This is a genomic window from Bacillus sp. z14 (2026) (genome assembly GCF_058313575.1).
The window spans coordinates 1-50,549 of the sequence record NZ_JBZFQK010000012.1; the positions used below are offsets into that span (position 1 = coordinate 1).

The 50,549-nt window shown below is 40.1% G+C and carries 41 protein-coding genes, 2 rRNA genes and 1 riboswitch; of the genes, 1 reads left to right on the plus strand and 42 read right to left on the minus strand.

Annotated features, from left to right (window positions below; translation table 11 throughout):
- Window positions 1-95: 95 nt before the first annotated feature.
- The 11 genes from AC4G3O_RS18920 to AC4G3O_RS18970 form a co-directional block, all read right to left on the minus strand.
- A complete protein-coding gene (locus tag AC4G3O_RS18920) occupies window positions 96-833 on the minus strand; it encodes an AAA family ATPase (RefSeq protein WP_151675546.1) in 738 nt (245 codons plus the stop codon).
- A gap of 237 nt (window positions 834-1,070) precedes the next feature.
- Window positions 1,071-1,640, minus strand: a complete 570-nt coding sequence (locus AC4G3O_RS18925) for a hypothetical protein (RefSeq protein WP_491136574.1) — start codon at window positions 1,638-1,640, stop codon at window positions 1,071-1,073.
- Between the two features lie 29 nt (window positions 1,641-1,669).
- Entirely contained in the window at window positions 1,670-2,173 is a 504-nt protein-coding gene (locus AC4G3O_RS18930; RefSeq protein ID WP_491136575.1) for an SMI1/KNR4 family protein, read from the minus strand.
- A gap of 312 nt (window positions 2,174-2,485) precedes the next feature.
- Window positions 2,486-2,923 (minus strand): GNAT family N-acetyltransferase, encoded by a 438-nt coding sequence (locus AC4G3O_RS18935; RefSeq protein WP_491090814.1) that lies wholly within the window; start codon window positions 2,921-2,923, stop codon window positions 2,486-2,488.
- Between the two features lie 97 nt (window positions 2,924-3,020).
- Entirely contained in the window at window positions 3,021-3,410 is a 390-nt protein-coding gene (locus tag AC4G3O_RS18940) for a hypothetical protein (protein ID WP_491136576.1), read from the minus strand.
- Window positions 3,411-3,596: 186 nt separating this feature from the next.
- The gene (locus AC4G3O_RS18945; protein WP_151675536.1) at window positions 3,597-3,830 is read right to left on the minus strand and encodes a hypothetical protein; all 234 of its coding nucleotides are present in this window, start codon (window positions 3,828-3,830) and stop codon (window positions 3,597-3,599) included.
- A 119-nt stretch (window positions 3,831-3,949) separates the two neighbouring features.
- Window positions 3,950-4,495, minus strand: coding sequence for a GNAT family N-acetyltransferase (locus AC4G3O_RS18950; RefSeq protein WP_491136577.1), 546 nt, complete (start codon window positions 4,493-4,495; stop codon window positions 3,950-3,952).
- Window positions 4,496-4,654: 159 nt separating this feature from the next.
- Window positions 4,655-5,440: a helix-turn-helix domain-containing protein gene (locus tag AC4G3O_RS18955; protein WP_148631143.1), complete on the minus strand. Its 786-nt coding sequence runs from the start codon at window positions 5,438-5,440 to the stop codon at window positions 4,655-4,657.
- A 140-nt stretch (window positions 5,441-5,580) separates the two neighbouring features.
- Window positions 5,581-5,715 carry a hypothetical protein gene (locus AC4G3O_RS18960; protein WP_491136578.1) on the minus strand — a complete coding sequence of 45 codons (135 nt, stop codon included), beginning with the start codon at window positions 5,713-5,715 and terminating at the stop codon, window positions 5,581-5,583.
- Between the two features lie 465 nt (window positions 5,716-6,180).
- The gene (locus AC4G3O_RS18965; RefSeq protein WP_491089866.1) at window positions 6,181-6,369 is read right to left on the minus strand and encodes a hypothetical protein; all 189 of its coding nucleotides are present in this window, start codon (window positions 6,367-6,369) and stop codon (window positions 6,181-6,183) included.
- Between the two features lie 226 nt (window positions 6,370-6,595).
- Entirely contained in the window at window positions 6,596-7,435 is an 840-nt protein-coding gene (locus AC4G3O_RS18970) for a tyrosine-type recombinase/integrase (RefSeq protein WP_066108443.1), read from the minus strand.
- An 876-nt stretch (window positions 7,436-8,311) separates the two neighbouring features.
- Here AC4G3O_RS18970 and AC4G3O_RS18975 point away from each other — a divergent pair.
- Window positions 8,312-8,998, plus strand: a complete 687-nt coding sequence (locus AC4G3O_RS18975; RefSeq protein ID WP_491136579.1) for a hypothetical protein — start codon at window positions 8,312-8,314, stop codon at window positions 8,996-8,998.
- Between the two features lie 74 nt (window positions 8,999-9,072).
- On the opposite strand, the gene rlmD is transcribed toward AC4G3O_RS18975, so the two are convergent.
- The 31 genes from rlmD to AC4G3O_RS19130 form a co-directional block, all read right to left on the minus strand.
- Window positions 9,073-10,449, minus strand: coding sequence for a 23S rRNA (uracil(1939)-C(5))-methyltransferase RlmD (gene rlmD / locus AC4G3O_RS18980; RefSeq protein ID WP_491136580.1), 1,377 nt, complete (start codon window positions 10,447-10,449; stop codon window positions 9,073-9,075).
- Window positions 10,450-10,691: 242 nt separating this feature from the next.
- A complete protein-coding gene (locus tag AC4G3O_RS18985) occupies window positions 10,692-11,672 on the minus strand; it encodes a diacylglycerol kinase (RefSeq protein WP_491136581.1) in 981 nt (326 codons plus the stop codon).
- A 96-nt stretch (window positions 11,673-11,768) separates the two neighbouring features.
- Window positions 11,769-13,931: a GDYXXLXY domain-containing protein gene (locus tag AC4G3O_RS18990; protein WP_491136582.1), complete on the minus strand. Its 2,163-nt coding sequence runs from the start codon at window positions 13,929-13,931 to the stop codon at window positions 11,769-11,771.
- A 229-nt stretch (window positions 13,932-14,160) separates the two neighbouring features.
- Window positions 14,161-15,591, minus strand: a complete 1,431-nt coding sequence (gatB, locus tag AC4G3O_RS18995; protein WP_490558886.1) for an Asp-tRNA(Asn)/Glu-tRNA(Gln) amidotransferase subunit GatB — start codon at window positions 15,589-15,591, stop codon at window positions 14,161-14,163.
- A complete protein-coding gene (gene gatA, locus AC4G3O_RS19000; protein WP_491136583.1) occupies window positions 15,592-17,061 on the minus strand; it encodes an Asp-tRNA(Asn)/Glu-tRNA(Gln) amidotransferase subunit GatA in 1,470 nt (489 codons plus the stop codon).
- A gap of 16 nt (window positions 17,062-17,077) precedes the next feature.
- Window positions 17,078-17,368: an Asp-tRNA(Asn)/Glu-tRNA(Gln) amidotransferase subunit GatC gene (gatC, locus tag AC4G3O_RS19005; protein WP_066108467.1), complete on the minus strand. Its 291-nt coding sequence runs from the start codon at window positions 17,366-17,368 to the stop codon at window positions 17,078-17,080.
- A 434-nt stretch (window positions 17,369-17,802) separates the two neighbouring features.
- The gene (gene aceA / locus AC4G3O_RS19010; RefSeq protein ID WP_139892755.1) at window positions 17,803-19,080 is read right to left on the minus strand and encodes an isocitrate lyase; all 1,278 of its coding nucleotides are present in this window, start codon (window positions 19,078-19,080) and stop codon (window positions 17,803-17,805) included.
- A gap of 42 nt (window positions 19,081-19,122) precedes the next feature.
- Window positions 19,123-20,712 (minus strand): malate synthase A, encoded by a 1,590-nt coding sequence (gene aceB, locus AC4G3O_RS19015; protein ID WP_491136584.1) that lies wholly within the window; start codon window positions 20,710-20,712, stop codon window positions 19,123-19,125.
- A 598-nt stretch (window positions 20,713-21,310) separates the two neighbouring features.
- Complete coding sequence (pruA, locus tag AC4G3O_RS19020) at window positions 21,311-22,858, minus strand: L-glutamate gamma-semialdehyde dehydrogenase (RefSeq protein ID WP_066108479.1); 1,548 nt, start codon at window positions 22,856-22,858, stop codon at window positions 21,311-21,313.
- Between the two features lie 154 nt (window positions 22,859-23,012).
- Window positions 23,013-24,191: a CamS family sex pheromone protein gene (locus tag AC4G3O_RS19025; protein WP_066108482.1), complete on the minus strand. Its 1,179-nt coding sequence runs from the start codon at window positions 24,189-24,191 to the stop codon at window positions 23,013-23,015.
- Between the two features lie 10 nt (window positions 24,192-24,201).
- Complete coding sequence (gene ligA, locus AC4G3O_RS19030) at window positions 24,202-26,217, minus strand: NAD-dependent DNA ligase LigA (protein WP_491136585.1); 2,016 nt, start codon at window positions 26,215-26,217, stop codon at window positions 24,202-24,204.
- Window positions 26,218-26,254: 37 nt separating this feature from the next.
- Entirely contained in the window at window positions 26,255-28,528 is a 2,274-nt protein-coding gene (pcrA, locus tag AC4G3O_RS19035; RefSeq protein WP_066108490.1) for a DNA helicase PcrA, read from the minus strand.
- Between the two features lie 64 nt (window positions 28,529-28,592).
- A complete protein-coding gene (gene pcrB, locus AC4G3O_RS19040; RefSeq protein ID WP_066108493.1) occupies window positions 28,593-29,285 on the minus strand; it encodes a heptaprenylglyceryl phosphate synthase in 693 nt (230 codons plus the stop codon).
- Window positions 29,286-29,524: 239 nt separating this feature from the next.
- Window positions 29,525-29,824: a YerC/YecD family TrpR-related protein gene (locus AC4G3O_RS19045; RefSeq protein ID WP_066108496.1), complete on the minus strand. Its 300-nt coding sequence runs from the start codon at window positions 29,822-29,824 to the stop codon at window positions 29,525-29,527.
- 15 nt (window positions 29,825-29,839) lie between these two features.
- A complete protein-coding gene (locus AC4G3O_RS19050) occupies window positions 29,840-30,871 on the minus strand; it encodes a DUF3048 domain-containing protein (protein ID WP_148631360.1) in 1,032 nt (343 codons plus the stop codon).
- Window positions 30,872-30,941: 70 nt separating this feature from the next.
- Complete coding sequence (locus AC4G3O_RS19055) at window positions 30,942-32,687, minus strand: adenine deaminase C-terminal domain-containing protein (protein ID WP_066108501.1); 1,746 nt, start codon at window positions 32,685-32,687, stop codon at window positions 30,942-30,944.
- A gap of 851 nt (window positions 32,688-33,538) precedes the next feature.
- Complete coding sequence (purD, locus tag AC4G3O_RS19060; RefSeq protein WP_139892772.1) at window positions 33,539-34,810, minus strand: phosphoribosylamine--glycine ligase; 1,272 nt, start codon at window positions 34,808-34,810, stop codon at window positions 33,539-33,541.
- A 19-nt stretch (window positions 34,811-34,829) separates the two neighbouring features.
- A complete protein-coding gene (gene purH / locus AC4G3O_RS19065) occupies window positions 34,830-36,362 on the minus strand; it encodes a bifunctional phosphoribosylaminoimidazolecarboxamide formyltransferase/IMP cyclohydrolase (RefSeq protein WP_066108505.1) in 1,533 nt (510 codons plus the stop codon).
- Entirely contained in the window at window positions 36,359-36,940 is a 582-nt protein-coding gene (purN, locus tag AC4G3O_RS19070) for a phosphoribosylglycinamide formyltransferase (RefSeq protein WP_066108508.1), read from the minus strand. Before purN ends, purH begins: the two co-directional genes overlap by 4 nt.
- Before the next feature lie 68 nt (window positions 36,941-37,008).
- Window positions 37,009-38,034: a phosphoribosylformylglycinamidine cyclo-ligase gene (purM, locus tag AC4G3O_RS19075; RefSeq protein ID WP_148631358.1), complete on the minus strand. Its 1,026-nt coding sequence runs from the start codon at window positions 38,032-38,034 to the stop codon at window positions 37,009-37,011.
- A 42-nt stretch (window positions 38,035-38,076) separates the two neighbouring features.
- Window positions 38,077-39,495: an amidophosphoribosyltransferase gene (gene purF, locus AC4G3O_RS19080; RefSeq protein WP_139892760.1), complete on the minus strand. Its 1,419-nt coding sequence runs from the start codon at window positions 39,493-39,495 to the stop codon at window positions 38,077-38,079.
- The gene (gene purL / locus AC4G3O_RS19085; protein WP_140462127.1) at window positions 39,471-41,705 is read right to left on the minus strand and encodes a phosphoribosylformylglycinamidine synthase subunit PurL; all 2,235 of its coding nucleotides are present in this window, start codon (window positions 41,703-41,705) and stop codon (window positions 39,471-39,473) included. The genes purF and purL overlap by 25 nt, the downstream gene beginning before the upstream one ends.
- Window positions 41,689-42,372, minus strand: a complete 684-nt coding sequence (gene purQ, locus AC4G3O_RS19090; RefSeq protein ID WP_066108516.1) for a phosphoribosylformylglycinamidine synthase subunit PurQ — start codon at window positions 42,370-42,372, stop codon at window positions 41,689-41,691. The genes purL and purQ overlap by 17 nt, the downstream gene beginning before the upstream one ends.
- Window positions 42,369-42,623, minus strand: coding sequence for a phosphoribosylformylglycinamidine synthase subunit PurS (purS, locus tag AC4G3O_RS19095; protein WP_066108519.1), 255 nt, complete (start codon window positions 42,621-42,623; stop codon window positions 42,369-42,371). The genes purQ and purS overlap by 4 nt, the downstream gene beginning before the upstream one ends.
- On the minus strand, window positions 42,616-43,341 hold the full coding sequence (purC, locus tag AC4G3O_RS19100; RefSeq protein ID WP_306821563.1) for a phosphoribosylaminoimidazolesuccinocarboxamide synthase: 726 nt from the start codon (window positions 43,339-43,341) through the stop codon (window positions 42,616-42,618). The genes purS and purC overlap by 8 nt, the downstream gene beginning before the upstream one ends.
- A gap of 100 nt (window positions 43,342-43,441) precedes the next feature.
- Entirely contained in the window at window positions 43,442-44,734 is a 1,293-nt protein-coding gene (gene purB / locus AC4G3O_RS19105; protein WP_066108525.1) for an adenylosuccinate lyase, read from the minus strand.
- Window positions 44,734-45,909, minus strand: a complete 1,176-nt coding sequence (purK, locus tag AC4G3O_RS19110) for a 5-(carboxyamino)imidazole ribonucleotide synthase (RefSeq protein ID WP_491136586.1) — start codon at window positions 45,907-45,909, stop codon at window positions 44,734-44,736. Before purK ends, purB begins: the two co-directional genes overlap by 1 nt.
- Complete coding sequence (purE, locus tag AC4G3O_RS19115; protein WP_066108529.1) at window positions 45,896-46,387, minus strand: 5-(carboxyamino)imidazole ribonucleotide mutase; 492 nt, start codon at window positions 46,385-46,387, stop codon at window positions 45,896-45,898. Before purE ends, purK begins: the two co-directional genes overlap by 14 nt.
- 124 nt (window positions 46,388-46,511) lie before the next feature.
- Window positions 46,512-46,615, minus strand: a riboswitch (purine riboswitch).
- Window positions 46,616-46,707: 92 nt separating this feature from the next.
- Window positions 46,708-46,908, minus strand: a complete 201-nt coding sequence (locus AC4G3O_RS19120; protein WP_066108532.1) for an NETI motif-containing protein — start codon at window positions 46,906-46,908, stop codon at window positions 46,708-46,710.
- Between the two features lie 437 nt (window positions 46,909-47,345).
- A 5S ribosomal RNA gene (rrf, locus tag AC4G3O_RS19125) occupies window positions 47,346-47,462 on the minus strand.
- A 70-nt stretch (window positions 47,463-47,532) separates the two neighbouring features.
- Window positions 47,533-50,468: ribosomal RNA gene (locus AC4G3O_RS19130) — 23S ribosomal RNA — on the minus strand.
- Window positions 50,469-50,549: the final 81 nt, after the last annotated feature.

A 50,549-nucleotide genomic window follows, 5' to 3' on the forward strand; every position in this document is an offset into this window, starting at 1 on the left:
AACCTGCCCCGTTACTTCCATAAGAAATTCAACACAAAAAGGCATTAATCCTTCTTGGACCAATGTCTTTGTTAGCGGAGTAAGCTATATTTTTATTAATCCTCGTCATTTAAAAATAACTCTTCTAAGTACCTTTCCTTTCTATCTAAAAAACCCTTTGTTATTTGATAATGTTCTGTGTCTTCATATCTGACACTTTCGATTACATTGGAATCAAAACTAAAGATGTGTGCGTTTGGATACCCCAGAAGAATAGGCGAATGTGTGGCGATGATAAATTGAGCGTTTCCGCTACTCACCAATTGATAAATAACTCTCATAAATGCTAATAGGCGAGCTGGTGATAATGCTGCCTCGGGTTCATCCAATATATAAATGCCCTTACCCGAAAAACGGTTTAAAAATAGCGATAAAAAAGATTCTCCGTGAGACTGGTGGTGTAATGATTTACCTCCATATGCTTGATAAATAGTCGGGTCTTCCTTGGCTAGTTGATCCAGATGAGACGCAAAATGATAAAAACTTTCAGCCCTTAAAAAGAAACCTTGATTGATTTTTGGCAACCAAGACAAACGAATGTATTTTCCCAAAGCAGCGTGGGATGAATCTACATCGTATATATTGTTTATTCCTCCGCCTGCTGTATTAAACCCACATTTGTAAGCAATTGCTTCAAGCAAAGTAGATTTTCCTGAACCATTCTCCCCTACAAAAAATGTTACTTCACTTTTTAAGTCCAATGTATTCATTCCTCTAATTGCAGGCACAGTGAATGGGTACGTATTTAAATCAGGTACTTCTTCTCGTAAAAAAGTAATTCTACGTAAAAACAACATTAGTTACACTCCACTTTTTAATTTAATGGGTATTGAGGTATTTCTAAAGCAACCTGTCCCGCTAGTACAATAATAAAAAAACTTTTAAAAATGATTCTGGTAAACTCATAATAATGGCCTACTATTAAGATTATGTTACCACAATAATCCAGTTCCTTCTTCTGCTATCCTGCCCCTTTAGTAGCATAAGAAAAAAGAGCTGATCACAGCCCTTGATATGGAGTAATTCCCCCGTTAGTTCAATAAACAGGTTACTTTTTCTTCAGTCTTTCTAGAGAAATTATATAAATCCCCGTCATCAAATCCTGTTGCAAATACGATTTCTTTAGGAAATTTCGAAGGGTTAGCGACCAAATATGTATTTGCAAAAGTAATAGTTGACGAAATCGTTAGAAATAATCCTAAATAAAACTTATCATCCCAAAAATCATACAAGTCATTATACAGAGTTATACTAGGGTATCTATCTTTAGGGAAATAATCATTATTACTTGCCCAATCATCATCATCAAATTCCCATTCTGTTGAACCTGTAATATAGAGTTGAATACCGGTCTCATTTTCAAAAAGACCAAAATTAAAAGCTTGAATACTCTCTTGTGCTTTCTCTTTCACAAATAATTTGTTAAGCCAACTCTCAAATTGTTTATAGCCAGTAGATAGTTGATTTTTAAAATTACTTAAATCTACTGTATTATCTATATTTCTTGCGTACTTTTCGAGTATGTCATACCCATTTTTTAAAGTTGGGATTTCTTTTATTAACGATTGTAACAATTCATCCACTTTTTCAATATCCGACATATCGCACCTTCTTGACCTTATTGATTTTACTATTCCAGGATTATGCCATTTCTAAAGAACTCCACAAGAGAGTCAGCTACTTTTGCTTTACCGTGCTTAAGAATTTCATCTGGATTGTTTCCTACATCGTGATATATTTGAAATACAGGTGGGTTTTCAGAATCAAAATTAATAAAATAGGGGTCTCCAGAACCCGTTGGATCTCCGCCTATGCAGACATAACCTCTTTCTAAAATTTGTATACCTTGATATGCTTCAAAAGAGTTATCTATCATATGACTCGGCTGATATATTTCTACATATTCTATCCCATCATAATCTTCTTTAGGTTCATATGCTTGCCAACCAATTTCCATATGAATTAATGGAAGTTCGGAAATTAATTTACAATACCAACTTGGAATCTTATCCCCAAATTTGTCATTCAAAAGTTGGATTTCTTCTCTTGTAACTGTTCTCCCTAAATATTTTTCACCTGATTTTTTAGCTTTTTCAATGAAGTTTTCGGCTTCTTGAAAAATAATTTCCGACATATAATCACCTCAAAATTTTATACAGCAAAAGTTGCTGTTCTTAACGACTTGTTTGTTTCTACTGTTGGAAATAAACAGGATGTGACCATCATATGTTTTAAATTCTTCACAGAACCCATTTTAATCGTGGCTAGTAAATGTTATCTCTAAAAACGCCTCCAAAAATATGATTTATAGTCAAATTATAACATTTCTTTTCTTTAAGGATAAATTGTTATTCAACTAACCTGCCCCGTTTCTACAATAAGGAATTCAACAAAAAGAGCATTAATCCTTCTTCGATCAATGCCCCCGTTAGTTGAAGAAGGAATTTTAAATTTTTAGCTTTAAACCTTCGTGCGTTGCTTTAAAACCTAATCGTTCATAAAATCTTAACGCATCTGGTCTTTTTTTATCTGATGTCAGTTGTACCAAATGACAACCACGTTCTTCTGCGCGTTGAATTGCCCATTTTATAAGTTCAGTACCTACACCCTTTCCTCTTACAGAAGCAGATGTCCTCACTCCTTCGATAGTAGCTCTCAATCCACCTTGATGTGTTATATAAGGTGTAAAAGTAATTTGCTGTACCCCAATCACTTCATTTCCGTCACAAGCCACTACTAACTCATTATTAGGGTCAGACGTTATAGCCTTAAATGCTTTTATGTAACTATTAGGAAGTGGATGCTCATAACGCTCACGTTTATTTCCCATAACATCATCTGCAAGCATCGCAACAATGCAATCTAAATCTTTTTCAGTAGCCATTCTGAACCATATTTTTGTATTCAATCAAATCCACCTCTTATTAGTAAACCTTTTTAGTAGAGCACCAGTTAATTGAATAAGAAATAAAGAAATAATCCTATGATAAAGCAATAAATAAACATAATATGAAGTTAATACCTGATAATGGTGTCATAACAAATTTCTCTTTCTTACTCCGAGATATTAGATTTGCTATTGTATTAAGACCAAGGAAAATTGTAATAACCCATACTAATATTTTTGTAGGTAAAAAATCCAAACCAATTAAGACATTAGTATGTTGTAGAAAAACAAATCCCATAAATAACAGAATCAAAGCATTTGCAACACTCACAATACGTAATTTTTTAGGTAAAACCTTATAATACCCACCCATTGCATATTCACCTAAAGGATAGCCTAAAGAAAGTAGCACTTGAAAAACTGCAATGGACACAAACAAAATCACCACAATAAATGATGACATATAGAGAAATTCCGCTTCCATTCACTATCTCCTTCCTCTGGGCTTACTCCTACATATGAAAAAACATTCAGAATATATCAGTATTCAATGAATAAGGCTTATAGAACTAACCTGCCCCTTTACTTCCATAAGAGGTTCAATATAAAAGAGCATTAATCATTCCTGAAACAACGGCTCCGTTAGTTTAAATACATTTGAAACTAATAGTTATCCAACGTAATTCTTAAAACACCAACCCACAAGAATCATACTCACTATTCCCCAAGCTGTGGTACTCACTATCCACCAAATTACCGATTTTGCTTTAGCCTTTGAACTTTCCTCGTCTTCCATATTTGCTTTTATAAAAGCGACCTTACTTTCCATACCTTTTTTCATAGAAGCGAGAACAACAAATCCGATTATTATGAAACCAATAGTTATCCAGAATAATAAGTCCACCTTTTATAACTCCCTTTCTTTTCAATCCTCTTTATTCAACTAACCTGCCCCTTTAGTAAAAAGCGACTGCTCTTAATTCACAATCGCTATCCATTAGAGGATTAAAGTTGTATTTTGAACTACTTCCATTCATTAGCCAAAAGACCATAAATTACGTGGTCTACATAGTGGTCATAAAGCCACTCTGCTTGTCTTATATGACCTTCTTCCTTAAAACCGAATTTTTCTGGAAGTGCTCTACTCTTTTTATTTCCAACTGCGACTCTAGCTTCAATCCGATTAAGTTTGAGGTCATTAAAACCGTAATCAATTAAAGATTTAAATGCTTTCGTCATTATACCGTTTCCCTGGAATTCTTCACCTAACCAATAACCCACCACACCAATTTTATTTGCCTTATATATTTCATTAAAACCAATTGTACCTGCAATTTTACCGTTATATATAATTGCAAACGATTGAGGATAACCATCATTCTCGATAAGCTCTTTATATCTTGATTGAATATTTTGTAGAGTATCTTCTACACTTTTAGTATAGTCGAGCCACCCCAACCACTCTTTTAAATAGGGCTTAGAATTTATCGTTAAATCAAAGAACTCAGCTGCATCATCTCTATTAAACAATCTCAAAGAAACTTCATCATCCACCTTATGCATTAACACGATTTATTACCCGCTTTCTTCTTTTCATAGATATAAACATCATTATAATTTTAGCAAATATTCAATTAATTTACATTAAATGCTATTGCACTAACCTGCCCCTTTAGCTGCATAAGAAAAAAGAGCTGATTACAGCCCTTGATATTGAGTAATGCTCTGTTAGTTGAACAGACGTTTACTTATTTTTTTCATAAATGTGTTACTTAAACGATTAATATGTTCATCATTTTTCACTAATATTCTATATGCATCTATTATTGATAATGTACGAATTAATGTGTAAATACCAATAGCAATTAAAGCTATAAAGATTGGATAGTAAGGCGTCAGAATACCTGTTGGTACTATTGCCTTTCTTACTAATAAAAAGGAAATTCCGCCTGCTGCAATAGAACATATTCCAACCAACATCACTACGGCATACTTTTTCTTAATATCTTCATACCTAACTTTCAGTTCTTCAAGAAAATTTTGATCAAATATTAAGGATTCTTTCTTAAGAATAGTATATCGATCTTCCTCTATAAAACCTGCTGTAATCGCTCCAATTCCGAGAACAGCAATAATACTAATTAGGATAGTAAAAATTACGGGATCTTGTTTAAAAACGAAATAAGGTATAGTGGATAAAATAAGAAGACTAAAACCTACGGCGAAGTATTTTGACATTTTACGTTGAGATAGCAGATAACCTTCTGCCATCTCTTTGCTTACATAATATCCTTTTTCGTTTTCTTTACTTTGTTCAACGGTATCTTTTAACAAGTAATCAATTGACACCTCAAAAATATTTCCAAGCATTAGTAACTTTTCAGTTTCCGGAAAACCTTGACCATTTTCCCATTTACTTATAGCCTGCCTCGTAGTGTTCAACTTCTCTGCCAAGGCTTCTTGGGATAAGCCTTTCTCTTTTCTAAGTTTAAAAATTTTTTCACTAAAAGTCATATATAGCACCCCTTTCTTTTGATAGTTAAATTGTATTAAAACATCACTATGAGTTCCATATTTAGGGAGATGCACTTTGTCAACTTACGGTTGCGATTATGTTATTAAGCTAACCTGCCCCGTTTGTGAAACAAGACATATTAATGTTTATCCCGTATTTCCTTTAAAAGTTCTATGACCATAGAATTTTGTTTTTGAATCGACTTTAAACTCTTTTCTATCGTACTTGTAGAGATAACTAATACAATTAAAATGGCTATTCCAACAAAGAACAATCCAATCTCCTCCAAATCAACACTTTTGTAATAGTTTACCATTTAAACTATCTACAACTATCCTTATTAAGCTAACCTGCCCCCTTAGCAGCATAAGAAAAGACCGTCAATTTGACAGCCGTGATTTTTTTAATATCCCCGATAAAAGGGAGTGGAACACACCCCAGCAGGGTGGTCCTTCTGCGAATCATAGGATACTGAACGTTACCACAGCAATGATCGCATAAGCTGCTAAGGCGGTAAACAGCAATTTCTTTTTGGTCCATCGGTACGATTTTGCCCGACTAACACTTAAAACTATAATCAATAGCATCATCAGAAAAAATGCATTAACTTCCATATTAACTCTCCTTCAATGTTTACTCACTATCTCACAATCCATATATTACCATAATAAACCGATTCCTTGTTGAACTAACCTGCCCCGATTATGGAGAATTAGAAATTTACTAGGAATATTGATCACTATTCAAATATATGAGGTTTTTCTGCTTTCATAGATATGTGACCACATTCGGTGCAAACATTAACAAGTATCTTAGAACCACCTTTCCAATCCAGTTTTTTAGCTGGTTGCAAAGTGCCTCCAAATCCTGCCCATCTAGCTTCTCCTATTGCTGCACTACCGCATTCTAAACACTTCCGTTCCGTCATTTTTTCGCCTCAATTCCGTTATTTTTGATATAATAATTTATTCCATTACCTAGACATTTTTGAGCACAAGTTAAACAACACACTTCATTTAACCTGCTCCGTTACTACCATAAGAAATTCAACAAAAAAGGACATAATCCTTCTTCCGCTAACCTGCCCTTTAGCTCTATAAGAGGTTCAACATAAAAAGGCATTAATCCTTCTTGGATCAATGCCCTTGATCGTATCAGAAAAACTTTTTATATAACTCCCTTCGCAATGCCCCACTTAAATAAGCGTAAATTTTAGTCGTTTCGCTCTTTTCGTGTCCCATCAAATTTTGAATGACTTCTAAAGGTGCCCCATTATTCAATAAAGTAGTGGCATAACTATGTCTCAACTGATGGGGGTGAATACTTTTATTGATGCCAGATCTTTTCGATATCTGTTTTATGATATATCTCATTTGAGCTATGCTCATACGATGAGGAGCACGTACGGTTACAAATAAAGCTTCTTGATCATCTGTTCTCTCATCCAGGTACCTCTTCAACCAGATATCACACCTAGTATTAAAGTAAACTTCTCTTTCTTTATTTCCCTTACCTAAGACAATTACGGACTGGTTAGAAAAATTAATAGATTGTCGATTCAAATTAACGGCTTCCCCAATTCGACAACCGGTTGAATACATAAACTCGAACAATGCATTTTCTAATGTTGTATCACAAGCTTCTCTTAAATGCTCAATTTCTACTTCAGTTAAAAACTTTGGTATGCGGACATCTAGTTTCGGTTCTTTAATTTTCGCGGCTGGATTACCATTCAGGACATTTACATCTTGAGCCCATCTAAACAACGACTTTATAAAACGTATCCTATGACTCAGGCTAGCAGCCTTTAATTGATCAGCAACATTCCCAAGATAAAGCTTTAATGAATCGGTGGTTATTTCATCAAGGGATCGATCACCGAGATTCCGGATTAACAAGTTTAATTGGACATTATAGGCTTTTAAAGTCTGAAATGAATATCCTTGGATCTGTTTATCAGCTTTATATAAATCCCACGCTTCAGATAGTATCATCCTATTACTCTCCTAATCTATTTTTATCAGTATAGACAAATAGAAAGGAAGTAATACTCCAATTTTATTAAATGATTTCTTATGAAACTTTTTTATAAAAGATAAGATTTATAAGGTTTTATTTAAAAACCACGAGGGCAATTCTATTACTTAACTCCACAGGTACTACAAATTTTGGTAGAAAAAATTACTTGTAAATCTAGTGAGGAAATTAGGATTAAGTATCACTTCGTAATTCCTTTGTAAGAAACGAAAAAAGGCAGTGCCCCCTATTTAGAGGGCTTACTGCCTTATTTTAAAATAAGTTGCGAGACACACTCTACGTGTGTGGAATGTATGTGGCAACACAATGGGATGTTGGTGGGTTTATGTTCAACAGCTTCTCTCTGCAGACATTAAAAAATTAAATTACAGAGATCTGCACTTATAGTTGAGTAAGGAAAGGTACAATAACAATCGTTACAGAAGAATTTAAATATAATTAACGAAATATATTAAATATAAAAATATTTTTGTCTATTTATTCACATAAGCTTGAAATTATATTATTCTAATATAGTAAAGGTGATTAGGTTTTTTCTTTTGTTGTTCTCAATACTTCCTACTATCACTTTAATAAAGTTACTAGCTCTTCTTTTGTTCAAACATATCCATTTAATCAGAATGGCCATTAGCAGGAACCTTACAAGTAATATATAGAAATCCCTACAGTTTGAATCTACTACTTAAGTAGATAGGAAATATTTCCCTTTTTTATTCTAGCTTTCATTTCTTTTTTTCATTGTTATTTATTTTCTTCCCTTTAAGAATAAATATTTCACAACAAAATAACACCGCTCACTATAATTTAAAAACATCTATGAAAGGAAGAACATCGTGACTAAAGTTAAATTATTTATTATTGGAGCAGCTTCTACAGCAATTCTTGTAGGATTATTTTTAGTGTTTTTCGGAGACTCTGAAGCAAAAGAAACGATTATAGCCCCACTAGGGAAAGACATCTATAAAATTACTGAATTAGAGGTTGGAGCTATACAAGATATCGTTAAAGAGACTTACATAGCAGGTAACCCAGTGACAACTACTATTAAACCTGTTGATAAACAAGGGAACTTTTTCTATAACGAGGTTATGGGAATGCAAAAGGTAGTTGAATTGAAATATAAGGCCATAGTTAGATGGGGGTATAAAGGTGAGTTTGATGAAAAAACAGTAGAATACAATGAGAAAGAGAAGATACTAACAATTAAAGAGCCTCAACTAACTGCATTTTACGCAAAAGAATTAGTTGAATCTGATGAAAATTTAGGCTGGGTACAATCCATACTCTCTCCGACTTCCTATGATGAAGCAAAAATATATGATGAACAAGCTAACACAGTTATCGAGCAGACAATTAGAGATAATATTCAAACAGGTAGAGAAAAAGTGCAAGGTCATTTAAAAGACGAAATAAACAAATTAATTGAAAATGAAACAATCAAAGTTCCTATCAGAGATATCAAGTTCGAAGAATCGGAAGAAGAGCTAGATTTAGTTAACAAAGAACTAGAAGATCTTTAAATCATTAACAAGAATCTGGATAAAAAACTGAATGAAAATAAGGATAATAAGGCAGTGCCCTGTGGGGCACTGCCTTATTTCAATACTAATTTTGCTACACACTCCACGTGCATCGTTTGCGGGAACATATCCACAGGCTGCACTTCCACCGTTTGATATCCATGCTCCTCCAAATACATTAAGTCACGTGCCAATGTTGCTGGGTTGCAGGAAACATAGACGACTTTTTTCGGCTTCATTTCTGCGATGGTGTTTAAGAGATTTTCGTCACAGCCTTTACGTGGTGGATCGACAACTAATACGTCTGCTGTGATTCCTTCTTCGTACCAGGCCGGGATGACGGTTTCAGCACTGCCTACCGAAAAGTCGACATTGGTGATGCCGTTTAGTTCTGCGTTCTTTTTGGCGTCTTCGATTGCTTCTGGGACGATTTCGACTCCATATACCTTTTTGGCTTTTTGTGCTAAAAATAAGGAAATTGTACCGATTCCGCAATAAGCATCAATAACCGTTTCGTTACCTGATAGATTCGCATACTCCAGCGTCTTATCATAGAGAACCTTCGTCTGAGTAGGATTCACTTGATAGAAGGAACGCGGAGAGATGGCAAATTTTACATCGCCGATATAATCATAGATCACTTCTGCTCCCCATAATACTGTTGTTTTCGACCCGAGAATAACATTTGTCTTCAAGGAATTCACATTCTGAATAATGGATTTAACCCCAGGAACTGCGTCTATAATCTCTTTGATGATTTCTCTCGCATGCGGGAGCTCAGGTGTTCTTGTTACAAGGACGACCATAATTTCACCAGTCACTTGTCCATGACGTACCATAATATGACGAAGCAATCCTTTATGATTCCGTTCATCATAGGCACGGACACGGTACTTCTCACAAATCATTTTCACGGTCCTGATTGTATCGTCATTTTCAGTTACCTGAATCAGACATTCATCCATATTAATGATTTCGTGTGAACGTTTCGCATAAAATCCAGCAACTAAGCCGCCTTCCATTTCTCCAACAGGTACCTGGGCTTTATTACGATAATTCCATGGCTGTTCCATACCAAGTACTGGATGGACCGGTACATCAGGCAATTTTCCGATTCTCGCCATAATTTCCCGAACCATTTTTTCCTTTGCCTTCAGCTGGCCTTCATAGGATAAATGCTGAAGCTGGCAGCCGCCGCATTGACGATAAATTGGACAGGGAGGCTCTACTCGATCAGGACTTTCTTCCAATAGCTCCATCAAGCGGCCAAAGGCATAGCCTTTATTAATTTTGGTCACTTTAATGCGGGCTTTTTCTCCCGGTAAACCAAACGGAACAAAAATAGGATACCCTTCCACTTTTGCAACTCCGGAGCCTTCATGAGTCAGATCTTCAAATACAACATCTATATAATCATTTTTTTGAATTGGCGCTTTTTTCTTTTCAGTCATTCTTTGCTAACCTCGATTTTTTATTGAGTACTCATGATTGTATCATAAAACAGGACAGACAGATAATCCATGGATTTTACCATAAAGTGAAACTTTGCTCAAACGGGTTTTCATTCATCTCCCATTGAGGAGTAGTTGAACTACTCGGGTTCTTGCTGGCGCTTATCTTCCAATTTAACTTCTGCTTACGTTTAATATAGAGGTGTTTATGCCAGTTTGAACGGGATAAAAAAACCAACCTCTTACAGAAGTTGGTCTAAATCTGGTTTATCAAATACTGCATCGTCTGAAACTAGTATATGCCGATCTGTTATTTTCTGCTTTTCGTGTACGCTTTCCGGCACGAATACATCCAAATGACGATAGAGGTTAACAAACTCAGCAGGTGCCAAACCGCCAAACTCTCCATCTAAATTTAACTGCAGCTTTTCGGATGAATGCACTTTAATGCGGTTTGCCTTCACATAAATCACGGATGGGTCATGAATATGCTCTCCGCGTAAAGCTAACGCTGCGATACGTACAAAATCTGGCAGGTTAATTTTCTTGAGAATTAAAAGTGTAAACATACCATCATTGAGGGAAGCATCTGGTGCTAAGCGTTCAAAACCAGCAACTGAGTTCGTGTTAGCAACAAGGAAAAGCATTGCATCACCTTCAAACAGTTTACCGTCATATTCTATTGACACCGGAGTCGCCTTAAGAGACGGCAGCAACATTTCCAATCCTTTCATATAATATGCCAGCTGTCCCAGTCTGGTTTTCAGCTTGCTTGGGACTTCATATGAAAGCTCGGTTAAGCGGCCACCAGCTGCTATATTGATGAAATAACGATTATCCATTTTTCCAATATCAATTGGAATCGTAAGCCCTTCTGCGATAGTTTCAGCAGCTTCAAGTATCGATTTCGTTGATATACGTAAGGCGCGAGCAAAATCATTTGTGGTCCCTACTGGGATAATTCCCAATTTAGGTCGGTATTCCTGTTCGGCCAACCCATTTACCACTTCGTATATCGTTCCATCTCCACCCGCTGCAATAACCACGTCATAGCGCCTTTCCACAGCAATTTGTGCCGCTCTTGTCGCATCGCCCGCTCCAATAGTTGCATGACAGGAAGCTTCATATCCAGCCTTCTCTAAAATTTCCAAAACCTCAGGTAACTGTCTTTTAAATGCTTCTTTCCCGGAGGTAGGATTGTATATTATCCTTGCCTTTTTCATAATTAATCATCATCCTATATTACAAATTCGGAGTTAATATATCTGTTAAAAAAATACCTCTACTATTATACATCCGTGATAAAACAATTGCTAATTTTACTTATCTTCGGGCAGATTTGATGACACACTGATCAAAATGGCATCCCCATTACTGCCGACTTTTATATTTGCATATTTAGCATTCTGTTCTACTTCTATCCCCGTGCCTTCTTCAATGAAAAAATTCTCAATGCCATAGGTAATCGTATTTCCATTTGCTTTTCCTGTAACAATCACTTGATGGTCATCTGTTCTTTCTTTTTTCGCTTCTTCTATAGTATCATATATCCCTTTCATTTGATAAATCCCTTTTGAATCCTTTTCCACAAGCACATATACACGATCATAATGCTCATCGGAATCTATCTGGCTAATATTATAGGATAATTGAACATAATCCCCCTGTAAAATAGAACGCGGGTCAACCGGCTCTACTTTTAGGATAATATCTGTCCCATTCCGTAAGATCGTTTCCTTCTGAAAAATTATCACGAACAGGATAATTAGCTGAACGAATACGATTGGTGCCCATTTACGCACACTCCTCAGGACAAATTCGAATCGCCCCGTGCTATTGTTTCTTTCTGTTTTCTTATCCAGATAAATTGCTATAGAGAAGAATATTGCTCCTACAATCGCAAAGGTAATCGACTTATGGAGCAGTGTCCAAAATAAATCATAGTATTTATAACCGAGGTATCCGATCAGATAAAGAATAGCAGCATACTCTAACCAGTGATTTCTTTTATGTACAACACGGTACGTAAAATAAACCAAGAAGAAAAGATAACTGAAATTGTAAAGGTAGTAAAGTACACTGTTTTCCGAGAAAAACGTAAGAATGAGCCAAAGTGTCAGAATTGCAACCAGGTTCCACCCTTTTGTATACGGATTTTTTAGCCAAAAGTAAAGTCCAAAGGCTAATGCAATCAGTAGAATGACGACCAACTCACCTGATATTCCTGAGAATAATTCATAAAGCAGGAGTACCACTGCATAAATCGTCCCACCTAAACCCAAAGGATATATGATTCTCTCCCTTTCACGCCAGGTTGTATAGCCAATCAGGAGTAAATAGATGATTAGAACAACGCCTGAGTGATACCACAGAATCGAAGATGAAATAAGCCATCCCGTCAACATCACTGTGTATCGGAGAATGGAATGCTCCCTGGCAATATGACTGCCAATCGGAACGAGAATGACCAAACTCACCATTAACCATGCGATATCCTCTCCTAATCCAATCAAATAAAGCATACCGATTAAAGAGGAGGATAAAAGTAAAACTGCCAAGAAAACAAAGACTAGCTTAATAAGTGTTGGGATAAAGTTATTTTCATCGTTTGTTTTGGAAGCAGTGAGTTTAGCCAGCCATTTAGAGCCCAAAATAACGAGGGTGATTGCAATAAGTAACCCAACAAAATAAGCTAAGAATCCATTTATCCATGATGAAACCATGATAAACTGCGCTATGAGAATGATGGAAATTCCTAAAGAAACAATGACAGTAACTACTTTATTCTGTCTGTTATTCATATAGTCATAGAAAATCCAGCCTGAAATGAGGGCAACTGCCAGATAGACAACGATCCCGATATAAGAAAAAGCATGATCCTCATTAAATAAATAGATAGATGTCCACCGGATAGTCAGTTCAATAGATAATAACTGAATCCAGGCGCTGGATAAATAAGAAATAAGCCTTGGTCCTCTTTTTGAGAAGCCATACAGACAAGCAATGTTTAAGATAATGACTCCCAGAAGAATTATTGTGTGCTCTGTATCACTTCTATCAATCCAGCTATTTAAAGGAAAGAAATACGTGTATACCGTTATATTCAAAAGTATGTAGGATTGAACAAAAAATATCGGATATTGGGTAAACACAGCTAACAGGACAGAGGGAATCAGCCACACTAAAAATAATGTATAGCTATCAGCGTGTGAATTATATACCTGCCCCAAAAGTGCTACCGCTACTCCAAATGCGATTGATCCTCCCCAAAATATCCAGGCTCCCACGTCCTGCTGATGCTGCTTCCATTTTGAAAAGCCATAGCTTACTCCGTAAAATAAAAGCATTAAAATTACGATTAATGCTATTTTCACATAGCGGTCTATTCCTCCCCAGTTGGCCGCAAAAAAATAAATGATCGCGCTCAACCCAAAGAGCAGCCCAATCAGGTAACTTGTTTTCGTCATCTTTTCATGCTTCAATCCTTTCACCCCTTTTCACTATCACGTATATTCTTTCTACTCATCAAAAAAACCTCCCCTTACCAAAGTTGTTAATACCTAAATAACTGACTAATCTGAAAATATGTATATATCTACCATAACAAACTTTCCGACAGAGAGGAACCTAAAAAAAGCAGACAAAGACTGTTGGCTTTCCAGCGATACTTAAAAAGCCTCCCATACATATAGGGAGGCTGTCAGTTACCATTTATCTTTTTTGAAGCTCTTCCATGATCAATTTATTGACCATTTGCGGATTGGCTTGCCCTTTTGTTGCTTTCATCATTTGCCCAACAAGGAATCCAACCGCTTTTTGCTTACCATTTTTAAAGTCCTCAATTGATTGAGGATTCTTATCCAATATTTCTGTGACGATTGTACGTAAGGCTCCCTCATCAGAAATCTGTACAAGACCTTTTTCCTTTACAATCGTTTCAGGATTTCCACCATGCTCCACTAATTCTTTAAATACAGTTTTAGCAATTTTCGAAGAGATTGTACCGTCCGTAATCAATTTGATTAAGCCAGCTAATCCTTCTGGAGTAAGAGCCGTGTCATGCAGTTCTTTTTGAGACGTTTTTAAGTAAGCTGAAAGCTCACCCATAATCCAGTTGGAAGCCTGCTTAGGTTCTGCCCCAGCAGCTGTGGTTGCTTCAAAGAAATCGGCTGTTTCTCTTGTTACAGTTAGCACACCCGCATCATAGGCCGGCAGTCCGAATTCTTCTGTATAACGCTTGATTCGTGCATCCGGCAATTCAGGAATTTCTGCACGCACTCGGTTTTTCCACTCATCATCGATATATAATTCGACTAAATCCGGTTCAGGGAAATAACGATAATCATCAGAACCTTCTTTAACACGCATTAAAAGAGTTGCCCCAGTTGCTTCATCAAATCTGCGAGTTTCCTGCTGAATTTCCCCGCCTTCATTCAATACTTCGGCTTGTCTTTGTTGTTCAAACTCAAGTCCTTTACGAACAAAGTTGAAGGAGTTTAAGTTCTTCAATTCCGTCTTCGTACCGAACTCTTCCTGACCATATGGGCGTAAGGAAATATTTGCATCACAGCGTAAGCTTCCTTCTTCCATCTTACAATCGGACACACCTGTGTACTGAATAATCGTTTTTAGTTTATCAAGGTATGCATATGCTTCCTCCGGTGTACGGATATCCGGCTCAGAAACAATCTCGATAAGCGGTGTTCCCTGCCTGTTATAATCACACAAGGAATAGCCATCAGCAGTATGTGTCAATTTCCCTGCATCTTCTTCTAAATGAAGACGTGTGATTCCGATTCTTTTCTTCTCACCATTTACCTCAATTTCAATCCAGCCATTCTCTCCAATCGGTTTATCAAACTGCGAAATTTGATAAGCTTTCGGATTATCCGGATAGAAATAGTTTTTACGGTCAAATTTTGTATCAGTCGCCACTTCACAGTTCAGTGCCATTGCTGCTTTCATCGCAAATTCGACTGCTTTTTTGTTTAATACAGGCAATACACCTGGGTATCCAAGATCAATGACAGATGTATTCGTATTAGGTTCCGCTCCAAATTGGTTCGGAGAGGATGAGAATATTTTGGACTCTGTTTTTAATTCAACATGGACCTCAAGTCCAATGACTGTTTCGTATTTCAATTACTCCACCCCCTGTAGAGACGGTTTTTGTTTATGAAAATCTGTCGCCTGTTCAAAAGCATGAGCAACTTTATAAACCGTGCTTTCGTCAAAATGCTTCCCAATAATTTGTAAACCAAGCGGTAGACCTTTACTGAATCCATTAGGAACAGAAATTCCCGGCACTCCGGCAAGATTAACAGGAATGGTTAAAATATCATTCATGTACATTGTCATCGGATCACTTGTGTTTTCACCCAATTTAAATGCAGGAGTTGGTGTAGTAGGTCCTACAATGACATCATACTGATCAAATACGTTTTCGAAATCCTGTTTAATTAATGTACGGACTTTTTGTGCTTTTTTGTAGTATGCATCATAGTAACCGGAGCTTAATGCAAAGGTACCAAGCATAATCCGTCTTTTCACTTCATCCCCAAAGCCCTCAGCTCTCGATTGCTTATACATTTCGAGTAAGTTCTGTGGGTTTTCCGTTCTGTGTCCATAACGAACACCGTCAAAACGAGAAAGGTTTGCAGATGCTTCAGAAGAAGACAATAAATAATACGCTGATAGAGCATATTTAGAATGCGGCAGAGATACCTCTTCATATGTAGCGCCCAATTTCTCCAGAACCGCCAATGAATTGAGGACTGACTGACGCACTTCCTCAGTCACGCCTTCGCCAAGATATTCTTTCGGTACAGCAATCCTAAGCCCCTTTACATCACCAGTTAATGCCCTTGTAAAATCTGGCACCTCAATATGCGCTGAAGTTCCGTCCATTGGATCCAGTCCGGCTATGGCATTTAATAAATAAGCATTATCCTCTACATTACGTGTAATCGGCCCAATTTGGTCCAATGAAGAAGCAAATGCTACTAAACCATAACGGGATACACGTCCGTATGTCGGCTTCATCCCTACAACCCCACAGAAGGAAGCCGGTTGACGGATAGAACCGCCTGTATCTGACCCCAGGCTAAATGGGACTTCACCAGCCGCAACCGCAGCCGCTGATCCACCTGAAGAACCTCCAGGCACACGTTCTAAATCCCATGGATTAGCTGTTTTTTTGTAACCTGAATTTTCTGTGGAAGAACCCATCGCGAATTCATCCATGTTCAACTTACCAATTGTGATGGTTTGCTCTTGTTTTAACTTTTCCACAACTGTTGCGTCATAAATCGGGTTAAAATTGTCCAATATTTTGCTGGCACAGGTCGTGCGAAGATTCTTAGTTACAATATTATCTTTAATTCCAATTGGCATTCCAAATAAAGGACCGCCGATTTCTCCGGAAACTAGCTGTTCATCCAGTTTTTCAGCTTCTTTGTATGCATTTTCCTCATTTAATGTTAGAAATGCATTTACATTGTCTTCAACTTTTTTTATTTTAGAAAAGGATTCTGAAACTAGATCTGTTACTGATAATTCCTTTTTACGAAGCGACTCATGCAAGTCCGCTATTTTACGATCAAATAAAGACATGATTTTCCCTCCCTGACTACTCCATTATTCCCGGTACACGTATTTGTCCATCTTGATGGTCAGGAGCATTTTTCAGTACTTCTTCCCTAGGCAATCCTTTAGATGCCTTGTCTTCTCTCAAGACATTCTTCATATGTAAAACATGTGTAGTAGGTTCGATATTTTCAGTATCTAACTCATTCAATTGTTCAGCAAACGTAATAATTGAATCCAACTGTTTTTGTAACCTTTCAGTTTCTTCTTCTGTAATAGCTAATCTTGACAAATTAGCAACATGATTTACTTCTTCTTTTGAAATGCGAGTCATTTCATACACCTCCATTTTGCTACGTGCTCCAAATACAATTATTATGATAATACCAAACTTTCGCGCGTTAAAGCAATCGGAATTAACCACAGAAACTAGCTTATAGACAATTAAATAAAGAAAGATGGAATTATTCCCCTGATCACCGAATTATTGCCCGGGAAAAGTTTGTCGTGATTTGAAAAATCCATTAATCTCAATTGTTGATAAAATACGACATACTACACCTTTTTATAAATCAATCTTCCTTCTTTGACCAGTCACTTATACATTTCTTTCAAAGACCCGATAGATAACTCAACCTTTTTCCACCTATGACCTGTTTTTTGTCAGCAGAATAGCTCGAAAATACTTCGGTTATTCAAATAGTTTGGAGATTCATTTTCCAAATATAAAAAAAGGAATCTGAATAAGTTTCAGATTCCTTTTGTATATTAGGCTTCTTGGAATTGCTCTTCTTCCGTAGAACCTTTTAGGGCCGTTGTAGAAGAAGTTCCTCCAGTAATAACCTGTGCTACTTCATCAAAATAGCCAGTTCCTACTTCACGTTGGTGTCTTGTTGCTGTGTAGCCGTATTGTTCGCTTGCAAATTCATTCTGTTGCAGCTCAGAATAGGCAGCCATTCCGCGCTCTTTGTATCCTCTTGCTAATTCAAACATGCTATGATTCAGGGCATGGAATCCGGCAAGTGTAACGAATTGGAATTTGTAGCCCATTTTCGCGATTTCCTTTTGGAAGTTTGCAATGGTATCATCATCCAATTTTTTCTTCCAGTTGAAGGATGGTGAACAGTTATAGGCTAATATTTTATTTGGATATTTTTCATGGATGGCATCGGCAAATTTCTTCGCATCCTCAAGATTAGGCTCAGATGTTTCACACCAGATTAAATCTGCGTATGGTGCATAAGAAAGTCCCCTTGCAATTGCTTGATCAATGCCTGCCTTCGTACGATAGAATCCTTCAGGAGTTCTTTCACCTGTGATAAATTCCTTATCAGTAGGATCAATATCACTTGTGATTAAGTCAGCTGCATCCGCATCCGTGCGGGCAATCAGAATAGTTGGGACACCCATTACGTCTGCAGCAAGACGAGCTGCAATTAGGTTTCTCACTGCTGTTTGCGTTGGAAGAAGTACTTTACCGCCCAAATGGCCGCATTTCTTTTCAGAAGATAGCTGATCTTCAAAGTGAACACCTGCTGCACCTGCTTCAATCATGCCTTTCATCAGTTCAAAACAATTCAACTGACCGCCAAAGCCTGCTTCAGCATCAGCAACAATCGGTTGGAACCAATCGATATCTTCTTTACCTTCTGAGTAGTGGATTTGATCCGCACGTTGAAGCGCCTGGTTTATACGTTTTACGACAGCCGGTACGCTATTGGCTGGGTATAAAGATTGGTCAGGATACATATTTCCGGAAAGGTTCGCATCTGCAGCAACTTGCCATCCGCTTAAGTAAATCGCTTTTAATCCTGCTTTTACCTGTTGGACAGCCTGATTACCTGTTAATGCACCTAGCGCATTAATATAATCCTCTGTTTTAAGGTAATTCCAAAGCTTTTCGGAACCTCTTCTTGCTAAAGTGTGTTCAATTTGCATGGAACCACGCAGTTTTAATACATCTTCTGCTGTATAAGAACGTTCAATTCCTTCCCATCTTTCATCTTTCCACTCAGCCTCTATTTGTTTAATCAGTTCTTCTCTCATCTTTTGTACTTCCTCCTTTTATATGAAACCTAATGATTTGTTTTATAGAATTTCGTAGGCAGGTAAAGTCAAGAAGTCATAATACTCATCACTGATAATCAATTTATCAAAAAGCTCTGCTGCTTCGGTGAAACGCCCATTCTCAAAACGTTCTTCACCAAGATCCTGTTTAATCTTTTGCAGCTCTTCTTCTTTTAATGTTTTGTACATCTCCATATCAATCTTGCGTCCATCATCCAATACACCTTTAGGATGACGTAACCATTGCCACACTTGAGCTCGGGAGATTTCAGCAGTAGCTGCATCCTCCATCAGATTATTAATCGGTGCTGCACCTCTTCCATTAAGCCAGGATTCTATATATTGAATTCCAACATTAATATTAGTCCGAACACCTTGCTCTGTGATGGAGCCCTCTGGCACCTCGAGGAGATCAGTTGCTGTAACCTGAACATCGTCACGCTTTTTATCGATTTGATTCGGCTTCGGCATATAGTGGTCAAATACTTCCTTTGCCACTGGTACAAGAGCAGGATGGGCGACCCATGTTCCATCATGGCCATTTTTCGCTTCGCGTTCCTTATCAGCCTTTACCTTGGCAAAGGCCTCTTCATTTGCTTTTTCATCATTTTTAACCGGGATTTGTGCAGCCATGCCGCCAATAGCTGGTGCATTCCGTTTATGGCAGGTTTTAATGGCCAACTGGGAATAGGCAGACATGAATGGCACAGCCATTGTGACAACAGATCGATCCGGTAGAATGATAGAATCATGGTTTCTGAATTTCTTCAGATAGCTGAAAATATAATCCCATCTTCCACAGTTTAAACCGGCTGAATGATCCTTCAATTCATACAGAATTTCATCCATTTCAAATGCTGCAAGGATGGTTTCAATGAGGACAGTTGCTTTAATGGAACCTTGTGGAATACCTAGGTGATTTTGTGCATAAACGAAGACGTCATTCCATAAGCGTGCTTCCAGATGACTCTCTATTTTAGGCAAGTAAAAGTAGGGACCGCTTCCATTTTCGAGTAAGGTCTTTGCATTATGGAAGAAGTAAAGTCCAAAGTCAAAAAGTCCACCGGAGATCGGCTGTCCTTCCAACGTGACATTTTTTTCTTCCAAATGAAAACCTCTTGGTCGAATGATGGGAACAGCAGTTTCGTCATTTAATTTATATTTTTTACCGTTTGGATTTTCAAAAGTAATTGTACGGTTTACAGCATCGCGGAGATTAATATGGCCTTCAATATTGTTTTTCCATGTTGGGGAGTTGGCGTCTTCAAAATCAGCCATAAAGCATTTAGCGCCTGAATTTAAAGCATTAATCACCATTTTCCGATCTACAGGTCCTGTAATTTCAACTCTTCTATCCTGCAGGTCCTGTGGTAAAGGTGCAATTGTCCAATCACCTTCACGAACACTTTTTGTCTCCGGCAAAAAGTCTGGAAGTTTACCATTATCAATTTCTTCTTGGCGCTTGGTACGCTGCTCAAGCAATTCCTTTCGCCTTGATCCAAAGTGCCTTTCCAGATTCTCAATGAATTCAAGAGCTTCCGGAGTCAATATCTCATCAAAACCATTCTCCATTTTTCCAAGAATATTGATTCCATTCGTTTGTACTGCCATGTAAGACATTCACTTCCTTTACCTGTATGTTTTGTTATAAAACAGAAAAATTATTATATTTTGTATTATATAACAGTTTGTGGTTTTTGCAAACTATTTTGCAGTAAAATTTTGCATATTTTATAAAATAGGGTAAAACATCTCACAAACTAAGGAGAAATGTAATATTTAGAGATTACAGGTATAGTATGAATTTCATAGACAATAACCATTTTGATATTCTTAACTTTATCTTGAACACAAGACGACTGATTGATAATCTCGCTCAATCAAAGTAACAATCGCTAAAAAACTATGATTATCACTCATTAGGATCTATTTCCGCTCAATAAAAACCTATTCGCTCATAAATTTCTGTTTCCGCTCAATTCCTACCAAAATCCGCCCAATAAAGTGCTCTTTCGCTCATTTCTCCATTAAAAGTCTTAGTTTTCTTACCCAAGAAACTCAAAAGCTTATTATTTTTGATAGTTTGCTTAAAAAATTTGATTTCCCCCTCAATCAAATTTTTTATGTTAATAGACTCTTATTCCCCCTGTTAATAAAAAAGATCCCCACCGAAAACAATCGGAGAGGAGCTTTAATATAGCCATATATATTAATAGGTTTCAGATGTAGTTTTAGCTTGCATATGCAATGTTAAGTAGTCAGGACCGCCTGCTTTTGAATCCGTACCGGACATATTGAAGCCGCCAAATGGTTGGTAGCCGACTATCGCACCTGTACAGCCTCTATTAAAGTATAGGTTTCCAACATGGAAATCTTCACGGGCTTTTTCTTGGTGTGCACGATTTCTAGTAATTACAGCGCCTGTCAATCCGTAATCTGTATTATTAGCTATTTCAATTGCTTCATCAAAGTTACGGGCTTTGCTGAATGCTACAACAGGACCGAAGATTTCTTCTTTCATAATTCGAGCATCAGGTGCCAAATCGGCTATAATGGTCGGTTGAACAAAGAATCCTTTGGAATCATCCGATTCTCCGCCTGTCATGAGGCGACCCTCATTTTTGCCAATCTCAATGTACTCGGTTATTTTCTTGAATGCAGAAGCATCCACGACTGGTCCCATAAATGTAGCAGAATCGGTCGGATCTCCTACAGTCAATTCTTTTGTCAATTCAATCGCTCTGTCCAGTACTCTATCATACACATCTTCTACAATAACAGCTCTTGAACAAGCAGAGCATTTTTGTCCGGCAAATCCAAACGCTGACGCAACGATTGACTTGGCAGCCAATTCAAGATCAGCATCTGAATCTACGACAATTGTATCTTTACCGCCCATTTCAGCGATAACACGCTTCAGCCAAATTTGGCCTTCCTGTACCTTAGAAGCTCTCTCGTAAATCCTGGTTCCAACTTCACGGGAACCTGTGAAGCTGACAAAACGAGTTTGCGGATGATCAACAAGATAGTCTCCCACTTCACTTCCATTTCCAGGTACAAAGTTAATAACGCCTGCAGGAAGACCGGCCTCTTCCATAACCTCTACGAACTTAGCAGCCACGACCGGTGTTGTGGAAGCTGGTTTTAGCAATACTGTATTACCCGTAACAACAGCTGCTACGCATGTACCGGCCATAATCGCAAATGGGAAGTTCCATGGGGAAATAATAATTCCCACTCCCAGTGGTATGTAGTCATATCTATTATATTCATTAGGACGGCTTTGTACCGGCTGCCCATTCTTTAATTTCAACATTTGTCTAGCATAGTACTCAAGGAAATCAATTGCTTCAGCTGTATCCGCATCCGCTTCAACCCATGGTTTTCCCGCTTCTCTTACCATAATGGCAGAAAATTCATGCTTTCTGCGGCGAATAATGGCAGCTGCTTTAAATAAAACATCTGCACGCACTTCAGGTTTCGTTTTACTCCAAGTCTTGTAAGCTTTTAGTGCCTCCTGCATTGCCTTTTCTGCTAAATCTTTATTTGCCTTGGAAACGCGGCCTACTACTACTTTTTTATCTGATGGGCTAATGGAAACAATTTTATCATCTGTAGATACTCTTTCTCCACCGATAATCAAATCATAGTCCTTGCCAAGATAGCTATCTACTAATCCCAAAGCATCCTCAAACGCTTTTTTGTTTTCGCTTACAGAAAAATCAGTAAGTGGTTCGTGCTTATATGCTTGTACCATTTGATTCCCTCCCTATATTTCTGTAGTAACCCCTTTTTATTCTACTCTATTGGAAGCTTGTAAGTCATCTAATATAGTTTATATTCAAAATCTTCACAAGAAACTAACTACATATCTATATCCACAAAAAAGCTACCACAATGGGTAGCTCTGTTTATTCATTATATATATACACATCTGGTTCTTTGGAATTTGCCTTTTTCACAATGAGTGATTCCTGTCCATTGGAAGATGCAATTTTTGTCTCCACCGATAAATATTCAGGGAAACTCGATTTCACCAATCCAGCCACATATTGTGTAAATCCAATAACCTCTGTTTTTCCGTAAAACTGCATATCTATGGAGATGGTCAGCTTTTGCAATTCTTTATTCACATAAAAGGCTTTTCCAATTACTCCATTAAAATTAGGGAAGTATTCTTCAACATCCTGCTTAAAATTAGCAAAGGTCGTTGCATCATCACGGAAATCCTTTGTTGCTTTATTGGATGGGAACAAATAATACTCTTCTTGTACGTTTGTCCATTTGGAAATCTTATTACTTTTCTCTCCTACTTTTGTATAAGAAATAAAATTCCCAGGCACAACCGCATCCTTGCTTCCTTGTTCAAATAAAGCAACCATAATCGGAACGGTTTCTCCGCCTTCCATTGTTCTAATTCGTTTCACAACTTCAGCTGCAATTTTTTGACCTTCTTCAAGCAGTTTATCTTCTTCAATTTTTATTTCGTACGTTTCCCCATACTTTTCCTTTTGATAATAAAATACTGAATTCAAGGCAAGCCCTATCGAAATGCCGCCCAACTCAACTTTATTATCATCTGTTTTGATCAGATAATCATGCTCTAAAATATGGGCAAGATATTCTGGATTTTTCTCATATCTTTCCTCAATATCACCCTTCCCATCATCTAAAGGGTTTAAGCCGACGTTGTCCTCAGCAGTCAGTTTGTTCTCTTTCAACTGCCCTTTTGTATATTTACGATTCAGCCAGCTTTTAATCGTTTTCGTGTCCAATAACTGACCTTCTCTAAAAATATATTCCTCCGTTGAGAATGGGTCATGAGACAATCTCATCAGCCCTGTTTCAAACTCTTCCAAATCAAGTCGCGTATTAATGTTTGAAACCACAAGACCTCTGGAACTGCTTATCTGATAAGGCAGCATCGTTTGATAATAATTGTCGGAGATTTGATATTCGGGAATAATGGAAGACTCTTTCTTGGAATCTTTCTCGGTATTATCCTCTACTACCTCATCCTTATCAAATTGTGGTGCGCAGCCTACAAGCATAAGTGCCAGTACCATGGTTATTGCTATCAAACGCTTCATCCCTACACCTCTATCCCTGCTTGCCCAGTTCTTCCAGTAAATTGCTTTCATCCCATATTTCAATTCCTAAATCCTGGGCTTTTTTTAATTTTGATCCGGCATCTTCTCCGGCTATTACTAAGTCTGTCTTTTTACTTACGCTACCTGTTACCGTTCCACCTAAAGCTTCAATCAACTCTTTTGCTTCAGTTCGTCCGTACTTTTCCATCTTTCCTGTAAGTACGATGGTTTTTCCAGAAAAATAACTATCTGTAGCCTCAGCTATATTTTTCTTTTTACCTTTATAGAGCATATTAACCCCAGCATTTTTTAATTCATTGATCAATTGCTGGCATTCTTCCTGATTAAAATAAGTCACAACCGCATCAGCCATTTTGTCCCCAATTTCATTGATAGCTGTCAATTCAGCTACATTTGCAGACATTAGACGACCCATGTCTTCAAATTCTTCTGCGAGAATTCTGGCAGCCTTAGCACCAACATGACGGATTCCCAGTCCAAATAAAAGACGCTCCAACGAGTTGCTCTTAGAAGCTTCAATAGCGTTCAAAAGATTGTTCGCTGATTTATCTCCCATACGCTCCAAATTGATCAGCTGGTCATATGTCAATTTATATATGTCCGCTACATCCTTAATTAACGATTCATCGAATAATTGAATGATAACTTTTTCACCCAGGCCATCAATATTCATGGCATTTCGTGAAACAAAGTGAATCATCCCCTCTTTAATCTGGGCTGGACACTTTGGATTGATGCAGCGCAGAGCTACCTCTCCTTCCAAACGAACAAGCTCACTACCGCAATCAGGGCAATGCGTTGGCATATGAAATTCCTTTTCTTCCCCTGTTCGCTTTTCAAACAAGACATTGACTACCTCTGGAATAATATCTCCAGCTTTTTTCACGACAACATGGTCTCCAAGACGAATATCTTTTTCACGGATTAGGTCCTCATTATGAAGTGAAGCTCGTTTAACTGTTGTACCTGCTACTCTTACTGGGTCCAATAAGGCGGTTGGCGTAATAACGCCTGTACGTCCGACAGTCAATTCAATATCGCGAAGAATAGTGATGACTTCCTCTGCAGGGAATTTATAAGCAATCGCCCATCTTGGACTTTTTGCAGTATATCCTAATTCCTCTTGCTGAGAAAGTGAATCGACTTTGATGACGATTCCATCAATATCATAATCAAGCTCAGGCCTTTTGGCTGACCATTCCTCAATATACTCTAATACATCTTCAATCGTAGCACATCTTCTGCGATGCGGATTGGTTTTCAGTCCTAATTTTTGAAGAAAGTCAAGTCCTTCTCCATGGGATTCAACACCCGTTTCTCCTGTTTCACCAATCCCATAAAGGAAAATATCCAAATTTCGCGAAGCAGCTATGCGCGGATCAAGCTGACGCAAGGATCCTGCTGCTGCATTTCGTGGATTGGCAAATGGTTCTTCCCCATTTTCTTCCTTCTTTGCATTTAAGGAAACAAACGATTTCTTTGGCATATATGCCTCACCGCGTACTTCAAATGTAACTGGTTCATTCAATCGGAGTGGGATGGAACGAATGGTTTTAAGATTAGCCGTAATATCCTCACCAATTGTTCCATTTCCTCTTGTAGCTCCTTTAACAAACAGTCCTTCTTCATAACGCAGGGAAACCGCCAATCCATCTATTTTTAATTCACATATATAAGAATAACGGTCTGTACCAAGTCCTGAATTTACTCGGCGGTCAAAATCACGCAAATCACTTTCGTTAAAGGCGTTACCAAGACTTAGCATCGGTGTAATATGTTCCACTTTTGCAAACGTATCGAGAACTTGTCCACCAACTCTTTGAGTAGGTGAATCCGGAGTTTGCAGTTCCGGATATAGACCCTCTAATTCCACCAACTCTTTGTATGTTTGATCATATACAGAATCAGGAACTGATGGCTGGTCGAGAACATAATATTCATATCCATATTGGTTTAATAGTGATTGAAGCTCAGCCACTCGTTTTTGCGCTTCTTTTATATCCATATTTTCAGCCCTCTCTACTCAATGTTTCTCTTGCGGACTATTGTTTTGTGATTGGTGCAAATTTGGCAAGGAGTCGTTTGATGCCCATAGATGGGAATGCAATATCCAGCTCCAGACCGTCTCCGCTTCCTTTTACGCTGACAACTGTACCTACGCCCCATTTACCATGGGCCGCTTTATCGCCAACCTGCCAGTCGAGTTTTTCTCCGCCGGACTCATTCATCATCGATCTTCCGACAGTTTTAGGTCTTGCTGCACCATTGATTCCTGAATTGTTAAGACCGGCACCATTTATACCCGTTCTAGTTCTTGTACCTGAACCTGAATGCATAAAGGAAGGTCTTGACTGCCTTTGCTCTTCAGGCGGATTTAACAGTTCAATTAAATCCTGTGGAATTTCTTTAATAAAGCGAGATACAGGGTTCAGATTAGTACGTCCATATAATGTACGCATCTGTGCATTCGTAATAAATAATTCACGTTCAGCCCGTGTGATCCCAACATAAGCAAGCCGTCGTTCTTCTTCCATTTCCGCTTCTTCCATTAAGGCACGGCTATGCGGGAAGACACCTTCTTCAAGTCCAATCAGGAATACAGCAGGGAATTCCAGCCCTTTTGCCGAGTGAAGTGTCATTAATACAACGCCATCTGTCACGGCTTCATCCTCATCCATACGGTCAATGTCCGCAACAAGAGCAAGGTCTGTTAAGAAGGCAACCAGGCTCTTATCATCACTGCCCTTTTCAAAGTTTTTCGTAACAGATAAGAACTCATCAATATTCTCTAGGCGTGTTTCTGCTTCAATCGTCTTCTCAATTTCCAACGACTTTCGATACCCTGATTTTTCAATGACTTCTTCTATTAATTCTGTAACAGACAGGAATTCCTGCATTTGCGTATAGTTTTTAATTAGGTCCCTGAATTCAGCAGCCCCATTATAAGCTTTACCGCTAAGTCCAATAAATTCAAGCTCCATCATAGCCTGATACATAGAAATATCATGATCGGCAGCATAATTAGCAATTTTATCAACTGAGCTTGCTCCAACTCCACGCTTTGGAACATTGATGACCCTGCGCAAGCTAATATCATCGTCCGGATTGGCAATGAGTCGCAGATAAGCAAGAATATCTTTAATCTCTTTACGATCATAGAACTTAATACCGCCAACAATCGTATATGGAATATTGGATTTAAGCAGAACTTCCTCCATTACCCTTGACTGAGCATTCGTACGGTACAAAATGGCAATATCAGATAGCTTCTTCCCTTGCTGTTCTGTCAGCTCTTTAATCTTTCCAGCAACGAACTGTGCTTCACCTTGTTCACTGTCCGCACGGTAATATGCCAACTTATTCCCTTCCAGGTTTTCTGTCCACAAATTCTTTTCCTTACGATTCAGGTTGTTGTTAATTACTCCATTGGCAGCCGCTAAAATCCGTTTTGAGGAGCGATAATTCTGCTCAAGCAAAATAACATTGGCATCAGGATAATCCTTTTCAAAGGAGAGAATGTTGGCAATATCAGCACCACGCCAGCGATAGATGGACTGATCGGAATCACCAACTACACATAGGTTTTTAAAACGCTGTGCCAATTTCTTTACAAGCATATATTGTGCACGGTTCGTATCCTGATACTCATCCACGTGAATATATTGAAACTTTCTTTGATAGAATTCCAGTACTTCCGGAACCTTATCAAAAAGTTCAAATGTCTTCATAATCAAATCATCAAAGTCCAATGCCTGATTTTTACGGAGTCGCTTCTGATACTCTGTATAAAGATCAGCTACTGTTTGCTCATAGTAATTGCCTGCACTGTTCGCAAATTCCTCATAGTTGATCAATTCATTTTTGGCAGAGGAAATGGACCCAAGAATCGTCTTAGGATCGAATTTCTTCGTATCAATATTCTTCTCTTTCATTATTTGCTTAATAACCGTTTGCTGATCACCTGGGTCAAGAATTGAGAAATTGCGATTCATACCAATTCGGTCAATATCACGGCGCAGGATTCGCACGCACATTGAGTGGAAAGTAGAAATCCAAATATCCTCTGCAGCGCCGCCTAGGATTCCCTGAATTCTTTCCTTCATTTCTCTTGCTGCCTTATTGGTAAACGTAATGGCAAGAATATTCCACGGTGCTACTTCTTTTTCTACAATTAGAAAGGCAATGCGGTGGGTAAGTACCTTTGTCTTCCCACTGCCCGCTCCGGCCATAATTAGCAAAGGTCCATCCGTAGCTTGTACAGCCTCTTTTTGTTTATTATTTAATCCCGTTAACAGTCGATCTGTTAAGAATTGCATTATGACACCACCCTAACGAACATTTGTTCTTATTATACTTCATCCAATGGCTTTAACGACAATTTTATTTATTCTTTTTGGCAGAATCTACTGTCAAGAGAGCCGTTTTTAAATCCTCATAGACGAGGTTTCCGACTACAATTACATCTGACAAGCTGGACATTTCCTCAGCTTTTTCGATGCTTGTAATCCCTCCGCCGTAGAATAGCGTTGTATTCATCAATGTATTTTTAACGGTCTTGACAAGTGCTGGATCCCCATACTTTCCGCTGTATTCCAAATAAAAAATAGGCAAATTTAATACTTTTTCTGCCACAAGAGCATAGGCTGCCGCATCTTCTTCCGTCAAATCGGTATTGGCATCCGTTAAATCTGCTGCCTTACAATCAGCATTCATGATGCAATATCCTTCCACATGCATTTCGTCCCAATTAATCATGTGGCCAAATTCTTTAATTGCTTCTTTATGCAAACCAAGAATCCAATCCGGATTCCTGCTATTTAAAACAGATGGTATAAAATACAAATCAAATCCCGGGGTTATGGATTCTATATTTGATACTTCAAGCACACAAGGCAATGTATAACGCCTAACGCGGGCCATTAAGTCCAGAACATTTTCTAGTGTAACACCATCTGTTCCTCCGACAATAATAGCATCCGTACCCGATTCACAAACCTTTTCGAGTGCTTCATCTGAAATTTCCTTATTAGGATCGAGTTTAAACACATGTTTCCACTCGCGAAAATCGTACATGCAAAACAGCCCCCATTCTAATTTCCATTTAACCATTATAGCATTCCTTTTAGAGTTCCCAAAGAGTTAGAAAATTCATATGCACAACTGTTATCTAACTGGTTATAAATATGTGTTCTACTCTGGTGCGCGCCTACTTAATTGAAAATTAGAGGATACGTTCATAGACAAAGGTGTACATATAAAAAAGCAAGCAACCGATGTGCATATTCCACGCGGTCTGCTTGCTTTTATTTATTTCAGGCATTATCTTCCTTTAATCTTCCAAGTGCCATTGAGTACGCATCATTCCCGTAATTCAAACAACGTTTAACCCTTGAAATAGTTGCAGTGCTTGCTCCGGTTTCAGTTTCAATCATATGATACGTTTTACCTTCTTCAAGCATTCGGGCAACCTCGAGGCGTTGGGCAAGAGATTGTATTTCATTCACCGTACATAAATCATCAAAGAAACGATAACATTCATCGAGATCTTTCAAGGATAATATCGCGTTGAATAATTGATCCAACTCTTTCCCTTTTAGTTTGTTAATTTGCATATATCCAGGTTCCTCCTAATCATTTGAGAGTTTGACACTATTATTTAAGCCCGGTTGATCCGGAATAATATTAATCCATGTTTTTCCCTGCACCAATTTTACTTCCGTTTCACCGGATACAGGTACAATTCGACCATCTTTACTTACCCATTGAATCTCCAGGCGTTTACCTTTTTGCAGTAAGTATGCATCTCCGCCCGCAGTTAAATCAATACTCCTGCGGCCTTTATCATCAATCACCTTATGAATAGCTTCCACAATAAGGATATTATCCAGTAGAACGGGATCTTTCGTATCTTGATCTTCCGTGCGTACTCCCGCTGTATGGCGTGTATACTTTTCACTCGCCGAATCATACTTATAGGTCACATCATAATCTAGAGATCCATAAGATAGAGCAGCAACTTTATAGTCATCACCGGAAATTAATCCTGTTTCATCGTCGGAAAAAAAGCTATACGGCGGGGTATTCTCTTCCATTGAATAACCTTCTTTTTGTGCACCCTCTAAGATATTTTCATAGGTGATATAGGAATTATGCGGCGCTTTTCGATCAGAAGATCGTTTGAAGAGTGTCCCGTCATGGTTAAGTCCGTTCAAGTGGTCTATATAATCAGATTGAATCAGCTTTTTCGCATCAGGACTCCAGCCATGAAAAATATACAGGCTTTCATATCCTTTGGCAAGCTCTATATAATAATCTCTCGCACTTCTAATTGGCCCAATGTTTTCGGGAAATTCGCTTTGGTAGATAGCCAAAAACCTAGTTATATTACTTTCAGCTAAAACCTCATATACGACATCTGCTTTAGATAGGCCAGACTGTGGTCTTGCTTTGGGATGATTATTGACCATAACCGATACAGCCCTGTGGTTGACCTCTTCGTCCGTTCCCACACCCGTTAACGGATACGTATTCACCGGCTTAGCAGCTACCTCTTCTTTATCAGTTTGAGGTTTATCAATAATGGTTTCTTCCTTATTCCCTGAACACCCTGCCAGAAGGACAAAAACTAAAGCCACCATGAACCCAGCTTTCCTCAACATGCCCTACACCCCTTAAAGTGAAATTAACCCACCATGATCTACCTTTTATTTTTCTCTATTCTTTATTATTTTAACGCATTATAGTCGGAAAGAGTACAGATTTATTCATAACGTCATATAATCCTGCCTGTGTTACCCTTATATAAGGTAAATGAGTAGAGGAAAAGAACAGTAAAGAATAAATCGGATCCTCGAATGGGTATCCCTTTTCAGTCAATATTTCTCGCAATCTAGTTTCTTCTTCTATTAAAATCGGGAGTTCTTGATTAGACATCATTCCTTGCAGCTCCAGAGGCATTTCGAACAATATTTCACCTTTCTCTGCAATCACAATTCCCCCACCGATTTCTTTCATTCGGTTAAAAGCCAGTCTCATATCTTTCTTACTTTTTCCAATCAACAATATATCCCCAGAGTTAGAAAAGGATGAAGCAAATCCATACAAACGGTTGGCAAACCCCTTTAATATCGTATTGATTCTGAATTTACCATCTCTTGTTAGGTACGTAAAAAAGCTCTCATCATGGTCTTCATCCAAAACTTCTCTTGAAATATCAATATGAATCGAATATGGCTTAGTGATGACGCTATTTTCCATATTGATGCCAAATGGCATTGAGTATTGGAAGTCGTAATCTGTAAGCTCCCAATCAAGCTCCAGAGGGCTAAGGCCAAAGTCTTTCCAGGCGATCGATGTTCGATTCGTTTCAACCTGTCTTCCATCCCTTTTCACCCACTGCCCTTTTGATAAAACAGAGTGAGGAGTAGGCTGATCCTTGGCAGACAGGAAGTTAATATTGGCTACTCGTCCTGTCGCAATATTTCCGTGTAAATAATCGATATTATAATAGCGGGCTATATTTAAGGAAGCCATATTATACGCATCAATAATAGGCACACCTTTTTCAATTGCTATCGAGATTAATTGATCCGTAAATCCATCTTTATAAAATCCAGGTGTTGAACCATCTGTATTAAAAAATAATCGATCATAGGAGTTCAATTCGTATTCTTTTAAATCATCCAAAATACGGGGTAAATCCGGACGAATGGATGAATGCCTCAAGGACACATCATATCCCTGCATCAGTCTGCGAATGACTTCTTCTCCTGTCATAGCCTCATGATCACAATCCGCACCAAGCAGCATTAATTTAGATAATGTTTTTTCAGAAGCGCCCGGGAAATGTCCTTCAATTTTCTTTCTCATTCTTTTTGCTTCCTGTATCCAGTGAAGCATCATGTCATCTCCATCAAGAAGACGCGGCCATCCTGTTAGCTCTCCAGCCTGCAGGACTCCATCGTGCTCAAGCCAGCTCTTTACATTAGAATGCGAGAATACCATCTCTTCATTTCTCAGCTCAGTTTGAGAATCCAATCTGGCCCACCAATACATGCTGATTGGAAGATGACGTAATTCCTTCAGCAGTGCAAACGCTTGTCTATTGTCCAAAAGAGTAAACAAAAGCATGTTATCATTGATTAAGGTGGTTGTTCCATATTGAGCAGCATGCATGCCAAGAGTAGCCGGATTATATAATTGATATGGATGGGCATGCGGTTCAATATAACCTGGTACCAGGTATTGATCCGTACAGTCTACAATCTCATACCCGTCCTGTATAACAGGCATGTTATCCCCGACATATACAATTCGATCTTCATAGATCCATATATTCGCCTTCATCCACTTTTTAAACACCTGATTCAAATACACGGCATTCGTTAAAACAAGAGTTGGCGCTACTTTACCATCTATCACATGAACATGCTCGCGCAGTTGTTTATTTTTCCATCTATATCGTTGTCCAAGCATAAAAATACCCCCTTCGCAAAACATCATTTCTTATATTTAAAAAAACGGAAGCATCGCCCTTCCATTTTTAAAATTAAAATGTAAGCCTTTTCAATATACTAACATATTTTTATTATTTAGAGCATTAAAGAATGAAATTAATTTGTAATTCTTTACATTTCAGCATTATTAAATAATTATAAGTATTTTTGGATATATGACTTTTACGTATAATCACATTAAAAAGTTCCCTTTAATAAAGGAAAAAGATTAGACAACCCCCAAATAGACTCTTCCCTTGCCCCTTTAAACTAAACCTGTAAAGCCGCATTATTTATTTTATCGCTCTCAAGATGCAGGGATACAAAAATGTATATGGATAGGAAGTATCCTATACTTCTTCAAAAAACATCATTTCTCTTTAAAAAATGATATCTTTTTAGTAATTTTTGTCGCAAAGAACAAGTTAATGATTTTTCTAGTCTAATATTTAAGAATATTATTGTTTTTTAAAGGTATATGAGCGAATTTATTAAACTATTGAGCGATTTTAAAAATAAATGAGCGAAAACAAAGATTATTGAGCGATTTTAGAGGATTTATGAGCGAATTTCAGAGAATAGAGCGAATTATACTGTGATTGAGCGATATTAATAGATTTTACGCGAATTCCCTTCTGATTTGTTGAAGTTTGTTTGAAGCGATTTAAAATTTATCTTATTACTAAACATAAAGTGATTGGATCACTTTTTGCCAACGTTAACCATGCTCCTCTGCATACCTTTTTGGCATATGAAAAAGGCCGACCTCTTCAGGTCGACCAGTAGCCAATTTAATGTTCCTTGCATTACTAACTAGCTAATAAACAGCCTCTAACCGTTATATTTTTCAATAGCACGCTCTCCAATATCATGGCGATAATAGAGACCATTACATTGAATTCCCTCTAGCTCCCGATAAGCCTTTTTCTGGGCAATCTCCAGTGTTTTACCGAGTGCAGTTAGTAAGAGGACTCTTCCTCCATTTGTCAAAAACTCACCCAGTTCATTTTTATTTGTCCCTGCGTGATAAATATGTGTATCGATATCAACATACTTTAAGCCTTTTATAATACTGCCATTTTCATACTCACCTGGGTAGCCATTAGCTGCCATGACGACTCCAAGGGCGCTTTCTTCAGACCATTCCAAATCCATATCGACAGAATTCAGAACGTTTTCAACCACATCCATAAAATCTGACTTTAACCTTGGTAGGATGACCTGTGTTTCCGGGTCACCAAATCGGGCATTAAACTCAATCACCTTTGGACCCTCAGCAGTAGCGATTAATCCGGCATAAAGGACCCCGGTGAATGATTTACCCTCTTTCACCATTGCCTTTGCTGTCGGTATCAGAATTTTCGCTAACGCCTGGCTAACCATGTCTTGACTGATGTGCGGAACAGGAGAGTAAGCTCCCATTCCACCTGTGTTCGGACCTTTATCACCATCAAAAGCACGTTTATGATCCTGAGCAATTTCCATCGGATAGACCTTTTCTCCATTTACAAAAGCCATAAAGGAGAACTCCTCCCCAATCAAAAATTCCTCAATCACAACTTTTTTAGAAGACTCTCCAAACCTTTGATTGAGCAGCATTTCTTTCAAGGCACTGAGCGCATCCCCTTCCGTCATTGCGACGACTACACCCTTGCCTGCTGCAAGACCATCCGCCTTAATAACAATTGGTGCACCCTTTTTCTTTACATATTGGACTGCCTTTTCATAATCCGTAAATGTTTCATATTCTGCTGTAGGAATATCATATTTTTTCAGCAAATCCTTCGTAAAAGACTTACTTCCTTCTATTATGGCGGCAGCTTTGGTGGGTCCGAATACGATTAGGTCATGGTCCAGAAATTCATCTACAATTCCGTTCACTAAAGGAGTTTCCGGACCTATAAATGTTAGTTCTATTTCATTTTCTTTCGCAAAATCAACTAATCTGGTATGATCTATCTCCTGGATATCCACAATCTCAGCAACATCTGCCATTCCGGGATTGCCTGGTGCTACAAATACTTTTGTAACGCGCTTGCTCTCAGCAAATTTTCTGGCCAATGCATGTTCGCGACCTCCACGCCCTATAACAAGTACTTTCATCATCTCGTGTCTCTCCCTCTTAATGTTTGAAATGCCGTACTCCGGTAGTAACCATCGCAATACCATACTCATCTGCTTTTTTTATAGAGTCCTCATCTCGCTTTGATCCGCCTGGCTGAATGATAGCGGTAATCCCGGCTCTGGCCGCGGCTTCCACTGTGTCATCCATTGGAAAGAATGCATCTGATGCGATAATGGCGCCTCTCGCTTTTTCACCAGCCTGTTCTAAGGCAATCTTCGCAGCGCCGATACGATTCATTTGACCAGCACCTACTCCCAGTGTCATTTGCTCATCTGTTACGATGATTGCATTTGATTTAACATGCTTTACGAGTTTCCATCCAAATTGAAGAGCTTTCCATTCAGCTTCAGTAGGTTCTCTTTTTGTAACAACCTGAAGCTCTGCATCCTGTATAGTTGCCTCATCTGACTCTTGGACAAGTAAACCGCCTGTAATGGAAGATAGTTTTTTCTCCCTTTTCTCTCTTCCCTCAAATTGAATAGTAAGTAAGCGAATATTTTTCTTAGATGTTAAGACCTCTAATGCCTCGTCAGTAAATGATGGGGCAATCACAATTTCCAAGAAAATTTCATGAAGCAGTTTCGCCGTTTCAGCATCTACTTCCCGATTTAACGCAACAATACCGCCAAAGATAGATGTAGGATCCGCTTCATATGCCTTTTGGAATGCTTCATAAATAGTGTCTCCAGTTCCTGCGCCGCAAGGATTCATATGCTTCACAGCAACAGCAGCCGGCTGTTCAAATTCCTTCACGATTTGCAGGGCAGCATCTGCATCATTGATATTGTTATAGGATAATTCCTTACCATGCAGCTGCCTGGCTGCTGCAATTGAAAAAGTAGAGCCAAGTGGTTTTGCATAAAACGCAGCTTTTTGATGAGGGTTTTCACCGTAGCGAAGTGGTTGCTTTAACGTGTATGTAACAGTATAGTTTTCAGGCTGATCCTCTTCTGCCAAATTTGTCATGTATTCAGCAATCAGGGCATCATAAGCCGCTGTATGGCGAAAAACCTTTGCCGCCAGCTTTCTTCTATCCAATAAGGAAAGTTCTCCATTACGGAAACCATTAAGTACTTTTCCATAGTCAGCAGGATCCACCACAACTGCTACAGACTCATGGTTTTTAGCAGAGGCCCTCAGCATTGCAGGACCGCCAATATCAATATTCTCGATTGCCTCTTCAACTGTCACGCCTGGTTTAGCAATCGTTTCTTGGAATGGATAAAGGTTCACACAAACTAGCTGAATAGGAGCAATCCCTTGTTCTTCAAGCTGAGCCATATGGGATTCATCGTTTTGTTTTCCAAGGAGACCCCCATGAATATAGGGATGTAAAGTTTTTACGCGCCCATCCATTATTTCCGGAAAACCTGTCACGTCACTGACGCTGATAACTGGAATACCATGATCCGACAATGTTTTTTTGGTTCCACCTGTGGAAATAATCTCAAAGCCCAGCTCCGTAACTCCTTTGGCGAATTCTACAATCCCCTCTTTGTTTGATACACTGATCAATGCCCGCTTTTTCATACTTTCTCCTCCTGTTCGTTGCTTAACTGCTCTATAATGCGTGGATATAGGTTATGCTCTACCTGCTGAATTTTCCTGTGGATCTCCTCCACGCTCTCCCCTTTATGTATCGAGACGGCTCTCTGTGCAATAATCGGTCCCGTATCCATGCCTTCATCTACATAATGAACCGTAACCCCCGTCACTTCGACGCCTGCTTCTATCGCCTGCAAAACGGCATTTTTTCCTGGAAAGGCTGGCAATAAAGAAGGATGAATATTAATAATGTGATTAGGATAGGCCCTTAACAGCACTGAGCCAATTAATCGCATATAGCCTGCCAAAATAATCATCTCGACTTCTTTCGCCTGCAACTCCTGTAAAATTTGCTGTTCATAATCCTCTTTCAAAGGAAAATCCTTTGGAGAAAAGGATAATACCGGAATATTTAACTTTTCCGCCCTATCTATACAGTAAGCACCTGGATGATCACAAATCAGCAATTCTATTGAGGCATACAATTTTCCTTTTTCCACCGCTTCTGCTATCGCTTGAAAGTTACTGCCATTACCTGATGCAAATATAGCAATTTTTTTCATAGCTTCTCCCTTAGTCTTATATGATTTCAACTTAATAAGCTACTAAATTGTCTTTGCCTTTTTGTAAATCAACGGAAATGCACGCCTTCTTTTTGAATCACCCGACCGATTCTTTTTGCGTCTTCCCCCAATTGATTCAGGGTACCAATTAGCTCACTCGCTTTTTCAGCCTGTACAGCTAGAACCATGCCAATCCCCATATTAAAAATCGAATACATGTCATCCTCTTCAAGTGATCCTTTATCCTTTATAAGGTTGAAAATCGGATTAATTTCCCATGTTCCTTTTTTAATTTCCGCCCCAAATCCATCCGGAAGCATGCGCGGTATATTTTCGATAAATCCTCCTCCGGTAATGTGGGCGATTCCATGAACTGAGCCGGACTTCAAAACTTCAAGGATGGGTTTTACATAAATCTTAGTTGGACGCAGTAATTCTTCTCCAAGCATACAATCCAACTCTTTGATAAATTGATCCAATTTCATTGACGATTCATCAAGTAATACCTTTCTCACTAGCGAAAACCCATTGCTATGAATCCCACTTGAAGGCAGCCCAATTAATACATCGCCATCTCGTACAAGGCTTCCATCAATCAGCTTCCTTTTTTCTGCCGCACCAACCGTAAAACCAGCCAGATCATATTCATCTACAGAATACATTCCAGGCATTTCAGCCGTTTCACCGCCAATTAAGGCACAGCCTGCCTGCTCACATCCATCCGCTATTCCTTTTACGATTGCCTCAATTTTTATCGGTTCTGCTTTTCCGCAAGCAATATAGTCAAGAAAATATAATGGTTCTGCACCTTGGGCAATAATATCATTTACACACATGGCAACGCAGTCAACACCAATTGTATCGTGCTTATCCATCATCATAGCGAGCAACAATTTAGTCCCGACTCCATCTGTTCCCGAAACGAGTACAGGCTCCTTAAGGGACAATGCCGACAAATCAAACATACCTCCGAACCCGCCCAAAGCACCGAGTACCTCTGGTCTTTGTGTACGGCTTACATGCTTTTTCATACGTGAGACGGATTCATAGCCTGCTTCAATATCCACTCCTGCACGTTTATATGCGTTCGCCAAAGTGACCATCCTTTCATACTTCCTGTCAATAATCTATTGCCGTTACTTTATTTTTTCATATGCCTGATCATCGGTGGCATAAATTTCAGTTGGATAGTTCCCCGTAAAGCATGCCATGCATTGACCTCGATACTCGCCACCAAAAGGCCTGCCAATTGCCTCAACCGTCCCCTCCACACTTAAAAAGGTCAGAGAATCTGCTCCGATCATCTCCCTGATTTCCTCAACCGAGTTAAACCCGGCAATCAGCTCTTCTTTGGACGATGTATCAATTCCATAAAAACAGGGATTTTTGATTGGAGGAGAGCTAATGCACACATGTACCTCTTTTGCGCCGGCTTCTTTAAGCATCGTCACAATCCTCCTGCTGGTCGTTCCCCTTACAATCGAATCATCCACCATGATGACCCTTTTGCCCTCGACCACACCGCGCACTGGGGCCAGCTTCATTTTCACCCCTTGCTCACGTAGAGATTGGGATGGCTGTATAAAGGTCCGTCCCACATATCGATTTTTAATTAACCCCATCTCATATGGAATCCCGCTTACTTCGGCATAACCGATAGCTGCCGATATACTTGAATCCGGTACACCTGTGACAACATCCGCTTCAATTTGCGCTTCAATAGCCAGTTGTTTCCCCAGGTTCTTCCTGGCCGTATGAACGTTAATACCATCTATATTGCTATCGGGTCTTGAAAAATAAATATACTCCATACTGCACATGGCTCTGCCCTGTGATTCAGCAAAATACTCTGATTGGATGCCGTCATCATTAATCGTCACCAGCTCTCCGGGCCGAACATCCCGAATATAATCAGCACCTATTAAATCGAAGGCACATGTCTCAGATGCAGCTACATATCCTTCACCGATTCGTCCGATGGAGACAGGACGCAATCCATGTGGGTCCACAGCAATCATCATTTCTGTTTCTGTCATGACCAGAAATGCATAGGCCCCTTGGACGAACGATAAAGCCTGCTTTATTCGCTTCTTAAAACAAGCTGAACCAGAGCGCCTAATTAAGTGGGCCAGGACCTCTGTATCCGAGGTTGTATGAAAAATGCTCCCATCTATTTCAAGCTGATTTTTTAATTGGGTTGCGTTTACCAAATTTCCATTATGAGCGAGAGCAAAACTACCGACAGTCTGAGAATTAAACAAAAATGGCTGAACATTTGCCACTCCGCCTCCTCCTGCTGTCGCATAGCGAACATGGCCGATTGCGCTCCGTCCCTTCATATCCTCAATGATCTTTTGATTGAAAACTTCATTCACAAGTCCTTCTGCTTTATGCGATTTCAATACTTGGCCATCTGTAACGACCATTCCCGCTCCTTCCTGTCCACGATGCTGCAGACTGTGTAAACCATAATAGGTTAGTTGAGATGCTTCAGTATGTCCCCAGATTCCAAACAATCCACATTCTTCATTTAGTCCACGGATTTCAGCAAGCATGGTATGGCTCCCTTCCAGGCTATCAGTAGTTGTTTTGCTTCAATATCAATAACTGTCTCTTCCTGGCCGGCATGAATAACGTATTTTTCTGTATCTGTTACAATACCTATTTGAACCGCTTCCGGAATAATTTCTTTGAAAGGTCCGACTTGTTCAGGCGATACAGTCACAAGGAAACGGGATTGTGATTCTGCAAACAACCGGGTGGCCAAATCCCCCTCTAAATTCACTTCAAAACCAAGGTTTTCTGCGCCAAACAATCCTTCTGCAAGTGCTATGGATAATCCTCCTTCTGCCAGGTCATGAGCTGACTTTATTACACCTGCCTGAATCGCTTTCAACAGCTTTTCCTGCCGGTCTTTTTCAACCTGAAGATTCAGATGGGGCGCTTTACCAAAAATCCGTCCATCATTCATGAATTTTTGCAGCTCACTACCGCCGAATTCAGCATATGTTTCTCCTATTAAGTAGATTAAATCTCCCTTTTCTTTGAAGGATTGAGTGGTGATATGCTTGAGATTATGAACAAGTCCAACCATGCCAACGACCGGTGTCGGGTAGATCGCTTCTCCATTTGTTTCGTTATACAAGGAAACATTCCCACCAATCACCGGTGTCCCTAGTACACGACATGCTCCACTTAATCCATCTGCCGCTTTTTCGAGCTGCCAGAAAATTTCAGGCTTCTCCGGATTCCCGAAGTTCAAACAGTCTGTAATCGCCAACGGTTCACCGCCTGAACAAATAATATTACGTGCTGCTTCAGCCACCGCAATTTGACCGCCTGTTTCCGGGTCTAAATAGAGATAGCGGGAATTGCAGTCTGTTGTCATCGCCAACGCTTTTTCCGTGCCGCGAATACGAACGACGGCTGCATCAGAACCTGGCCCTACAACCGTATTCGTGCGTACCATATAATCATACTGGTCATAAACCCATTCCTTACTCGCTATAGTCGGTTGTGCCAATAACGATAGCAGAGTTTCTGTATAGTTGTTGATGACAGGTACTTCATCTTCCATCGCTTGAAACTCTTGAAAATAATTAGGCTCTTTGGACGGTTTATAGTAAACTGGCGCCTCCTCAGCTAGTGCATCTGCTGGTACATTTGCCACCACTTCGCCTCTATATGTTAAGCGAATCATTTTATCTTCCGTTACAGTGCCCACATCGACCGCTTCAAGGCCATACTTTCCAAACAGCTCTTCGATTTCTTGCTCCCGTCCTTTTTTGGTTACAATCAGCATTCTCTCCTGTGATTCAGATAACATCATTTCATAAGGTGTCATTCCTGTTTCTCGCTGAGGAATCCTATCTAAATTCATTTCAATTCCGGATCCCGCTTTGGAGGCCATTTCTGCAGAGGAACTGATTAATCCAGCTGCGCCCATATCCTGTATTCCTACAAGTGCATCCGATTTTACAAGCTCCAGGCATGCTTCAAGTAAAAGCTTTTCCATGAATGGGTCCCCTACTTGTACGGCTGGCCGTTTGGAATCAGAATCATCTGTTAATTCCTCCGAGGCGAAGGTTGCTCCATGAATGCCATCACGACCTGTTTTTGCCCCGACATACATAACTGTATTTCCAACTCCATGCGCCTGACCCTTCTTAATATCCTCATGATTGATTAAGCCGACACACATCGCATTTACAAGAGGATTCCCCTCATAGGAAGGATCAAACTGAATCTCACCACCAACAGTTGGTATTCCGATACAGTTTCCATATCCGGCAATCCCAGCTACAATTTCCTCAAACAAATACTTCATCCGTGGAGTTGTTAATTCTCCAAAACGCAAGGAGTTCAGCATGGCAATCGGTCTAGCCCCCATGGAAAAGACATCGCGGATGATTCCACCCACGCCTGTGGCTGCACCTTGATATGGTTCGATTGCGGAGGGATGGTTATGGCTTTCAATTTTAAAAACAACCGCTTGCCCGTCACCAATATCCACAATACCCGCACCTTCTCCGGGCCCTTGCAGTACACGTTTACCTGTTGTTGGGAACTTCCTTAATACAGGCTTTGAGTTTTTATAGCTGCAATGCTCAGACCACATAACTGAAAACAAACCAGTTTCTGTATAGTTTGGCAAGTGCCCAAGAATTTTTTCTATCTTGGCAAACTCATCATCCGTCAATCCCATTGTGGCATAAATTCGTTCTTCTTTAATCATGGTTGGACTTGGCTCAAGCATTAACGACATTTGTTTCCCTCCAGTATTGAACAATCGATTTGAATAACTTGATTCCATCGGCACTGCCAAGTAAGGAGGAAACAGCCCTTTCCGGATGGGGCATCATCCCAAGAACATTGCCTTGCTTATTCATAATTCCCGCGATATCCTGATGACTGCCATTTGGATTTCTATCATACGTAAACAGAATTCGATTTTGTGTCTTTAACTGTTCCAGCGTCTCCTCATCACAATAGTAATTTCCCTCGCCATGAGCAATCGGGATAGTGATTTGTTCATTTTTGGTATAGGAGCTCGTAAAAGGAGTTTCGTTGTTCACAACATTCAACTTTTGCGGTCTGCAAATAAACTTCAAATCAGCATTACGCCGCATAGCTCCCGGCAGCAATCCCGCCTCCAGTAATACCTGGAATCCATTACACACACCGAGGATCGGAATACCATCCAATGCCGCTCTTTTCACAGCCTCCATAATGGGTGAAAATTGGGCAATTGCACCGCACCGTAAATAGTCACCATACGAAAACCCTCCAGGCAGCAGGATAGCATCAAAGCCTTCGAGACTCGTTTCCGTATGCCAAACATATTCCGCATCTTCTCCAACCTCATCACGAACGGCATGATACATATCAATATCACAATTGGATCCCGGAAAGACGATTACGGCGAATTTCACTGTCCGATTACCTCCTCTATGCTGTATCGATAATCTTCAATGACCGTATTGACTAACAATTTTTCGCACATATTGCGGACCGCCTCATCAACATCAGCAGTAGATTCAGAGAGTTCCAACTCCATATACTTGCCAATTCGCACATCCCGAACCTCCGGGAAATTCATGGCATTCAATGACTTTTGTACAGCAGTTCCCTGCGGATCCAATACACTTTCACGAAGAGTGACATAAACCTTTACTTTATACATGTTGAACGTCCTCCAGCTTAGCAAGAATTTTTTTATAGGCATCTGTTAAACTGCCGAGATTCCGGCGGAATATATCCTTATCCAACTTTTCATTTGTATGCGAATCCCAAAGACGGCAAGTATCCGGTGAAATTTCATCCGCAAGCAGGACATGGTCCTTCTCATCTTTGCCAAACTCAAGCTTAAAATCTATTAATCTGATGTCCATAGAAGCAAATAAGCTTCGCAACATTTCATTGATTTGCATAGACTGTTTTTTTAATATTTCGACTTCTCCAGCTGTAGCAAGGTCCAGGACGTTAATATGATCTTCTGTTAATAGCGGATCACCAAGCTTATCGTCTTTATAATAAAATTCCACAATCGGCCTTTTAAGAGGTGTTCCTTCCTCTACACCCAATCTTTTAGAAAAACTGCCGGCAGCAACATTGCGGACTACTACTTCTAAAGGAATAATGGTGACTCGTTTAACGAGCTGTTCTGTTTCTGATATTTTTTTAATAAAATGCGATTCAATACCCTTAAGGTGAAGCCATTCGAATAGCAGGCTCGTGATTTGGTTATTCAGATGTCCCTTCCCCTCAATCATTGCTTTCTTTTCCCCATTAAATGCAGTTGCTGAGTCCTTGTATCGGATTAGGACGATTTCCGGATTATCAGTTGCATAAATTTGCTTTGCCTTGCCTTCGTAAAGAAGTTCATTCTTCGCCAATTGGATATCCTCCTATATGGTAATAATCCTGATAAGCCAAACACGGATGGAATTAATGTAAAAGGGGCACCCCTCAACCTTTATTAAGTAGTGCCCCTCGTTAAAATTACAGCCCCATACGTTCAAAAATGAAATCTACATTTTTCAAATGATAATGGTAATCGAAGCAATCATCCAATTCTTCAGTAGACAGGTAGGCCGTAATTGTTTCATCCGCTTCTAGCAATTCACGGAATTGAATCTGTGTTTCCCATGCCTCCATCGCCTTAGGCTGAACGGTATCATACGCTTTTTCACGAGACAATCCTTTATCAATTAAAGCAAGCAATACACGCTGTGAATAAATCAGACCATAAGTGCGGTCCATATTACGCTTCATATTATCAGGGAACACCGTTAAGTTTTTCACGATATTACCGAAGCGGTTTAACATATAGTTCAATAAAATGGTCGCATCCGGGAGGATAATTCTTTCAGCAGAAGAATGTGAAATGTCCCGTTCATGCCAAAGTGAAACATTTTCATAGGCCGTCATCATGTGGCCGCGAATCACACGGGCCAACCCAGTCATATTCTCCGAACCGATTGGATTGCGTTTATGCGGCATAGCGGAAGAACCCTTCTGCCCCTTCGCAAAAAATTCCTCTACTTCACGTGTCTCACTCTTTTGCAAACCACGAATTTCAGTTGCAAATTTTTCAATAGAAGTCGCAATCAATGCTAATGTAGACATGTATTGTGCATGTCGGTCGCGCTGTAGGGTTTGGGTAGAGATTGGAGAAGGTTTGATCCCAAGATTTTCACACACAAACTTTTCTACAAATGGATCAATGTTCGCATATGTTCCAACAGCACCGGAGATTTTACCATACTCTACTGTATCTGCAGCTTCTTTTAGTCTTTTTAGATTCCGCTTCATTTCTTCATACCATAATGCCATTTTCAAACCAAATGTCGTTGGTTCAGCATGGACGCCATGAGTACGTCCCATCATAACCGTATATTTATGCTCCTTCGCTTTTTCTGCCAAAATTGTAATAAACCGCTCCACATCAGCGATTAAAATATCATTGGCCTGCTTGAGCAAATAAGATAAAGCCGTATCGACTACATCTGTAGAAGTCAGACCATAATGAACCCATTTCCGTTCTTCTCCCAGCGATTCTGAAACGGCACGCGTAAAGGCAACCACATCATGTCTGGTTTCTTCTTCAATTTCTTTGATACGATTCACATCAAAGGAAGCACGCTCTCTCATTACTTTTACATCCTCTTTAGGGATTGCACCAAGCTCTGCCCAGGCTTCACAAGCCAAAATTTCTACTTCGAGCCATGCTTGAAAACGATTCTCCTCTGTCCAAATCTTTCCCATTTCCGGTCTTGTATAACGTTCAATCATTATTTCATATCCACCTTTTCTTTTTTGTCTCCTGTTTGTTCAGTCCATATATTTGATTGATTAAGCATCTCTAATATTTCCATCGGATGCTCTCCTAAGACTGTAATATGCCCCATTTTTCTATCTTTCTTCGCTTCACGCTTCCCATAAATATGTACTTTCCAATCAGGCTCATTCCCTAAAGCCTTTATAACCGGTTCTAAATGCTGACCCAAAACATTGACCATTACCGCACTGGAATGTAATTCAGTATGACCAAGCGGCCAATTACACACCGCTCTTATATGTTGCTCAAATTGAGAGGTTTCACAAGCCTCAATCGAAAAATGTCCGGAATTATGAGGTCTCGGCGCTAATTCATTCACCAAAATATCATCCTGGTCGAGCAGGAACATTTCAACGGCTAATGTACCAACCACCTGTAATGATTCTGCCAATTGTACAGCCGATCCGATTGCATGGATTTGGGTGTTTTCATTGATTCTCGCCGGGACAATCGATTGATGCAAAATATTATTGACGTGAATATTCTCTGCAACAGGAAACACCCGTATGGAACCATCCAATTTTCGAGTTACTATCACTGAAATTTCCTTTTGAAACGGTATAAAACTCTCCAAAACACAAACTCCATGGCTCAGCAATTCAGAGCCTTTGGCTAAATCTCCTTTATCCCGTATAACAAGCTGTCCTTTTCCATCATAACCACCTCGCGCTGTTTTCAAGACAGAAGGATAGCCAAGTTTAGAAATAGCTTGACGAAGATCCTCAAAACTTGCAATGACCTCGAACGGGACAACTTTGACACCTGATTTCTCAATCTCCTGTTTTTCAAGAACCCGATCCTGCGTAATTCTTAATATATCCGTACCCTGCGGAATATATGGATTACCCGTTAGTTGATCTAACGCATTAGCATCAATATTTTCAAATTCAAATGTGAGTACATCACTTATCTTTGCCAAGCGCTGCAGAGCCTCTACATCATTAAATGGGGCCGTGATTTCCATATCCGCAATTTGGCCGCAAGGACTGTTGGGCGTTGGATCAAGCACAGCTATCTTAAAACCTAAATTTCTGGCTGCCAATGCCAGCATTCGCCCCAACTGACCGCCACCTATTATCCCAATCGTCTGGCCAGGTAAAATAACTGGTGCCTGCTTACTCAAGTTCATCACAACTTTCAATTGATTGTCTTTGAATTTTTAATCTATATTGTTCAAGTTCTTCAGCCAATTCTTGCTCGAAGGTCCCTAATATCTGTACTGCTAAAAGACCTGCATTTTTTGCACCGGCTTTGCCAATCGCCATCGTTGCTACAGGAACACCACCCGGCATTTGAACAATAGACAGCAAAGAATCCAAACCGTTTAGAGCGTGGGATTGCACAGGCACACCAATTACAGGCAAAGTAGTTTTGGCTGCTACCATCCCAGGTAAATGGGCTGCTCCGCCTGCACCGGCTATAATCACTTTTATTCCACGACTTCGCGCGCTTTGGGCATATTCAAACATTAAATCAGGCGTTCTATGAGCTGAAATTACTTTTTTCTCATAAGCCACCTTAAAATCATCCAGAATAGTACATACATGCTTCATCGTTTCCCAGTCTGATATGCTTCCCATGATTACTCCAACCTTAAGGTCATTCATCATTTTCGCCTCCAAATAAAAAAGCTGCATGAACACACTTTCAAAAAAGAGAAAGCAGTCCACACAGCTTATATGCTATGCCAAACCGAGCACTTAGGACAAGTACTATGCCCTCACATATAAGGTGAGGTCCGCTTTCTCTCATAGTCCAAAAATTTATTCGGTCTTTGGGTAGAAACTTGCAGGCCATATCCCCGCTATTATATGAGAGAATTATTTATTTTAATGCTTATTGTTCGTACCTATCTTACCAATAGGGCTAATTGTATGTCAACTAAAAACCGAACACTTCTGTTATTTAATGCAATATCGTTCGGTTTTCAATCAATTGATTTGCCTTCAAAAATAATCTGGCGTGCAACCGGAATATATTCTATCTGATCGCCATTCTTCACTTCCTTAAAAATTGGTTTCTCCATACGTCTTACGGGAAAGTATCCTTCCTTTTTCATACGCTCCAAGCATTCATCAATGCTTTCATTCTCCTGCAATTCAAACTTTTGTTTCTTTGGCTTAGCCAATCGACCCTCGTCCTTTCTGTTACTTACTCTACTAGTAGTGTATCCCATTTAGTACTCTTTTCGGAAGTTTTGTTACAGAATTTTATGTGACTGGTGTAAGCGTGGACTGGCAAAAGTTTTCTTCTTTATGGATAGGAATTTCAGTTTAACACTGTGCCGTCTCACACCTATTCTCCAGCAAAAACACATCAAAGTATGTACGGTAAGACGTATATAAGTGATGTCAGAATCTGAGCTGAAATGTGCTTAATATGAATTGTCATGGGTAGATATAACAATTTTAAAAAGCTTGGCTTTCCCTCAGATTTTACTCATCTTTGTCCCATTTTTTCAACTTATGTCTTCTTTCCAACCTACTAATCATGCTGATAACTCAACCTCAATCCCAAAAACCGCACAAAAAAACCAGCTCATCAACTGAACTGGTTTCTTAAATTGCCCGGCAACGTCCTACTCTCACAGGGACTCGCGTCCCAACTACCATCGGCGCTGAAGAGCTTAACTTCCGTGTTCGGAATGGGAACGGGTGTGGCCTCTTCGCCATCATTACCGGACTATTTGGTTAGAAAGAAATCATTCCTTCAAAACTGGATAATGTAAGTTTGGCAAGTATGCTTGATTCATTTGGTTAAGTCCTCGAACGATTAGTATCCGTCAGCTCCATGTGTCACCACACTTCCACCTCGGACCTATCAACCTGATCATCTTTCAGGGTTCTTACTAGCTTGCGCTATGGGAAATCTCATCTCGAGGGGGGCTTCATGCTTAGATGCTTTCAGCACTTATCCCGTCCGCACGTAGCTACCCAGCTATGCTCTTGGCAGAACAACTGGTACACCAGCGGTGCGTCCATCCCGGTCCTCTCGTACTAAGGACAGCTCCTCTCAAATTTCCTGCGCCCACGACGGATAGGGACCGAACTGTCTCACGACGTTCTGAACCCAGCTCGCGTACCGCTTTAATGGGCGAACAGCCCAACCCTTGGGACCGACTACAGCCCCAGGATGCGATGAGCCGACATCGAGGTGCCAAACCTCCCCGTCGATGTGGACTCTTGGGGGAGATAAGCCTGTTATCCCCGGGGTAGCTTTTATCCGTTGAGCGATGGCCCTTCCATGCGGAACCACCGGATCACTAAGCCCGACTTTCGTCCCTGCTCGACTTGTAGGTCTCGCAGTCAAGCTCCCTTGTGCCTTTACACTCTGCGAATGATTTCCAACCATTCTGAGGGAACCTTTGGGCGCCTCCGTTACTCTTTAGGAGGCGACCGCCCCAGTCAAACTGCCCACCTGACACTGTCTCCCACCCCGATCAGGGGTGCGGGTTAGAATGTCAATACAGCCAGGGTAGTATCCCACCGATGCCTCCACCGAAGCTGGCGCTCCGGCTTCAAAGGCTCCTACCTATCCTGTACAAGCTGTACCAAAATTCAATATCAGGCTGCAGTAAAGCTCCACGGGGTCTTTCCGTCCTGTCGCGGGTAACCTGCATCTTCACAGGTACTATAATTTCACCGAGTCTCTCGTTGAGACAGTGCCCAGATCGTTACGCCTTTCGTGCGGGTCGGAACTTACCCGACAAGGAATTTCGCTACCTTAGGACCGTTATAGTTACGGCCGCCGTTTACTGGGGCTTCAATTCGCACCTTCGCTTGCGCTAAGCGCTCCTCTTAACCTTCCAGCACCGGGCAGGCGTCAGCCCCTATACTTCGCCTTGCGGCTTCGCAGAGACCTGTGTTTTTGCTAAACAGTCGCCTGGGCCTTTTCACTGCGGCTCTTCGAGGCTATAAACCTCTAATGAGCACCCCTTCTCCCGAAGTTACGGGGTCATTTTGCCGAGTTCCTTAACGAGAGTTCTCTCGATCACCTTAGGATTCTCTCCTCGCCTACCTGTGTCGGTTTGCGGTACGGGCACCTTCTTCCTCGCTAGAGGCTTTTCTTGGCAGTGTGGAATCAGGAACTTCGGTACTCTAGTTCCCTCGCCATCACAGCTCAGCCTTATGTGATGAGCGGATTTGCCTGCTCATCGGCCTAACTGCTTGGACGCGCATATCCAACAGCGCGCTTACCCTATCCTACTGCGTCCCCCCATCACTCAAATGGAAGAGAGGTGGTACAGGAATATCAACCTGTTGTCCATCGCCTACGCCTTTCGGCCTCGGCTTAGGTCCCGACTAACCCTGAGCGGACGAGCCTTCCTCAGGAAACCTTAGGCATTCGGTGGAAGGGATTCTCACCCTTCTTTCGCTACTCATACCGGCATTCTCACTTCTAAGCGCTCCACATGTCCTTCCGGTCATGCTTCACAGCCCTTAGAACGCTCTCCTACCACGCATACCATACGGTATGCATCCACAGCTTCGGTGATACGTTTAGCCCCGGTACATTTTCGGCGCAGAGTCACTCGACCAGTGAGCTATTACGCACTCTTTAAATGGTGGCTGCTTCTAAGCCAACATCCTGGTTGTCTGGGCAACTCCACATCCTTTTCCACTTAACGTATACTTTGGGACCTTAGCTGGTGGTCTGGGCTGTTTCCCTTTTGACTACGGATCTTATCACTCGCAGTCTGACTCCCGAGTATAAGTCTTTGGCATTCGGAGTTTGTCTGAATTCGGTAACCCGATGAGGGCCCCTAGTCCAAACAGTGCTCTACCTCCAAGACTCTAAACTCGAGGCTAGCCCTAAAGCTATTTCGGAGAGAACCAGCTATCTCCAGGTTCGATTGGAATTTCTCCGCTACCCACACCTCATCCCCGCACTTTTCAACGTGCGTGGGTTCGGACCTCCATCCAGTGTTACCTGGACTTCATCCTGGACATGGGTAGATCACCTGGTTTCGGGTCTACGACCACATACTGCAAACGCCCTATTCAGACTCGCTTTCGCTGCGGCTCCGTCTCATCAACTTAACCTTGCATGGGATCGTAACTCGCCGGTTCATTCTACAAAAGGCACGCCATCACCCATAAAAGGGCTCTGACTACTTGTAGGCACACGGTTTCAGGATCTCTTTCACTCCCCTTCCGGGGTGCTTTTCACCTTTCCCTCACGGTACTGGTTCACTATCGGTCACTAGGGAGTATTTAGCCTTGGGAGATGGTCCTCCCGGATTCCGACGGGATTCCTCGTGTCCCGCCGTACTCAGGATCCACTCGGGAGGGAACGAAGTTTCGACTACAGGGTTGTTACCTTCTCTGACGGACCTTTCCAGGTCGCTTCATCTACCCCGTTCCTTTGTAACTCCACAATGAGTGTCCTACAACCCCAGATGGCAAGCCATCTGGTTTGGGCTGATTCCGTTTCGCTCGCCGCTACTCAGGAAATCGCATTTGCTTTCTCTTCCTCCGGGTACTTAGATGTTTCAGTTCCCCGGGTGTGCCTTCATACACCTATGAATTCAGTGTAAGATACTGCCCCATTACGGGCAGTGGGTTTCCCCATTCGGAAATCTCCGGATCAAAGCTTACTTACAGCTCCCCGAAGCATATCGGTGTTAGTCCCGTCCTTCATCGGCTCCTAGTGCCAAGGCATCCACCGTGCGCCCTTATTAACTTAACCGTTAAAAAACTCTTACTCGGTTTTTATTAAAACGCATTTACTTTGCCTTACATTACATTATCCAGTTTTCAAAGAACGATT

What these genes read in the sequence shown, in the direction of transcription:
- AC4G3O_RS18925 (WP_491136574.1), bottom strand. Translation starts at nt 1,640, where the DNA reads ATGTCGGATATTGAAAAAGTGGATGAATTGTTACAATCGTTAATAAAA.
- AC4G3O_RS18930 (WP_491136575.1), bottom strand. Translation starts at nt 2,173, where the DNA reads ATGTCGGAAATTATTTTTCAAGAAGCCGAAAACTTCATTGAAAAAGCT.
- AC4G3O_RS18935 (WP_491090814.1), bottom strand. Translation starts at nt 2,923, where the DNA reads ATGGCTACTGAAAAAGATTTAGATTGCATTGTTGCGATGCTTGCAGAT.
- AC4G3O_RS18940 (WP_491136576.1), bottom strand. Translation starts at nt 3,410, where the DNA reads ATGGAAGCGGAATTTCTCTATATGTCATCATTTATTGTGGTGATTTTG.
- AC4G3O_RS18955 (WP_148631143.1), bottom strand. Translation starts at nt 5,440, where the DNA reads ATGACTTTTAGTGAAAAAATTTTTAAACTTAGAAAAGAGAAAGGCTTA.
- AC4G3O_RS18965 (WP_491089866.1), bottom strand. Translation starts at nt 6,369, where the DNA reads ATGACGGAACGGAAGTGTTTAGAATGCGGTAGTGCAGCAATAGGAGAA.
- AC4G3O_RS18970 (WP_066108443.1), bottom strand. Translation starts at nt 7,435, where the DNA reads ATGATACTATCTGAAGCGTGGGATTTATATAAAGCTGATAAACAGATC.
- rlmD (WP_491136580.1), bottom strand. Translation starts at nt 10,449, where the DNA reads ATGACTGAAAAGAAAAAAGCGCCAATTCAAAAAAATGATTATATAGAT.
- AC4G3O_RS18985 (WP_491136581.1), bottom strand. Translation starts at nt 11,672, where the DNA reads ATGAAAAAGGCAAGGATAATATACAATCCTACCTCCGGGAAAGAAGCA.
- gatA (WP_491136583.1), bottom strand. Translation starts at nt 17,061, where the DNA reads ATGTCTTTATTTGATCGTAAAATAGCGGACTTGCATGAGTCGCTTCGT.
- gatC (WP_066108467.1), bottom strand. Translation starts at nt 17,368, where the DNA reads ATGACTCGCATTTCAAAAGAAGAAGTAAATCATGTTGCTAATTTGTCA.
- aceA (WP_139892755.1), bottom strand. Translation starts at nt 19,080, where the DNA reads ATGAGAGAAGAACTGATTAAACAAATAGAGGCTGAGTGGAAAGATGAA.
- aceB (WP_491136584.1), bottom strand. Translation starts at nt 20,712, where the DNA reads ATGGCAGTACAAACGAATGGAATCAATATTCTTGGAAAAATGGAGAAT.
- pruA (WP_066108479.1), bottom strand. Translation starts at nt 22,858, where the DNA reads ATGGTACAAGCATATAAGCACGAACCACTTACTGATTTTTCTGTAAGC.
- AC4G3O_RS19025 (WP_066108482.1), bottom strand. Translation starts at nt 24,191, where the DNA reads ATGAAGCGTTTGATAGCAATAACCATGGTACTGGCACTTATGCTTGTA.
- ligA (WP_491136585.1), bottom strand. Translation starts at nt 26,217, where the DNA reads ATGGATATAAAAGAAGCGCAAAAACGAGTGGCTGAGCTTCAATCACTA.
- pcrA (WP_066108490.1), bottom strand. Translation starts at nt 28,528, where the DNA reads ATGCAATTCTTAACAGATCGACTGTTAACGGGATTAAATAATAAACAA.
- pcrB (WP_066108493.1), bottom strand. Translation starts at nt 29,285, where the DNA reads ATGTACGATTTTCGCGAGTGGAAACATGTGTTTAAACTCGATCCTAAT.
- AC4G3O_RS19045 (WP_066108496.1), bottom strand. Translation starts at nt 29,824, where the DNA reads ATGCAAATTAACAAACTAAAAGGGAAAGAGTTGGATCAATTATTCAAC.
- AC4G3O_RS19050 (WP_148631360.1), bottom strand. Translation starts at nt 30,871, where the DNA reads ATGTTGAGGAAAGCTGGGTTCATGGTGGCTTTAGTTTTTGTCCTTCTG.
- AC4G3O_RS19055 (WP_066108501.1), bottom strand. Translation starts at nt 32,687, where the DNA reads ATGCTTGGACAACGATATAGATGGAAAAATAAACAACTGCGCGAGCAT.
- purD (WP_139892772.1), bottom strand. Translation starts at nt 34,810, where the DNA reads ATGAAAGTACTTGTTATAGGGCGTGGAGGTCGCGAACATGCATTGGCC.
- purH (WP_066108505.1), bottom strand. Translation starts at nt 36,362, where the DNA reads ATGAAAAAGCGGGCATTGATCAGTGTATCAAACAAAGAGGGGATTGTA.
- purN (WP_066108508.1), bottom strand. Translation starts at nt 36,940, where the DNA reads ATGAAAAAAATTGCTATATTTGCATCAGGTAATGGCAGTAACTTTCAA.
- purF (WP_139892760.1), bottom strand. Translation starts at nt 39,495, where the DNA reads ATGCTTGCTGAAATCCGTGGACTAAATGAAGAATGTGGATTGTTTGGA.
- purL (WP_140462127.1), bottom strand. Translation starts at nt 41,705, where the DNA reads ATGTCGTTAATGCTTGAGCCAAGTCCAACCATGATTAAAGAAGAACGA.
- purS (WP_066108519.1), bottom strand. Translation starts at nt 42,623, where the DNA reads ATGTATAAAGTAAAGGTTTATGTCACTCTTCGTGAAAGTGTATTGGAT.
- purB (WP_066108525.1), bottom strand. Translation starts at nt 44,734, where the DNA reads ATGATTGAACGTTATACAAGACCGGAAATGGGAAAGATTTGGACAGAG.
- purK (WP_491136586.1), bottom strand. Translation starts at nt 45,909, where the DNA reads ATGAACTTGAGTAAGCAGGCACCAGTTATTTTACCTGGCCAGACGATT.
- purE (WP_066108529.1), bottom strand. Translation starts at nt 46,387, where the DNA reads ATGAATGACCTTAAGGTTGGAGTAATCATGGGAAGCATATCAGACTGG.